57 protein-coding genes (2 of these 57 running past the window's edge) are annotated in these 54,600 nt (G+C 65.0%); 27 read left to right on the top strand and 30 right to left on the bottom strand.

Going from position 1 to position 54,600, the window contains the following annotated elements; all coding sequences use genetic code 11:
- On the bottom strand, window positions 1-1,062 hold the 5' portion of the coding sequence (locus ACXJMY_RS01445; RefSeq protein ID WP_456617530.1) for a TldD/PmbA family protein. Its footprint begins 336 nt before the window's first position; 1,062 of the gene's 1,398 nt are visible here — the first part of the coding sequence; the start codon lies at window positions 1,060-1,062; the stop codon falls past the left edge of the window.
- A gap of 276 nt (window positions 1,063-1,338) precedes the next feature.
- On the opposite strand from ACXJMY_RS01445, the gene ACXJMY_RS01440 reads away from it, so the two are divergent.
- Window positions 1,339-1,857, top strand: coding sequence for a DUF6101 family protein (locus tag ACXJMY_RS01440; RefSeq protein ID WP_456617529.1), 519 nt, complete (start codon window positions 1,339-1,341; stop codon window positions 1,855-1,857).
- A 103-nt stretch (window positions 1,858-1,960) separates the two neighbouring features.
- On the opposite strand, the gene ubiA is transcribed toward ACXJMY_RS01440, so the two are convergent.
- Together ubiA and ACXJMY_RS01430 are read right to left on the bottom strand one after the other, a co-directional pair.
- Window positions 1,961-2,893, bottom strand: coding sequence for a 4-hydroxybenzoate octaprenyltransferase (ubiA, locus tag ACXJMY_RS01435; protein WP_456617528.1), 933 nt, complete (start codon window positions 2,891-2,893; stop codon window positions 1,961-1,963).
- On the bottom strand, window positions 2,890-3,549 hold the full coding sequence (locus tag ACXJMY_RS01430; RefSeq protein ID WP_456617527.1) for a hypothetical protein: 660 nt from the start codon (window positions 3,547-3,549) through the stop codon (window positions 2,890-2,892). Before ACXJMY_RS01430 ends, ubiA begins: the two co-directional genes overlap by 4 nt.
- Before the next feature lie 209 nt (window positions 3,550-3,758).
- Between ACXJMY_RS01430 and ACXJMY_RS01425 the strand changes: the two genes are divergently transcribed.
- The 6 genes from ACXJMY_RS01425 (at window position 3,759) to ACXJMY_RS01400 (ending at window position 9,737) form a co-directional block, all read left to right on the top strand.
- Window positions 3,759-4,514, top strand: a complete 756-nt coding sequence (locus ACXJMY_RS01425) for a 16S rRNA (uracil(1498)-N(3))-methyltransferase (RefSeq protein WP_456617526.1) — start codon at window positions 3,759-3,761, stop codon at window positions 4,512-4,514.
- Between the two features lie 125 nt (window positions 4,515-4,639).
- Window positions 4,640-5,794 carry an ATP phosphoribosyltransferase regulatory subunit gene (locus ACXJMY_RS01420; protein WP_456617525.1) on the top strand — a complete coding sequence of 385 codons (1,155 nt, stop codon included), beginning with the start codon at window positions 4,640-4,642 and terminating at the stop codon, window positions 5,792-5,794.
- Entirely contained in the window at window positions 5,791-6,768 is a 978-nt protein-coding gene (gene hisG / locus ACXJMY_RS01415) for an ATP phosphoribosyltransferase (protein WP_456617524.1), read from the top strand. The genes ACXJMY_RS01420 and hisG overlap by 4 nt, the downstream gene beginning before the upstream one ends.
- Before the next feature lie 86 nt (window positions 6,769-6,854).
- Window positions 6,855-7,901, top strand: coding sequence for a glycosyltransferase family 2 protein (locus ACXJMY_RS01410; RefSeq protein WP_456617523.1), 1,047 nt, complete (start codon window positions 6,855-6,857; stop codon window positions 7,899-7,901).
- Window positions 7,898-8,743, top strand: coding sequence for a ChbG/HpnK family deacetylase (locus ACXJMY_RS01405; protein ID WP_456617522.1), 846 nt, complete (start codon window positions 7,898-7,900; stop codon window positions 8,741-8,743). The genes ACXJMY_RS01410 and ACXJMY_RS01405 overlap by 4 nt, the downstream gene beginning before the upstream one ends.
- Before the next feature lie 124 nt (window positions 8,744-8,867).
- Window positions 8,868-9,737 (top strand): DUF2076 domain-containing protein, encoded by an 870-nt coding sequence (locus ACXJMY_RS01400; RefSeq protein ID WP_456617521.1) that lies wholly within the window; start codon window positions 8,868-8,870, stop codon window positions 9,735-9,737.
- A gap of 116 nt (window positions 9,738-9,853) precedes the next feature.
- On the opposite strand, the gene ACXJMY_RS01395 is transcribed toward ACXJMY_RS01400, so the two are convergent.
- Window positions 9,854-10,669, bottom strand: coding sequence for a L,D-transpeptidase family protein (locus ACXJMY_RS01395; protein WP_456617520.1), 816 nt, complete (start codon window positions 10,667-10,669; stop codon window positions 9,854-9,856).
- 312 nt (window positions 10,670-10,981) lie between these two features.
- Between ACXJMY_RS01395 and ACXJMY_RS01390 the strand changes: the two genes are divergently transcribed.
- Window positions 10,982-11,767, top strand: coding sequence for a protein phosphatase CheZ (locus tag ACXJMY_RS01390; RefSeq protein ID WP_456617519.1), 786 nt, complete (start codon window positions 10,982-10,984; stop codon window positions 11,765-11,767).
- Between the two features lie 167 nt (window positions 11,768-11,934).
- Here ACXJMY_RS01390 and ACXJMY_RS01385 read toward each other — a convergent pair whose 3' ends face one another.
- The gene (locus tag ACXJMY_RS01385; protein WP_456617518.1) at window positions 11,935-12,456 is read right to left on the bottom strand and encodes a hypothetical protein; all 522 of its coding nucleotides are present in this window, start codon (window positions 12,454-12,456) and stop codon (window positions 11,935-11,937) included.
- A 331-nt stretch (window positions 12,457-12,787) separates the two neighbouring features.
- Here ACXJMY_RS01385 and ACXJMY_RS01380 point away from each other — a divergent pair, with 331 nt between their 5' ends.
- The 3 genes from ACXJMY_RS01380 (at window position 12,788) to ACXJMY_RS01370 (ending at window position 16,321) form a co-directional block, all read left to right on the top strand.
- Window positions 12,788-13,084: a co-chaperone GroES gene (locus ACXJMY_RS01380; RefSeq protein WP_014491914.1), complete on the top strand. Its 297-nt coding sequence runs from the start codon at window positions 12,788-12,790 to the stop codon at window positions 13,082-13,084.
- Between the two features lie 148 nt (window positions 13,085-13,232).
- On the top strand, window positions 13,233-14,864 hold the full coding sequence (gene groL / locus ACXJMY_RS01375; RefSeq protein ID WP_456617517.1) for a chaperonin GroEL: 1,632 nt from the start codon (window positions 13,233-13,235) through the stop codon (window positions 14,862-14,864).
- A 245-nt stretch (window positions 14,865-15,109) separates the two neighbouring features.
- Complete coding sequence (locus ACXJMY_RS01370; RefSeq protein WP_456617516.1) at window positions 15,110-16,321, top strand: hypothetical protein; 1,212 nt, start codon at window positions 15,110-15,112, stop codon at window positions 16,319-16,321.
- A 198-nt stretch (window positions 16,322-16,519) separates the two neighbouring features.
- Here the strand turns inward: ACXJMY_RS01370 and ACXJMY_RS01365 are convergent, their stop codons facing one another.
- Both ACXJMY_RS01365 and ACXJMY_RS01360 read right to left on the bottom strand, forming a co-directional pair.
- A complete protein-coding gene (locus ACXJMY_RS01365; RefSeq protein WP_456617515.1) occupies window positions 16,520-16,918 on the bottom strand; it encodes an META domain-containing protein in 399 nt (132 codons plus the stop codon).
- Window positions 16,919-17,051: 133 nt separating this feature from the next.
- Window positions 17,052-18,716, bottom strand: a complete 1,665-nt coding sequence (locus tag ACXJMY_RS01360) for an L-lactate permease (RefSeq protein WP_456617514.1) — start codon at window positions 18,714-18,716, stop codon at window positions 17,052-17,054.
- Between the two features lie 312 nt (window positions 18,717-19,028).
- On the opposite strand from ACXJMY_RS01360, the gene ACXJMY_RS01355 reads away from it, so the two are divergent.
- A complete protein-coding gene (locus ACXJMY_RS01355; protein ID WP_456617513.1) occupies window positions 19,029-20,792 on the top strand; it encodes an ABC transporter ATP-binding protein/permease in 1,764 nt (587 codons plus the stop codon).
- Between the two features lie 343 nt (window positions 20,793-21,135).
- On the opposite strand, the gene ACXJMY_RS01350 is transcribed toward ACXJMY_RS01355, so the two are convergent.
- From ACXJMY_RS01350 to ACXJMY_RS01335, 4 genes are all read right to left on the bottom strand, one after another.
- Window positions 21,136-22,146 (bottom strand): TorF family putative porin, encoded by a 1,011-nt coding sequence (locus ACXJMY_RS01350; protein ID WP_456617512.1) that lies wholly within the window; start codon window positions 22,144-22,146, stop codon window positions 21,136-21,138.
- Between the two features lie 433 nt (window positions 22,147-22,579).
- Window positions 22,580-22,957 carry a histone gene (locus tag ACXJMY_RS01345; protein WP_456617511.1) on the bottom strand — a complete coding sequence of 126 codons (378 nt, stop codon included), beginning with the start codon at window positions 22,955-22,957 and terminating at the stop codon, window positions 22,580-22,582.
- A gap of 44 nt (window positions 22,958-23,001) precedes the next feature.
- Window positions 23,002-24,348 (bottom strand): glycolate oxidase subunit GlcF, encoded by a 1,347-nt coding sequence (gene glcF, locus ACXJMY_RS01340; protein WP_456617510.1) that lies wholly within the window; start codon window positions 24,346-24,348, stop codon window positions 23,002-23,004.
- A complete protein-coding gene (locus tag ACXJMY_RS01335) occupies window positions 24,345-25,583 on the bottom strand; it encodes an FAD-binding protein (RefSeq protein ID WP_456617509.1) in 1,239 nt (412 codons plus the stop codon). Before ACXJMY_RS01335 ends, glcF begins: the two co-directional genes overlap by 4 nt.
- A 281-nt stretch (window positions 25,584-25,864) precedes the next feature.
- Between ACXJMY_RS01335 and ACXJMY_RS01330 the strand changes: the two genes are divergently transcribed.
- Window positions 25,865-26,350 (top strand): putative quinol monooxygenase, encoded by a 486-nt coding sequence (locus ACXJMY_RS01330; protein WP_456617508.1) that lies wholly within the window; start codon window positions 25,865-25,867, stop codon window positions 26,348-26,350.
- A gap of 18 nt (window positions 26,351-26,368) precedes the next feature.
- A complete protein-coding gene (locus ACXJMY_RS01325) occupies window positions 26,369-27,358 on the top strand; it encodes an alpha/beta hydrolase (protein ID WP_456617507.1) in 990 nt (329 codons plus the stop codon).
- An 18-nt stretch (window positions 27,359-27,376) separates the two neighbouring features.
- Here ACXJMY_RS01325 and ACXJMY_RS01320 read toward each other — a convergent pair whose 3' ends face one another.
- The gene (locus tag ACXJMY_RS01320) at window positions 27,377-28,870 is read right to left on the bottom strand and encodes an FAD-linked oxidase C-terminal domain-containing protein (RefSeq protein ID WP_456617506.1); all 1,494 of its coding nucleotides are present in this window, start codon (window positions 28,868-28,870) and stop codon (window positions 27,377-27,379) included.
- Between the two features lie 257 nt (window positions 28,871-29,127).
- On the opposite strand from ACXJMY_RS01320, the gene cycA reads away from it, so the two are divergent.
- Window positions 29,128-29,523, top strand: a complete 396-nt coding sequence (gene cycA / locus ACXJMY_RS01315; RefSeq protein WP_456617505.1) for a cytochrome c-550 CycA — start codon at window positions 29,128-29,130, stop codon at window positions 29,521-29,523.
- An 18-nt stretch (window positions 29,524-29,541) separates the two neighbouring features.
- Here cycA and ACXJMY_RS01310 read toward each other — a convergent pair whose 3' ends face one another.
- Window positions 29,542-30,498, bottom strand: a complete 957-nt coding sequence (locus ACXJMY_RS01310; RefSeq protein ID WP_456617504.1) for an alpha/beta fold hydrolase — start codon at window positions 30,496-30,498, stop codon at window positions 29,542-29,544.
- Window positions 30,499-30,828: 330 nt separating this feature from the next.
- Here ACXJMY_RS01310 and ACXJMY_RS01305 point away from each other — a divergent pair, with 330 nt between their 5' ends.
- Entirely contained in the window at window positions 30,829-31,011 is a 183-nt protein-coding gene (locus ACXJMY_RS01305) for a hypothetical protein (protein ID WP_456617503.1), read from the top strand.
- A 2-nt stretch (window positions 31,012-31,013) separates the two neighbouring features.
- On the opposite strand, the gene ACXJMY_RS01300 is transcribed toward ACXJMY_RS01305, so the two are convergent.
- The 3 genes from ACXJMY_RS01300 to ykgO all read right to left on the bottom strand — a co-directional run bounded on the left by ACXJMY_RS01300 (window position 31,014) and on the right by ykgO (window position 32,351).
- Window positions 31,014-31,274 carry a hypothetical protein gene (locus ACXJMY_RS01300; protein WP_456617502.1) on the bottom strand — a complete coding sequence of 87 codons (261 nt, stop codon included), beginning with the start codon at window positions 31,272-31,274 and terminating at the stop codon, window positions 31,014-31,016.
- A 201-nt stretch (window positions 31,275-31,475) separates the two neighbouring features.
- On the bottom strand, window positions 31,476-32,117 hold the full coding sequence (locus ACXJMY_RS01295; RefSeq protein ID WP_456617501.1) for a tetratricopeptide repeat protein: 642 nt from the start codon (window positions 32,115-32,117) through the stop codon (window positions 31,476-31,478).
- Window positions 32,118-32,225: 108 nt separating this feature from the next.
- Window positions 32,226-32,351: a type B 50S ribosomal protein L36 gene (ykgO, locus tag ACXJMY_RS01290; protein WP_006611362.1), complete on the bottom strand. Its 126-nt coding sequence runs from the start codon at window positions 32,349-32,351 to the stop codon at window positions 32,226-32,228.
- A gap of 290 nt (window positions 32,352-32,641) precedes the next feature.
- On the opposite strand from ykgO, the gene ACXJMY_RS01285 reads away from it, so the two are divergent.
- Window positions 32,642-33,526, top strand: a complete 885-nt coding sequence (locus ACXJMY_RS01285; RefSeq protein WP_456617500.1) for an amidohydrolase family protein — start codon at window positions 32,642-32,644, stop codon at window positions 33,524-33,526.
- 114 nt (window positions 33,527-33,640) lie between these two features.
- On the opposite strand, the gene ACXJMY_RS01280 is transcribed toward ACXJMY_RS01285, so the two are convergent.
- A complete protein-coding gene (locus ACXJMY_RS01280) occupies window positions 33,641-33,988 on the bottom strand; it encodes a MerR family transcriptional regulator (protein ID WP_456617499.1) in 348 nt (115 codons plus the stop codon).
- 84 nt (window positions 33,989-34,072) lie between these two features.
- On the opposite strand from ACXJMY_RS01280, the gene ACXJMY_RS01275 reads away from it, so the two are divergent.
- Window positions 34,073-35,083 (top strand): zinc-dependent alcohol dehydrogenase family protein, encoded by a 1,011-nt coding sequence (locus ACXJMY_RS01275; RefSeq protein WP_456617498.1) that lies wholly within the window; start codon window positions 34,073-34,075, stop codon window positions 35,081-35,083.
- A 111-nt stretch (window positions 35,084-35,194) separates the two neighbouring features.
- Here ACXJMY_RS01275 and ACXJMY_RS01270 read toward each other — a convergent pair whose 3' ends face one another.
- From ACXJMY_RS01270 to ACXJMY_RS01260, 3 genes are read right to left on the bottom strand one after another with little or no spacing between them, the layout of a single operon-like run.
- Window positions 35,195-35,692 carry a GlcG/HbpS family heme-binding protein gene (locus tag ACXJMY_RS01270; protein WP_456617497.1) on the bottom strand — a complete coding sequence of 166 codons (498 nt, stop codon included), beginning with the start codon at window positions 35,690-35,692 and terminating at the stop codon, window positions 35,195-35,197.
- A gap of 33 nt (window positions 35,693-35,725) precedes the next feature.
- A complete protein-coding gene (locus tag ACXJMY_RS01265) occupies window positions 35,726-36,376 on the bottom strand; it encodes a hypothetical protein (RefSeq protein WP_456617496.1) in 651 nt (216 codons plus the stop codon).
- Between the two features lie 14 nt (window positions 36,377-36,390).
- Window positions 36,391-36,987 (bottom strand): superoxide dismutase, encoded by a 597-nt coding sequence (locus tag ACXJMY_RS01260; protein WP_028147969.1) that lies wholly within the window; start codon window positions 36,985-36,987, stop codon window positions 36,391-36,393.
- Between the two features lie 535 nt (window positions 36,988-37,522).
- Between ACXJMY_RS01260 and ACXJMY_RS01255 the strand changes: the two genes are divergently transcribed.
- Genes ACXJMY_RS01255 through ACXJMY_RS01245 form a run of 3 tightly spaced genes read left to right on the top strand, consistent with a single transcriptional unit; the run spans window position 37,523 to window position 39,635 of the window.
- The gene (locus ACXJMY_RS01255) at window positions 37,523-38,254 is read left to right on the top strand and encodes a haloacid dehalogenase type II (protein WP_456617495.1); all 732 of its coding nucleotides are present in this window, start codon (window positions 37,523-37,525) and stop codon (window positions 38,252-38,254) included.
- Window positions 38,255-38,281: 27 nt separating this feature from the next.
- Window positions 38,282-38,749: a YbaK/EbsC family protein gene (locus tag ACXJMY_RS01250; protein WP_456617494.1), complete on the top strand. Its 468-nt coding sequence runs from the start codon at window positions 38,282-38,284 to the stop codon at window positions 38,747-38,749.
- Window positions 38,750-38,804: 55 nt separating this feature from the next.
- On the top strand, window positions 38,805-39,635 hold the full coding sequence (locus ACXJMY_RS01245; RefSeq protein WP_456617493.1) for an adenylate/guanylate cyclase domain-containing protein: 831 nt from the start codon (window positions 38,805-38,807) through the stop codon (window positions 39,633-39,635).
- 58 nt (window positions 39,636-39,693) lie between these two features.
- On the opposite strand, the gene ACXJMY_RS01240 is transcribed toward ACXJMY_RS01245, so the two are convergent.
- On the bottom strand, window positions 39,694-40,047 hold the full coding sequence (locus ACXJMY_RS01240; protein WP_456617492.1) for a hypothetical protein: 354 nt from the start codon (window positions 40,045-40,047) through the stop codon (window positions 39,694-39,696).
- A 113-nt stretch (window positions 40,048-40,160) separates the two neighbouring features.
- Complete coding sequence (locus ACXJMY_RS01235; RefSeq protein ID WP_456617491.1) at window positions 40,161-41,141, bottom strand: helix-turn-helix transcriptional regulator; 981 nt, start codon at window positions 41,139-41,141, stop codon at window positions 40,161-40,163.
- A gap of 285 nt (window positions 41,142-41,426) precedes the next feature.
- On the opposite strand from ACXJMY_RS01235, the gene ACXJMY_RS01230 reads away from it, so the two are divergent.
- Window positions 41,427-44,045, top strand: a complete 2,619-nt coding sequence (locus tag ACXJMY_RS01230; RefSeq protein ID WP_456617490.1) for an autotransporter outer membrane beta-barrel domain-containing protein — start codon at window positions 41,427-41,429, stop codon at window positions 44,043-44,045.
- A gap of 9 nt (window positions 44,046-44,054) precedes the next feature.
- On the opposite strand, the gene ACXJMY_RS01225 is transcribed toward ACXJMY_RS01230, so the two are convergent.
- Window positions 44,055-45,041, bottom strand: coding sequence for a tripartite tricarboxylate transporter substrate binding protein (locus ACXJMY_RS01225; protein WP_456617489.1), 987 nt, complete (start codon window positions 45,039-45,041; stop codon window positions 44,055-44,057).
- A 147-nt stretch (window positions 45,042-45,188) separates the two neighbouring features.
- On the opposite strand from ACXJMY_RS01225, the gene ACXJMY_RS01220 reads away from it, so the two are divergent.
- Window positions 45,189-45,446, top strand: coding sequence for a hypothetical protein (locus ACXJMY_RS01220; RefSeq protein WP_456617488.1), 258 nt, complete (start codon window positions 45,189-45,191; stop codon window positions 45,444-45,446).
- Between the two features lie 40 nt (window positions 45,447-45,486).
- On the opposite strand, the gene ACXJMY_RS01215 is transcribed toward ACXJMY_RS01220, so the two are convergent.
- Both ACXJMY_RS01215 and ACXJMY_RS01210 read right to left on the bottom strand, forming a co-directional pair.
- Entirely contained in the window at window positions 45,487-46,008 is a 522-nt protein-coding gene (locus ACXJMY_RS01215; protein ID WP_456617487.1) for an REP-associated tyrosine transposase, read from the bottom strand.
- A 128-nt stretch (window positions 46,009-46,136) separates the two neighbouring features.
- Window positions 46,137-47,072, bottom strand: a complete 936-nt coding sequence (locus ACXJMY_RS01210) for a LysR family transcriptional regulator (RefSeq protein ID WP_456617486.1) — start codon at window positions 47,070-47,072, stop codon at window positions 46,137-46,139.
- Window positions 47,073-47,190: 118 nt separating this feature from the next.
- On the opposite strand from ACXJMY_RS01210, the gene ACXJMY_RS01205 reads away from it, so the two are divergent.
- The 3 genes from ACXJMY_RS01205 to wrbA all read left to right on the top strand — a co-directional run bounded on the left by ACXJMY_RS01205 (window position 47,191) and on the right by wrbA (window position 49,424).
- Window positions 47,191-47,943: an SDR family NAD(P)-dependent oxidoreductase gene (locus ACXJMY_RS01205; protein WP_456617485.1), complete on the top strand. Its 753-nt coding sequence runs from the start codon at window positions 47,191-47,193 to the stop codon at window positions 47,941-47,943.
- 35 nt (window positions 47,944-47,978) lie between these two features.
- Window positions 47,979-48,677 carry a pirin family protein gene (locus ACXJMY_RS01200; protein WP_456617484.1) on the top strand — a complete coding sequence of 233 codons (699 nt, stop codon included), beginning with the start codon at window positions 47,979-47,981 and terminating at the stop codon, window positions 48,675-48,677.
- A 147-nt stretch (window positions 48,678-48,824) separates the two neighbouring features.
- Window positions 48,825-49,424, top strand: a complete 600-nt coding sequence (wrbA, locus tag ACXJMY_RS01195; RefSeq protein ID WP_456617483.1) for an NAD(P)H:quinone oxidoreductase — start codon at window positions 48,825-48,827, stop codon at window positions 49,422-49,424.
- A gap of 295 nt (window positions 49,425-49,719) precedes the next feature.
- Here wrbA and ACXJMY_RS01190 read toward each other — a convergent pair whose 3' ends face one another.
- On the bottom strand, window positions 49,720-50,187 hold the full coding sequence (locus ACXJMY_RS01190; RefSeq protein ID WP_456617482.1) for an Lrp/AsnC family transcriptional regulator: 468 nt from the start codon (window positions 50,185-50,187) through the stop codon (window positions 49,720-49,722).
- A gap of 122 nt (window positions 50,188-50,309) precedes the next feature.
- Here ACXJMY_RS01190 and ACXJMY_RS01185 point away from each other — a divergent pair, with 122 nt between their 5' ends.
- Complete coding sequence (locus ACXJMY_RS01185) at window positions 50,310-50,852, top strand: RBBP9/YdeN family alpha/beta hydrolase (protein WP_456617481.1); 543 nt, start codon at window positions 50,310-50,312, stop codon at window positions 50,850-50,852.
- Between the two features lie 54 nt (window positions 50,853-50,906).
- On the opposite strand, the gene ACXJMY_RS01180 is transcribed toward ACXJMY_RS01185, so the two are convergent.
- The 4 genes from ACXJMY_RS01180 to ACXJMY_RS01165 all read right to left on the bottom strand — a co-directional run.
- Window positions 50,907-51,791: a protein-L-isoaspartate O-methyltransferase family protein gene (locus ACXJMY_RS01180; protein ID WP_456617480.1), complete on the bottom strand. Its 885-nt coding sequence runs from the start codon at window positions 51,789-51,791 to the stop codon at window positions 50,907-50,909.
- An 82-nt stretch (window positions 51,792-51,873) separates the two neighbouring features.
- The gene (locus ACXJMY_RS01175) at window positions 51,874-53,019 is read right to left on the bottom strand and encodes a GNAT family N-acetyltransferase (RefSeq protein ID WP_456617479.1); all 1,146 of its coding nucleotides are present in this window, start codon (window positions 53,017-53,019) and stop codon (window positions 51,874-51,876) included.
- A 150-nt stretch (window positions 53,020-53,169) separates the two neighbouring features.
- Entirely contained in the window at window positions 53,170-54,522 is a 1,353-nt protein-coding gene (locus tag ACXJMY_RS01170; RefSeq protein WP_456617478.1) for an O-antigen ligase family protein, read from the bottom strand.
- A gap of 41 nt (window positions 54,523-54,563) precedes the next feature.
- Window positions 54,564-54,600, bottom strand: the end of a protein-coding gene (locus ACXJMY_RS01165; protein WP_456617477.1) for a glycosyltransferase. The gene runs 1,031 nt beyond the window's last position; the window shows 37 of its 1,068 coding nt (coding positions 1,032-1,068); its start codon lies off the right edge, out of view — the gene reads right to left on this strand; its stop codon occupies window positions 54,564-54,566.

Here is a 54,600-nt window from a genome sequence, read left to right as displayed (position 1 = left end):
GCGATGGGCGTGGCCGGTGGTGGTCATGCCGAGCTCGCGGGCGGTGGCGCAGTCGAGCAGCCAGGTCGTCAGCACGCCTTCGTCGATCAGCGCGATCTTCTTCACCGCGACGCCTTCGGCATCGAAGGTCTGCGAGCGCAGGCCGCGCCTGCGCAGCGGATCGTCGATGATGCGGATGTTTTTCGCGAACAGCTGCTGGCCGAGCTTGTCCTTGAGGAAGCTGGTCTTGCGCGCGATCGAGGCGCCGTTGATGGCGCCGACGACGTGGCCGACCAGCGAGCCCGCGACGCGCGGATCGAACACGACGGGCACCTTGCAGGTCTCGACCTTGCGCGGATTGGCGCGCGCCACGGTGCGCTCGCCGGCGGAGCGGCCGACGATGTCGGGCGACAGCAGATCCGCGCCATGCGGCGCCGAGGTGAAGTCGTAGTCGCGCTCCATGCCGGTGCCTTCGCCCGATATCGCGGTCGCCGAGATGCCCTGGCTCGAGCGCAGATAGGAACCGTGGAAGCCGGTGCTGGTCACCAGCACCATGCCGCCCATGCCGGCGGAGGCCGAGGCGCCGCCGGATTTGGTCACGCCCTTCACGCCGAGCGCGGCAGCCTCGGCTTCGAGCGCGCGGCGCTCGAGCTCGGTGGTGGCCGGCACGTCGGGATCGAGCAGATCGAGATCGGGGAAATCGCGCGCGAGCAGCGCGGGATCGGCAAGCCCGACATATTTGTCGTCGGGCGCAACCCGCGCCATCGCAACGGCGCGCTCGGCGAGCTTGGTCACGGCATCGCCGCTGGCGTCGTTGGTCGAGACCACCGCCTGGCGCTGGCCGACCAGCACGCGCAGGCCGACATCGTCGCCCTCCGACCGCTCGGATTCCTCGACGCGCCCGTCGCGCACCTCGACGCCTTGCGAGATGCCGCGCACCGCGACCGCATCGGCCGCATCGGCACCGGCGCGCTTGGCCGCCTCGACCAGCCGCTGTGCCAGATCGGACAGCGCGGACTGGTCGAACAGGTCGCGGTTGGCTTTGGACGAAAGCGTCGAGCTTGCGGATGGTGAAGGGTTCACAAACGAAATCCTGTTCGGGGCGGGAGGTTTCGGGGCGATACCGGCCCTCGACACCAGATGTGCCCAATTGGTGCGGACTTCAAGCGTTTTCCGCTTGCAAAAAGCTCAGATTCGCAAGCCGCGCGCAACGTCTCGTCAATCATGCGCGCCAAGGTCTTGTCAATCATGAGCGGCGGTGACGGTGGGTTAACCAGCCTTTTTAAGCGGTTTCGCGAGCTGCCGCGCTAAGGTCCTCGCATCGACCGGGAACATAATCCTGGCGGGGAGACTAAAGCCGTGAGGCGTCAAACAGCAACATGCGGGGCCAACCCCGCCGGGTCGAGCCGCTCCCTGCGGCTCGACCCTCTTTCCCTTCCGGTCCGTTTCGATGCGCATGATCCGCGCGCCGACGGATATACAAGGCAGATCGAGCTTCATCGCGAACGCGTGGTGCTGCGCCGTGCCGTCCGCGGCATGCAGATGGCGATCAATGTGCGCGTCAGCGACTTCACCGGCGTCGCGCTGCGCGGCAACGACGAGGCGCAGACCCTGGTCCTCGTCCATCGCGACCCTTCGCTCTCCGTTCCGCTGCTCATCGGCGCCGATGGCGACGAGCTCGCTGAAGCCTGGGCGACCTGGAGCGAGATCTTCGCGCTGCCGCAGCTCGACGAAGGTGCACGCAAGCCCGCGGCCCGCCGCCGCCGCTGCAACGCGATCCGCGCCCGCCGCCCGAAATTCCTGATGCGCCGTCGCACCGCCATGGCGCGCGAACTGCCGGTTCATCGCGCCGAGCGCGAGATCATCGCGCGGAATTGAGCGCGGTCTCGTAGGGTGAGTTAGCCGAAGGCGTAACCCACCTCTTCCATTTCCGCGGCGACGAGAGAGGTGGATTACGCTTCGCTAATCCACCCTACGACAGCTACGCCGCCCGCATCACCGCGTCCGCGAGCAATCCCGCAAACAGCAGCAAGCCTGCATACTTGTTCGAATAGAACACGCGCTTGCAAAGCTCGCCGTCGCTGATGTTCAGCCGCGCGATCTGCCACGCCAGATGCGTGGCGAAGGCCGCAAGCCCGAGCCAGGCCGGCCAGCGCGCATCGCCTGACGCCAGCGCGACGCCGATCAGCATCACAGCTAACCCGTAGAACAGGATCAGCGCCTGGTGCGTGTGGGCGCCGAACAGGCGCGCGGTGGACTTGATGCCGATCAGCGCGTCGTCCTCGGCGTCCTGATGCGCGTAGATCGTGTCATAGCCGATCACCCAGGCGATCGATCCGGCATAGAGCACGAGCGCGGTCAGGTCGATGCGGCCGAAGGTGACGGCAAATCCCATCAAGGCGCCCCAGGAGAAGGCCAGCCCGAGCACGATCTGCGGCCACCAGGTGATGCGCTTCATGAAAGGATAGATCGCGACGATCAGGAGCGAGGCGATACCGGTCGCAATCGCGAAGCGGTTGAATTGCAGCAGCACCAGCAAGCCGGTCAGCGCCTGCGCCACCATGAAGGCCAGCGCCTGCCTGGTGCTGACCTGCCCTGACGGCAGCGGCCGCGACCGCGTGCGCTCGACCTTGGCGTCGAGGTCGCGGTCGGTGATGTCGTTCCAGGTGCAGYCCGCCCCCCGCATCAGGAAAGCGCCGATGAAGAACAGCACGATGGTGATGGGCAGGCGGCTGACGTCGTGCGCCATGCCGGCGGCGAGCGCCGCCGACCACCAGCACGGCATCAGCAGCAGCCAGGAGCCGATCGGACGATCGAAGCGGGAGAGCCGCAAGTAGGGCCGCGCCCATGGCGGCGCGAGCGTATCGACCCAGTTGCCGGTGGAATCGGCAACGCGGGCGGATGTATCGCTCATCGGGTCAGGACGTTGCCGTTGAGCGTGTCGAAGGTGCTGCCGCCCTTCTTGCCGGCATTGGCCTCCGGCGCCGAGCCCGAACCCAGCACCTCGCTCAGCGACGGGCCGGCCGGACCGCGCGGCTGGTTCTGCATCTGCTGCGCGACGTTGCAGACCTTCGTGGCCATGGCCTCGGTATTCTTGTGGCCGTCCTTCATCTGCGCGCCGATCTGCGGCGGGATTCCGCATTTGGCGGCGTTGGACTCGATGTACTTGATCATCTTGACTTCAGCCTGGCTGAAGTTGCGGATCAGCTTGCAGGCCTCGTCCGGCGGGGCGTGACGATCGCTCGCGGCCTTGATCAGCTTGCCGCGCTTCTCGGCCTCCTCGCGCAGCGGAACGAACGCCTTCATGCAGTCCTCGCCGGGGCCACCTTGCGTCGGCGGGGCCGCACTGAACGCGCCGGCGCCACCGACGGGCGCGGCACCGTTGACGGGGAAGGACGATTGCGGCGCGCCGCCGACGGAGGCGACGGGCGCCGAGCCGTTCACGGGCGGAAACGCGGAACTGGTGGAAGCCTGGCCGGGCAGCGGCGCGGGGAATCCCTGCGCATAGGCGCCCGCGGCGCCCATGGTGACCATGGCGGCAGTGATCGGAACCATCAAATGACGGATCATCAAGGCAGTCTCTCCGGCAGGAGCTTACGGGGTTCGGCGTCTTCTCAATTGAAACGCAACCAGCGTTCGCGTTTTTACGATTCCCGCCGGCCCTTAACAACCCGTCGAATAGGGCAAGAGCGCGGCGCGGGGACGCACCAGTTTGGCAATATTTGCCCCCGAAATGGCTGCTTTCGGTTAAGAACGGCGGCAAATCGGACCTTTGAACGATGCCCGCCTACGATTTTCGCGCTCCCCGCCTGTTTGTCGACGCCCCCCTTGCCCAGGACGCCAGGGTCGCGCTCGACCGTGACCAGAGTAACTATCTCGGCAATGTGCTGAGGCTTGCCGCCGGCGCCGAGGTCCTGGCCTTCAACGGCCGCGACGGCGAATGGCAGGCCGCGATCGAAGGCCGCAAGCGGCCGGACGGCCTGGTGATCCTCCAGCAGGCCCGTTCCCAGGACCGGCTGCCGGACGTCGCCTACATCTTTGCCCCGCTCAAGCATGCCCGGCTGGACTACGTGGTGCAGAAGGCCGTCGAGATGGGCGCCGCCACCCTGCAACCGGTCCAGACCCGGTTCACCCAGGCCTCCCGCGTCAACACCGAGCGGATGCGCGCCAATGTCGTCGAGGCGGCCGAGCAATGCGGAATTCTAAGTCTCGCCACGGTGGCCGAGCCGGTCCCCCTCGAGCGCTTCCTGAGCCAGCGCGCCGCCGACCGGCTGCTGGTGTTCTGCGATGAGGCGGCCGAGGTCGAAAACCCCATCCAAAGCCTGCAGCAGGCACGCGAGGCCGGGCACGGCATCGACGTCCTGATCGGCCCTGAAGGCGGCTTTGCCGCGGAAGAACGGGCGCTGCTGCTGCGGCAGCCCAAAATTCTGCGGCTGGCGCTGGGCCCGCGGATTCTGCGCGCCGACACCGCGGCAGTCGCGGCGCTGGCGCTGGTGCAGGCGGTGCTGGGCGATTGGGGCGGCACAACCGCCTAGGCTCGCCCTGTTGCCCGGCCGTTAAGCGATTGATCCTTTGGAGGTCGAAACCGTTTTCCGGCCATGCTAAGGGCTGCGCCAATTCCCTTTCCTGCCCGGTTCCACCCGGGGCGATGGACCCCGTCATGACCGCGACTGCCACCTCAAATGCTGCCGGCTCCGCCGCCTGGGCGGATACGCTGCTGTTGTCGTTCGCGCAGGCCGGTTACGTCAGGGCCGAGCCCGCCGTCCTGCAACCGGCCGAGCCGTTCCTGGACCTCTCCGGCGAGGACATCCGCAAGAGCCTGTATCTGACGACGGATCTCTCCGGCGAGGAGCTCTGCCTGCGCCCGGACCTGACCATACCCGTGGCGCGCGACTACCTCGCCTCGGGGCGCGCCGGCCAGCCGGCCGGGTTCAGCTATCTCGGCCCGGTATTCCGCTACCGCAGCGGTCAGCCCAGCGAATTCCTCCAGGCCGGCATCGAATCGTTCGGCCGCCAGGACCGTGCCGCGGCGGATGCCGAGATGCTGGCGCTGGCGCTGGAGGCGACCGCCGCCTTCGGCGTGCGCGACGTCGAGATCCGTACCGGCGACGTGGCGCTGTTCAACGCGCTGCTCGATGCGCTCGACCTCTACCCGGTCTGGCGCCGCCGCCTGATCAAGGATTTCAACCGCAAGATCAGCCTGGAGCAGGATCTCGAGCGGCTGGCGCGCGCGGCCACCGCCACCCGCAGCGAATATGAGGGCGTGCTGGCGGCGCTCGCCGGCTCCGACCGCAAGGCGGCGCTCGCCTTCGTCACCGATTTGATGTCGATCGCCGGCACCACCAATGTCGGCGGCCGCACCACGGCCGAGATCGCCGACCGCTTCCTCGAACAATCGACGCTGAAGGGCGGCGCGCTGCCGCGCGAGGCGCTTGCCGTGCTCAAGCGCTTCCTGTCGATATCGGGCAATCCGGACGACGCGATCGCCGAGCTGCGCGCGCTCACCGCCGACGCAAGGCTCGACCTTGCCGCCGCGATCGACCAGTTCGAGAGCCGGGTCGGCTTCATGGCGGCGCGCGGCCTCGACGTGAAGCAGACGCGCTTCTCGACCGCGTTCGGGCGCGGGCTCGACTACTACACCGGCTTCGAATTCGAGCTGCATCACCGGGGCAACGGCGCCGAGCCGCTGGTCGCCGGCGGCCGCTATGACGGGCTGATGACCCAGCTCGGGTCGCCCGACCCGATTCCCGCCGTCGGCTTCTCGGTCTGGGTCGACGCGTTGACCCGGATCGGCCGCAAGGAGCTCAGATCATGAGCGCGCCGTTCGTTCTGGCCGTTCCCTCCAAGGGCCGCCTTCAGGAAAACGCCGAGGCGTTTTTCGCCCGCGCCGGGCTCAAGCTGTCGAAGGCCGGCGGCGCACGCGACTATCGCGGCACGATTGCCGGCCTCGACAATGTCGAGGTCGCCTATCTCTCGGCCAGCGAGATCGCCGCGCAATTGTCCCGCGGCATGGCGCATCTCGGCGTCACCGGCGAAGATCTGGTGCGCGAGAACATTGCCGACGCCGACCAGCGCGTCGCGCTGATCGAGGGGCTGGGCTTCGGCTACGCCGACGTCGTCGTCGCGGTGCCGCAGGCCTGGATCGACGTCCGCACCATGGCCGACCTCGACGACGTCACCACCGGCTTTCGCGAGCAGCATCACATGCGGATGCGGGTCGCGACCAAGTTCATCAACCTCACCCGCGCCTTCTTCCAGGGCCACGGCATCACCGACTACCGCATCGTCGAAAGCACCGGCGCGACCGAAGGCGCGCCGGCGGCCGGCGCCGCCGAGCTGATCGTCGACATCACCACGACAGGCGCGACGCTCGCCGCCAATGGCCTCAGGGTGCTCGACGACGGGGTGATCCTGCGCAGCCAGGCCAATCTGGTCGCCTCGAAGGAGGCCGACTGGTCACCACAGGCGCGGGAGACCGCGCGCGTCATCCTCGATCACATCGCGGCGCGGGCGCGGGCCAACAAATACCGCGAGGTCCGCACCCGTTTCCGGCAGTGCGATACGGCCCTGCTCGCCGAAGCCCATGAGCGCTTCGGCGTCGAGGCCCCGTTCGGCGGGCCGACCTCGTCGGGCATGCTCACGCTGCACTGCCCGCCGGGCCAGCTCTACGCACTCGCGAGTTTCCTGCGCGACCACGGCGCCGAGACGGTCTCGGTGGTCTCGCTCGACTACGTGTTCGACCGGGAGAACCCGCTGTTCGCCAGGCTCGAGGCGTTCCTGCGGCAGTGAGCCTCAGGTTCGTTCAGCGTAGCGACAGCAATCGGCGGCTACCATATGCTGTTGAGAACACTTGAACACCTCTGGAACCTTGATCGATGACGCTGGGCTCTGACGTTTCCGGCCTGACAACCAGCGCGGCGGGCGCCGCGGCGAAGGGACTGTCGATTGTCGTCCCCCTCTACAACGAGGCGGCGGGCCTCGCCGCCCTGCACCAGCGCATCTGCGACCTCGCCAAGGCCCTGAGGCAGCGCTACCGGCTGGCCTGCGAGGTCGTCTATGTCGACGACGGCAGCGCGGACGCGACGCTGACAATCGCACGCGGCCTGCCGGCCGACACGGTCGACGTCCAGGTGGTTTCGCTGTCGCGCAATTTCGGCAAGGAGGCGGCGCTGATGGCCGGCCTCGACCACGCCCGGCTCGGCGCCGTGATGTTCATGGACGGCGACGGCCAGCATCCGCCGGCCCTGGTCGAGCAGCTGGTGCGGCACTGGATCGATGACGGCTATGACGTCGTCTATACCGCCAAGGCGCATCGCGACAACGAGACCTTCCTGCGACGGCTCGCAGTGCACGGCTTCTACGCGCTGATCAACTGGGGTGCGCGGCAGAAGATCCCGGAAGACGCCGGCGACTTCCGCCTGCTGTCACCGCGCGCCGTCGCCGCACTCCGGCAGCTGCCGGAGCGCAACCGCTTCTTCAAGGGGCTGGCGAGCTGGATCGGCTTCCGCCAGATCCGCGTCGACTACGAGCCGGCGCCGCGCATCCATGGCGTGACCACCTTCAGCGCCGCGCGTCTGCTTGGTCTTTCGATCGAAGGCCTGACCTCGTTCTCGGTGGCGCCGCTGCGCTTTGCCAGCCTGCTCGGCGTGATCCTGGCCGGCGGCGCCTTCCTGTTCGGCCTGTCGATCCTTTGGGAGGTGTGGACCACCGGCAAGCAGGTGCCCGGCTATCCCTCGCTCGTGATCGGCCTGATGACGATCGGCGGCGTGCAGCTCATCATGATCGGCATCGTCGGCGAATATATCGGCAAGATCCTTTCCGAGCTGAAGGCGCGCCCGATCTACTTCGTCGCCGAGCACAGCGAAAAGCATTTCGAGACCGACAAGGCCGACGACATCTCGAAGAGGACGGCGGCCGAATGAGCGCGGCGGCGGCGCCGCGGCGGATCTGGCTCTGCGCCGACGATTACGGCATCAGCCCGGGCGTCAACCGCGCCATCCGCGACCTGATCGAACGCGGCCGCCTCAACGCCACCTCGGTGATGATGGTCGGCCCCGCGATCAACCGCAGCGAGATCGACGCGCTCCAGGCCGCGGCGAAGACGAACCCGCGCTGCGCGATCGGACTGCACGTGACGCTGTCGGCACCGTTCCGGCCGCTCACCATGCATTTCCGCCCGCTCGACGGTGACATGTTCCTGGCCTTTCCGAAACTGCTACGCGCGGGACTTGCGCGGCGGCTCGACCGCGAATTCTTTCGCAACGAGGTGAAGGCGCAGCTGGCGGCCTTCGCGGAAGCCTTCGGCCGCGCCCCCGACTTCGTCGACGGCCATCAGCATGTGCAGCTGTTTCCGCAGGTGCGCGACGGCTTTGTCGATGCGGTCAGCGAGGCCGCGCCAAAAGCCTGGGTTCGCCAGGGCGGCCGCGACCTGCCGCTGGCGCAGCGACTGGCCTCGCCGAAGGCGCTGGTGCTCGACATTCTCAGCGCGCAATTCCGCCGCCGCGCCGGCAGCGCGGGCCTTGCGTTCAATCCCGGTTTCGCCGGCGCCTATGACTTCACGCGCGCAGCCGATTTCGGCGCGCTGATGCGGCAATTCTTCGAAGGCCTGCCGGATGGCGGCCTCGTGATGTGCCATCCCGGCTTCGTCGACGACGTCCTCACCGGCCTCGATCCGATGACCGACGTGCGCGAGCGCGAGCACGCCTATCTCGCGAGCGATGAATTCGCGCGCCTGCTGGCGGCCAGCAACGTGACATTGGGATGAAACCGGCGAAAGCCAGCCCACGACAGCTTGTCGCATACGGAAATTTAATCCGGCGGGCACTGTTGGGGCCACAATGGAACCCTACATCCTCTGCGCGCTTGGTTTTGCGCGAAGGAGATTGATCATGAACCCGCAGGAACGCCAACTCGTCGACGAGCTTTTCGACCGGCTTTCGAAACTGGAAAGTGCACCGCGCGATCCCGACGCGATCGCCGCGATCTCCGACGGACTGCGCAAGGCGCCCGGTGCGGTCTATGCGCTGGTGCAGACCGTGCTGTTGCAGGACGAGGCGCTGAAGCGCGCCCATGCCCGCATCCAGGAGCTGGAAGCGGCCCATGCGCCGGAACAGGCCCAGTCCGGCGGCTTCCTCGACACCATGCGCGAGAGTCTGTTCGGGTCGAGCCCGTCGCGCGGCTCGGTTCCGAACGTGCCGCCCCGCGACGCGCGGCCGGTCTGGAACAGCGGCCAGGCGATGCAGCAGACCCAGCCGGGCTACGGCCAACCGGGTTACGGCCAGCCGCCTTACGGGCAGGCTCCCGGCCAGGGCCAAGGTCCCGGCCAAGGGCAAGGTTATGGGCAAGGTTACGGCGCCCCGCCGGTCGGTAGCGGCGGCGGCTCCTTCCTCGGCACGGCCGCGGCGGCCGCGGCCGGTGTCGTCGGCGGCTCGCTGCTGCTCTCGAGCATCCGCGGCATGATGGGCGGTGGATCGCATCAGGCTTTTGGCGACAGCAGTGCCTTCGGCGGCAGCGGCGGCAGCCCGTGGGGCGGCAGCGACCAGTCCGGCGGCTCGCTCGCCCGCGATGCCGGCCTCAACGACATCGGCTCCAAAGGCGACCGCGGCGACGCCTCGCGCCAGGGCTTCGCGGATCAGGCGTCGAACGACGATCGGAATAACGACGATCAGAACGACGACGACGATCACGACGACAATTTTGACGTGGCCGACGACAGCGATTTCGGCGGCGGCGACGATGGCGGGAGCGATTACGCGTAAGGCTGCTCGCAGCATTGCTAACAAGAACGGCCGCCTAAAAGGCGGCCGTTTATTTAAGGCGTCTTGCTCAGAACTCTTCCCTTCTCCCCTTGCGGGAGAGAGGGGAAGACAGCGCCTCACATCACCACAACCCTGGTGCCGACATTGACGCGGCCGTAGAGGTCGATGACGTCCTCGTTGCGCATGCGGATGCAGCCGGAGGAGACGTTGGTGCCGATGGTCCAGGGCTCGTTGGAGCCGTGGATACGATACAGGGTCGAGCCCAGATACATGGCGCGCGCGCCGAGCGGATTTTCCGGGCCGCCTTCCATGTGCCGCGGCAGATCGGGGCGCCGCGCGATCATTTCCGCCGGCGGCGTCCAATCCGGCCATTCGCGCTTGGCCGTGATCGACTTCACGCCGGACCAGGTGAAGCCGGGACGACCGACGCCGATGCCGTAGCGCATCGCCTTGCCGTTGCCCTCGACGAGATAGAGGAACTTGTTCGGGGTATCGACCACGACGGTGCCGGCGCTTTCCTTGCCGCTATAGTCAACGAGTTGCTTCTCGAATCGCGGATCGAACTGACGCTGGCGCGGATCGACCGCCTCCTGCTGAAGACCTGCGCCTTGCTGATATCCACTTTGCATCTGCGGCTCGCCCAGCGGCGGCAGGCGGCGCTGGTCGTAGTAGCCAGGCTGCTGCTGATACGCAGACTGCGGCGGAGCATAGGCCGGGCCGCGGCCGGGCCCGTCCCCGAACAGGAACTCGATGAAGCCGCCGCCCATGTTCGCGTTGGAGGCGACGCGCACCGGCGCCGACGGCACCTGCGGCTGGTAGAGCACCGCGGGCGGATCATTCGGCACCGTATTGTCGAAGGCGCTGGCGCGATCGGCGCCGGCAATGAAGGTGCAAGCGCTGCCGAGCAGCGCGACAGACATTTTCTTGAACATCGACGTACTCTGTACTGTTTCGTCTAGTTGCATTCGCCGTCGAACGCGCTGGCTGACCCACGCTCGCGACGTGGTCAATAAAGAGCAAAAGCCGCTTTGTTTGGTAAACGGAAACGGCGTTTCGATTCACCACGCCGTCAAGCGAGGCCCAATTTGGCGATCAGCGTTTATTTTCGGTGAACGCCGCAAATGCATGGTTAACCGCCGGTTTTCGCGCCGTCGCGCACGGCCGCACAACAGTTCCTGCTGTGAACTTCGTGTTAAATCGCTTCTGCCTACAAAGACGCGTGAGTGAGGTGGGGGGAGTTCCTGATGGCTATTCACCGCAAACGTTTTCGTGTCGAAGAGGCTATTGTCGGCGAGATGCCCAGCCCCGAAATGATTGAGGAGGCTGCGCCGATGCACAGCGAGATCATGGCCGAGCTGCGTGCGATCCGCGCACAGATGGCGAAAGGCATTGCGCCCGCACCTTTGTCCGGCAGCGCAGCCATGGCCGCGATCGACGCTTCCACGGCCCACGAGCTTTCCGAAGCGCGCACCATGCTCGACACGTACCGGGCGCAGATCGAGCAGTGCGAGAAGCTGAAGGTCGAGCTCGACCTCATCCATGACGCCATCGACCGCACCAAGCGCGAGATCGCGACGCTGCACGGCAAGAGCTTCGACGGTGGCGAAATGGCCAAGGTCAATGGCGAGCTCGGCGCGGTCGTCGGCGGCACCGAGCAGGCGACCCAGCAGATTCTCGAAGCCGCCGAATCGATCGACCAGGCGGCCAGCGCGATGTCCAAGGTCGACTCGGCCGACCAGCAGAAGCGCCTGGCCGACGACATCCAGGAACGCGTCATCTCGATCTTCGAAGCCTGCAACTTCCAGGACCTGACCGGCCAGCGCATCAGCAAGGTCATGACCACGATGAAGTTCATCGAGCAGCACATCAATGCGATGATGGAGATCTGGGGCGGCGTCGACGCGATCAAGTCCCACATCGTGCCGCAGATCGACACCCGCGGCGAGGATGAAAAGCTCCTCAACGGCCCGAAGCTCGCCGGCGACGTCGGCCATGCCTCGCAGGACGACATCGACGCGCTGTTCGACTGAGCGGACGCGACAGACCGAAATACAAACGCCGGCGCGAGCCGGCGTTTTTTGTTTTTGGGGGATTTTATCTCACGCTGTCATTCCGGGGCGGTCCGCAGGACCGAACCCGGAATCTCGATATTCCGGGTTCGATGCTTTCGCATCGCCCCGGAATGACGGGAAGAACATCACGCCCGCGGCGCGCAGCGGACGTAGACCATGTTGCCGTAGCGGGTGGCGGCGTCCTTGTCGATGAAGCGGGTGATCAGGACGCGGCCGTCGAAGGAGACGATCTCGCGGTCCTGCTCGCCCGGCGTCGGGCCCGCCGGTCCGATATAGTTCTTGCCGCTGGGCGAACCCTTCAGCCGCAATTCCTGCGGCGTGGCCTGGTCGGCGAGATGCATGATCACGCCGCCGGAGGAGCCGGCGGTGATGACGTAGGGATTCTTGCACTGGGCCCGCGCGGCGGCCTCGGTCCGGGCGCGGTCGGCCGGGTTCTGGAACGAGGCGAGACCCCAGCGGCCGACGATCTCGTCGGCGCGGATCGACGCCGGCATTTCCGGCCCGGTGCCGGGCTCGGCCTCGGGCGGCGGCGAGGACGAGGAGAAGGACGGCAGGCTCATGCCGCCGCCACAGGCGCCCAGCAGCAGCGCCAACATGGAAGCGGCCGCCAGATTGGCAACCGTGCGCACGTGAGCTGAACTGATCATGCTATTCCCCCGAGCAAAGTGCCCCCGACCAAGACCGCGGCCGCACCCCTTCGGCAGCCAAGCGCAAAACCGCTGTCGGAGCAATGACGTCCTTTAATACGCCGGCACCGCAAATAAGTTTCTGGAGCCACAATCCTATATCCGCCTCACCAATCGCTTAACCACCTTTGCTTGACAGGATCGCGGCCAAGCCATATTTCCCAGCCCACTATTAGCACTCGGAAAGACCGATTGCTAAGCGCGTCGTTCGATCCTCGGGACGGGGGCGGACGACAGCGCCGCCCCCACCCACTTCCGTTGCTTCCGAAGCGAGCCTCCAAAGGGAAACGTCATGGCTAAATCCAAATTTCGTCCGCTGCATGACCGTGTCGTGGTCAAACGTATCGACGCCGAGGAAAAGACCAAGGGCGGCATCATCATTCCGGACACCGCCAAGGAAAAGCCGTCCCAGGGCGAAGTCGTCGCCGTCGGCCCCGGTGGCCGCGACGAGGCCGGCAAGCTGATCCCGATCGACCTCAAGGTCGGCGACCGCGTGCTGTTCGGCAAGTGGTCGGGCACCGAGGTCAAGATCGACAATGAAGAGCTCCTGATCATGAAGGAGTCGGACATCATGGGTGTGATGGCCTAAGGCCAAACGCCTGAACGGCCGCTGAATGCCATGCCCGGATCGCTCGATCCGGGCATCCATCATTCCGCCGGGTTCGCCCCACGGATCCCGGAATTGATGCGACGAACAAACAGCAAGACACATCACGAAACACAAGGGATTGCAGAACATGGCTGCCAAAGACGTCAAGTTTTCCGGAGACGCGCGCGAACGCATGCTGCGCGGCGTCGACGTTCTCGCTAACGCCGTCAAGGTGACGCTCGGCCCGAAGGGCCGCAACGTCCTCATCGAGAAGTCGTTCGGTGCGCCCCGCATCACCAAGGACGGCGTCACCGTCGCCAAGGAGATCGAGCTCGAGGACAAGTTCGAGAACATGGGCGCCCAGATGGTCCGTGAGGTCGCCTCCAAGACCAACGACCTCGCCGGCGACGGCACCACCACCGCGACCGTGCTGGCCCAGGCGATCGTGCGCGAAGGCGCCAAGGCGGTTGCCGCCGGCATGAACCCGATGGACCTCAAGCGCGGTATCGACATCGCGGTCGCAGCGGTCGTCAAGGACATCGAGAAGCGCGCCAAGCCGGTCGCGTCCTCCTCCGAGGTCGCCCAGGTCGGCACCATCTCGGCCAACGGCGATGCCGCCATCGGCAAGATGATCGCCCAGGCGATGCAGAAGGTCGGCAACGAGGGCGTCATCACCGTCGAGGAGAACAAGTCGCTCGACACCGAGGTCGACATCGTCGAGGGCATGAAGTTCGACCGCGGCTATCTGTCGCCCTACTTCGTCACCAATGCCGAGAAGATGACCGCCGAGCTCGAGGACGCCTACATCCTCCTGCACGAGAAGAAGCTCTCCGGCCTCCAGGCCATGCTGCCGGTGCTGGAAGCCGTGGTGCAGTCCGGCAAGCCGCTCGTCATCATCGCCGAGGACGTCGAGGGCGAGGCGCTGGCCACCCTGGTCGTCAACCGTCTCCGTGGCGGCCTCAAGGTTGCCGCCGTCAAGGCGCCGGGCTTCGGCGACCGCCGCAAGGCCATGCTGGAGGATCTCGCGATCCTGACCGGCGGCCAGCTGATCTCGGAAGAGCTCGGCATCAAGCTCGAGAACGTCACGGTGAAGATGCTGGGACGCGCCGGCAAGGTGGTGATCGACAAGGAGAACACCACGATCGTCAAGGGCGCCGGCAAGAAGCCGGACATCGAGGCCCGCGTCGGCCAGATCAAGGCGCAGATCGAGGAGACCACCTCGGACTACGACCGTGAGAAGCTCCAGGAGCGTCTCGCCAAGCTTGCCGGCGGCGTCGCGGTGATCCGCGTCGGCGGCGCCACCGAGATCGAGGTCAAGGAGAAGAAGGATCGCGTCGAGGACGCGCTCAACGCCACCCGCGCCGCGGTGCAGGAAGGCATCGTCCCCGGCGGCGGCGTCGCGCTGCTCCGCGCCAAGAAGGCGGTCGGCCGTCTCACCAACGCCAATGACGACGTCCAGGCCGGCATCAACATCGTGCTGAAGGCGCTGGAAGCCCCGGTCCGCCAGATCTCCGAGAACGCGGGCCTCGAAGGCTCGATCGTGGTCGGCAAGATCCTGGAGAACAAGTCCGAGACCTTCGGCTTCGACGCCCAGAACGAGGACTATGTCGACATGGTCGAGAAGGGCATCATCGACCCCGCCAAGGTGGTGCGCACCGCACTCCAGGACGCCGCCTCGATCGCCGGCCTGCTGGTGACCACCGAGGCCATGGTCGCCGAGACGCCGAAGAAGGAAGCTGCGCCCGCGATGCCGGCCGGCGGCGGCATGGGCGGCTTCTAAGGCCGATCCGTTCCATCACAGCGTTGCGAAGGCCGCCTCCGGGCGGCCTTCTTTTTTGCCGACCATGGCCCAAGCTTTCCGATTCAACCGACGGCCAAAACCCACTACGGTGACGCGCCGATTCTAAAGCGCGGCGAGACGGGAACGAGTCGTCATCGCGCCTAGGTTATTGTTCGAGCATGATCTTTTCGGAAAACCGCGTCACACTTTTCCGGATCATGCTCCCTTGCTCGAGGATTTCGTCGATGCGCGCGCTTCTGGTTTGCTCCACGGCCCTTCTGGCGGCCTTGCTTGCGGTTTCGCCCGAGGTCGCATTCGCCCAGATGAAGCTGTCGCCGAAGGCCACGGCGCCGGGCGGAACCGAGACGCGCTATTTCACCTCGATCGACGGATTGATGGACGGCAATGCCGACGTGATCCTCAAGGAGACGCGCCAGGGCAAGACCGTGACGGCCGCGACGCTCGACGTCTGCTATCCCGTGGCAAAAAATTCCGACCGCAAGGACCGCTTCGTCGTCAACCTCCAGGTCGCGGGCCAGTCGCTGACGGGCACGACGCAGAGCCTCGGCGAGAAGGCGCCGGTCACCGTCAAGCTGTTGCGCAAGCCGACCGGAGACACTTTCGAATTCCGCGGCCAGATCGGCATCGGCCAGGCCGTGACCGAAGTCACCTCGCCCGATAATTCCGATCTCAGCGAGAGGGAATTTCTGGACAACCAGACCTCCGACGACGGCATCACGCCGCAGCCGAAGGATTTCACCGACGTCTCGCCGGAAGCGATCGCGGTCAAGGTCAAGCTGGAGGCCGCGACCGAGTTCCTGAAGAGCCTGAAGGGCCAGGACGTCGAGGTGGCGCTGGCAAGCCTCACCGTCGGCTGCGATGCGCTGCGCGCCGGCGAGCAGACCATCAACATGTCGGTCGATCCGGAACGCGCAGGCGCCCTGCTCGCAAAATTCAAGGCGATGCCGGGCGTCACCGCCGCGGGCTGGACCGCGGGCATGACCGAGATGGACCGCACCATCCGCATCCCCGCCGCCGACTGGCGCGACGGCGACAGGATCAACCGCGACAAGCTCGCGACCGCGGTTGCGGGCGTGCTGAGCAGGACGCTCGCGGCAAAGCCGGTCTCGCAAAGCTTCAACCCGGCCACCGGCAAGCTCAAGCTGGTGTTCAAGCGGCCGAACCAGGATTTCCCGGCGCTCGAGCTCACCGACACGATCGAGGTCGCGGGCCTGGTCTCGCCCGACAAGCCCGGCACGACCGACAAGCTCATGCTCTGGATCGGCAGCCCCGCGACCACGACCAGCGATGAGAGCAGCGGGGCCAAGCTCAATCTCTCGGACGAAGCTTCGGCCGACGAGGAAGGCGATCAGCCCGACGACAACGGCTCGGTCGAGGCGCTCGTCAAGGAGCTGAAGGGCCAGCGCTGGGACGCCGACAAGTCGGTGTGGAAGTAACCAACGCACCAACTCTCGGTCATCGCCCGGCTTGCCGTCTTCGCTAAAGCTTCGCCGGCCGAGCACCCTCGTGGCCCGGCGTAGCCTTGGCGGAGCCGGGACCGGGCGATCCAGTATTCCGAGACGGTTGCGATTGAATAGAGGCGCCGCGGCGTACTGGGTGCCCCGGTCAAGCCGGGGCACGACAGCGAGCGCGATCTAATTCCCGTTGACGCGGAAGCGCAGCGGCTTGGGGCCGAGCAGCGTGAGCACGTCGCCCTGGCGCTTCCAGGTCTCGACGCTGCCCAGCGCCGCGACGAGATCGTCATCGGCCTGGGCCCGCGCCGGCGGGCAGGAGCGGTCCTGGATCTGGCCGGGAACGAAGATCACGGTGTTGCCGGCCACCGAGAACTGGCCCTTGCCGCCCTTGCACCAGAGCTCCAGCACGACCTCGCCATTGTCGCCGATCTCGATGTTCGGAATCCGCTTCGAGCCGGGCTGCGGCAGCGCCTCGAGCGTCATCTCGGTGCCGAAGGGGAAGCCGTCTTCGGCACGCGCGACAGGAGACATCGCGAGCATTGCAACCGCCACACACACCATCTGCTTGAGCGAAACCATGAAACCTCTCGACCGACCTGATTTGCCGCACCTTCTATAAGACGGCAGCGCCATTGAGAAGGTTCGCCCGCGGCGGACGCAAAAATCCCCGCGAGGGTGAACCTCGCGGGGATTTGCGTTGAAGTGGGGCCTGCTACTTCAGCACCATCGCCGTGAACGGCCAGACATAGGCCTGCAACGTCACGAGCACGCCGACGAGGCAGGCGAGCACGATCGAGTGCCAGAACACGAAGCGCAGGATCGTGCCTTCGTGGCCGTACCAATTGGTCGCGGTCGACGCGACCACGATCGATTGCGCGTCGATCATCTTGCCCATCACGCCGCCGGAGGAGTTCGCCGCGCCCATCAGGATCGGCGAGAGGCCGAGCTGCTCGGAGGTGATCTTCTGCAGGTTGCCGAACAGCACGTTGGAGGCGGTGTCCGATCCCGTCAGCGCCACGCCGAGCCAGCCGAGCAGCGTGCCGAAGAAGGGATACAGCACGCCGGTCGCGGCGAAGGCGAGGCCGAGCGTGGCGTCGACGCCGGACAGGCGCGTCAGCGTGCCGATCGCGAGCATCGCCGAGATCGTGATCAGCGAGATCGCGCACAGCCGGATGGTGCGGCCATACTGGATCAACAGCTTGCCGGGACCGACGCCCATCAGGATACCGGAGATGATCGCCGCGATCAGCATGCCCGTGCCGGTGAAGGACAGGTAGGTGAAGCTGAACACCGCGCTCTCCTTGGTCGGCCCTGGGGCGACCGGCGGCATCTTGTTGATCATCTGGTGCAGCTCGGGCACGGGATAGTTCCAGGTGAAGATCGAGTTCGCCCAGGTCTTGAAGCCGCCATTGCCCCAGACCAGCATCACGATGCAGACCATGATCCACGGCAGCAGCGCGCTGAAGAGCTCGCTTTGCGTCAGCGGCGTCTTGTCCATCGGCTTTGCCGCGGCCATGGTGGCGGCCGATTCATCGCGGCCGCGCAGCGCCGGCGACAGCCAGAGCTGCCTGGGCTGCCAGACCTTCAGGAACAGGATCAGCGCGCCCATCGAGATCAGCGACGCGCCGATGTCGACGATCCACGGATTGATGAAGTTCGAGATCACGAATTGCGGGATCGCGAACGACACGCCGGTGACCAGGATCGCAGGCCAGACGTCCTTCATGCCCTTCCAGCCCGCGAACGCCCACACCACCCAGAACGGCACGATGAGCGAGAAGAACGGCAGCTGCCGTCCGACCATCGCGCCGAGGATGTAGGGATCGAGCCCGGTGACCGAGGCAAGGCCCTGGATCGGCGTGCCCAGCGCGCCATAGGCGACCGGCGCGGTGTTGGCGATCAGCGACAGGCCGCTAGCCGCGAGCGGCGAGAAGCCGAGCCCGATCAGCACGGCGCCGGTAATCGCGACCGGCGTGCCGAAGCCGGAAGCGCCCTCGAAGAAGGCACCGAACGAGAACGCGATCAGCAGCAATTGCAGGCGGCGGTCTTCGGTGACCCCGCCCACCGCACGCTTCAAGAGCTCGAAGCGTCCGGTGGTCACCGTCACCTGGTAGAGGAAGATGACATTGAGAACGATCCAGCCGATCGGGAAGAAGCCGGTGACGATGCCCAGCACCGAGGCGCGGATCGACATGTTCGCCGGCATGGTGAAGACGAAGATCGTGATCAGGTTGGCCACGATCACGGCGATGACGGCCGCGATATGGGCCTGGACGCGGCCGCTCGCAATCAGGACCAGCAGCGTGACGACGGGTACTGCCGCCGCGATCGTCGACAGCACGGCGCTGTGCAGCGGGTCATAGACTTGATTCCACATGGTCTTCCTCCCCACGCATGTGTAAGGCAGGCGGCCCGCGTGGACAGCCGATCCCTGCTTGACGCTGAGGCGATAACCCCCGAGTTGGACGCGAATTCCTCGCGAATGTAGCGGTTCCCGTCCGCTCACAAGCTCGCGAAATCCCGGAGGCCCCCACCCCGCGCCGTTGTGCCCATGCTAGGGTTGCAAGGGCGGACAAGCCAACGCAAATTGCAGAATTTGCGACTTTAGTCTAAGCGCACTGATTTTCGCCGTTGTCTCAAGCGTTTGGCTTCAGGCATTTGCGCATACCCCCGCAGGAGATCCAGCTCTGTGAAGAACATCCGCGCCACGCTCGCGATTGTCTGGCGAATCGCCGTCCCCTATTTCCGATCGGAAGACAAATGGGCCGGCCGCGGCCTACTCGCCGCTGTCATCGCGATCGAGCTGGCCCTGGTCGCGATCGACGTGCTGGTGAACCAGTGGCAGAACCGGTTCTACAGCTCGCTCCAGACAAGTGACTGGGACACTTTTGTCAGGGAGATCTGGATCTTCATCGCCCTTGCCTTCACCGCAATCGCGCTGGCCGTCTACAAGCTCTACCTGAACCAGTGGCTCCAGATCCGCTGGCGGCAGTGGCTGACCAAACACTATCTCGGCGAATGGCTCGACGGCTCCACGCATTACCGCATGCAGCTCAAGGGCGACGCCGCCGACAACCCGGACCAGCGCATCACCGACGACGTCAAGAACTTCGTCGAGCAGACCCTGGTCATCGGGCTCGGACTGCTCTCGTCGGTCGTGACGCTGTTCTCGTTCGTGATCATCCTCTGGGGCCTCTCCAACGCCGCGCCGCTGCACCTGTTCGGCGCCGACATCATGATCCCCGGCTATCTGTGCTGGATTGCGCTGATCTACGCGATCTTCGGCACCGCGCTGACGCACTGGATCGGCACGCCGCTGGTCAACCTCAATTTCGAGCAGCAGCGCTACGAGGCAGATTTCCGCTTCAACCTGGTCCGGGTGCGCGAGAACTCCGAGCAGATCGCACTGTTGAAGGGCGAAGGCGCCGAACGCAGCCGTCTGCTGGATCGGTTCGGCTTCGTGATCGGCAATTGGTACGCGATCATGGGCCGGACCAAGCGCCTCACCGCCTTCACGGCGAGCTATCAGCAGGCTGCCGTGATCTTTCCCTACGTGCTGGTGGCGCCGGCGTTCTTCGCCAAGAAGATCCAGCTCGGCGACATGATGCAGACGGCGTCCGCCTTCTCGAGCGTGCAGGGTGCGCTGTCGTTCTTCGTCGTGGCCTATCGATCGCTTGCGGAATGGCGCGCCATCGTCGCGCGTCTGGACGGCTTCGAGATGTCGGTCGAGTCGGCCGTAAACCTGCCGGCGCATGAGCCGGCGATCACCCTCAGCGCGGCGGGCGGCAACCGCAGTATCGGCCTCGAGCAGCTCTGCGTGAACCTGCCAAACGGCACGCCGCTGGTCGCTGCCGACGCGTTTGCCGTCCAGGCACCGGAACGCGTGCTGGTGACCGGGCCGTCGGGCTCGGGCAAGTCGACGCTGTTCCGTGCCATCGCCGGCATCTGGCCGTTCGGCACCGGCACCATCTTCATCCCCGAGAAGGCGAAGCTGATGATGCTGCCGCAGCGCCCCTATTTCCCGGTCGGACTGCTGCGCGACTCCGTGGTCTACCCGGCCGCTCCGGGCGCATTCGAGACCGCACGGATCCGGGACGCGCTGATCGCGGTCGGGCTGCCTGATCTCGCCGAGCGGCTCGAGGAGGACGGCCACTGGAACCGGATGCTGTCGCTCGGCGAGCAGCAGCGCCTGGGGCTTGCCCGCGCGCTGCTGCATGGGCCGGACTATCTGTTCCTGGACGAGGCCACCGCCTCGCTGGACGAGCCGTCCGAGGCCCGGCTCTACCGGCTGCTGGTGGAGAAGCTGCCGCAGGCCACGATCGTCTCGATCGGGCACCGCTCGACGCTCGACGCCTTCCACACCCGCAAAATGGCGATGGTGGAGCACGGTGACATTCACGTTCTCGGCGATGCCGGCAAGCCGGCCGCGGCGGAGCCAAGCGCGGCACGCTGAGAGGCGCCCCTCGCCGACTATCGCGTCGAAAGAACCGGGTGGGCGGCTTCCGGCCCTCGGGACGCCGCAGCCCCAACTCGGGCCTCGTCATGGCGAGGAGCTCTTGCGACGAAGCAATCCAGACTGCCTCCGCGGCGGCATTTCTGGATTGCTTCGCTGCGCTCGCAAGGACGGAGTCCAGGGCGTAAGCGCCGCTCTCCCGGCTCACATTTCAAGCCGCAGGGGCACCTTTGTAATCTCGTGGCCAGCCTCGCCCCCGAGGTCGACCCCGCCTCACCTCTCCCCAAAGCAAAAGGGCGGCAGATCGCTCTGCCGCCCTCGTCAAGTCGTTCCGGGAAGAAACTTACTTCAGGTTGCTCATCGCCGTCAGGTCGAACGAGAGCTTGGCGACGCCAGCCGCGCTGCACCAGTTGGAGCCGAAGCCACCCGGGTTGACGGCGGTGAAGCTGCCGTCAAACTTCGCGGTGAAGTCGCTGGTGAAGGCGTTGCAGTCGCCCTTCTTCAGGTCGGTGTCGTAGTAGCGCAGGTCGAGCGTGAACACCTTGTAGGTGAAGCCGACGCCGACGTTCCAGGTGTTGTAGCTCGGCTCCTTGATGCCGTTCGCGTAAACCGGATCGCCCGCGATGCCGTAGAAGATGTCGGAGGTGCCGAGCCACTGGCGGCCGAATTCACCCGACACATACATGCCGACGCCGCTGGCGCCGAAGGTCGTGCTCGGTGCGGTCCACTTCGCGGTGATCGAAGCGTAGTTGCCCCAGGCGCCGAGGTTCAGGAAGTTCGGCGAATAGTACTCGTTGAAACCAACCACCCACTGGTCGTTGATGTTGATGTTCAACTTGGCATAGGCTTCGAAGAAGCTCGCGTCCTTCTTGGCAAAGTTGCCGTTGATCGGAAGGCCGATGGCGCCCTGCGAGTAGTCGATGTCGGTGCCGCAATTGCCCTGGGCGAGCGTGCCCTGCGAGCCGAAGCAGCTTCCGCCCGGATAGAGGTAACCCCAGACACCGAAGTCGAAGGCGAACATGCCGAAGGTCGGGCGGATACCGCCGTAGATATCAACTTCGGCCGCGGCGCGGTTCGGGAACGAGATGCTCTCCGCGGACGCACCGATGTAGAGCTGGAGGTCCTTGTTGACATTGTAGCGCGGCTCGAAATAGGCGGCCACCGACGGCTTGTGGTTCGACTGGGTGACACCGCGGAAGATGTAATCGCTCATGATGCCGCCACCGAAGGCGATATCCCAGGGATCAAAGGCGGGCGGCGGCGGGGCCTTCAAAGCCTTGACCGGCATGTCTGCCGCGAAAGCCGAACCCGTCACCAATGCCAGCGCCGTTGCCAACAAAGCCACTTTTTTCATTTCGATCCCCATCACCAGTTCTCAGACCCCAGTCGGATCCCGGAAGCCCCCCGGGGCAAACGACCTGACTGCAAAATTACGTAACTGCGACAATCTGGAGGGAGGGATGCAAACCGTGAAGCAAAAAACGCGGGCATCTGCCGACTTTTTAGGCGTTCTGACGATTCCGCGAAAGGTTGTCACCATGTGTTGCTTCCCGATCACATTATTTTGCCTTCCAAAGTGCACAGAGGCACCGTGGTAGGTACGGGTTCGGGAGATCGTGGCGCCCGCGCTACGAATCGGACCGGGGGCAAGGCTTGGAGCAAAGCTTGGTAGCCGGTCGACAAGACCCTGGCGGCTGCCCGAGATGCCTGCGGCGATGCAAAAAGGCCGCAGCGTCGCCGCCACGGCCTTTCTGGTTGCAGTCGTTCTGGAGGATGCCGGAGGGGGCCTAGCCCTGCCCTTCGGCCGGCGCCGGGTCCGCGGCGGACGAAGGCATCGCCCAGCTCGTTTCCGGTGCAGGCGAAGCAGCGGCCGCCGGAGCATCCATCGGAGCCGGCGCTGGTTTCGCCTTGACCGCGCTCTTCTTGGGCGCCGCCTTCTTGGCGGCCTTCTTTGCAGTCTGCTTTACAGCCTTCTTGGCGGCCTTCTTCGGCGCGGCCTTCTTGGCCGATTTCTTTGCAGACTTCTTCGCGGATTTTTTCGCTGATTTCTTCGCGGATTTCTTGGCGGCCTTCTTCGTCGCCTTCTTCGCGGTCTTCTTCTTCGCCGCTACGGTCTTCTTGGCCTTCTTTGCCTTCTTGCTTTTCTTCTTCTTCGCTTTCGCCATCGTGGTCCTCCTGTTGCCGCCAGACAATGGTCGATCGGGCGCCTTCAGCCGTCACCTCCGGATGCGGCGCCGCTCGACGAATTCAATGCCGGCCGCGAACCGCCCGTAGCCCAATCGAGAAGCTCAATCGTGTGCACGACCGGAACTGACGTACCACTGGCAATCTGCACCATGCAGCCGATATTGCCCGCGGCGATCATGTCCGGCTTGACGCTCGCGATGTTGGCGACCTTGCGATCGCGCAACCTGCCCGCAAGGTCGGGCTGGAGAATGTTGTAGGTCCCCGCCGAACCGCAACACAAATGGCTCTCGGGGACATCTTTCACCACGAATCCATTCTTGGAAAGCAATTCTTTCGGAAGCGCCGTGATTTTCTGGCCATGCTGCAACGAACAAGCGGAGTGATAGGCGACGACGATGTTGTCCTGTCGCGCGGGCGACGCGAGTCCAAGACCGGCGACGTATTCGGTGATGTCCTTGGCGAGTGCGGAGACACGCGCCGCATCGGCTGCGAACGCGCGATCCTCGCGCAGCAGATAGCCGTAGTCCTTGATGACCGTACCGCAGCCGGAGGCCGTCACCAGAATGGCGTCGAGCCCCTCGCCTGCGGCCTCCGCCCGCCACGCCGCGACATTGGCGCGGGCGCGCGCGAGCGCATCGTCGTCGTGGCCGAGGTGATGGGTCAAGGCGCCGCAACACTGCTCGTCCTTGACCAGCACGACCTCGATGCCGTGGCGGGTGAGAAGGTTGATCGCGGCCTGGTTGATGCGCGGCGCCAGCACCTGCTGGGCGCAGCCCTGAAGCAGCGCGACCCGGCCCCGCTTCTTGCCCAGTGCCGCGAACACGCTGCCCGCGGCGGGGCCCGGCGCGGGCAGGCGGCTCGGGGCAAGGGCGAGCATTGCCTTGATACGCTGGATCAGGCCGGGCGTGGCCGACGGCCGCGGCGTCGGCAGGAACACGGCAAGGGGCCGCGCCAGCCGCGCCAACCGCATGCTGGCGCGGAAGCGCCGCGGGTCCGGCAGGACGAAGGCCAGCACCTGGCGCAGCAGCCGCTCGGCCAGCGGCCGCCGATAGCGCTGCTCGATCCTGACCCGGGCCTGGTCGACGAGGTGCATGTAGTTCACCCCTGAGGGGCAGGTGGTCATGCAGGCAAGGCACGACAGGCAGCGATCGACGTGCTTGACCACCTCCGCCGTCGGCGCCTGGTCCTTCTCCAGCATCTCCTTGATCAGATAGATGCGGCCGCGGGGGCTATCGAGCTCGTCGCCGAGCAGCACATAGGTCGGACAGGTTGCGGTGCAGAAGCCGCAATGGACGCAGGCGCGCAGGATCTTGTCGGCTTGCGCAATGTCGGGATCGGCGAGCTGCGCGAGTGAGAATTCGGTCTTCATGCCGCAGCGCCCCGCGTCAGCCGGCCCCGGTTGAGAATGGTCTTCGGATCGAAGCTGGCGCGCACCCGGTCGCTCAGGGCGGCGACGCCCGGGGCTTGCGGATGGAACACATCGACACTGCGCCTGACGTCCTCGGCCGCCCGGATCAGCGTGGCGTGGCCGCCGACGGCATTTGCGCGCTGGCGCACGGCTGGCGCATGCGCATCGGGCTTCGGCGGCAGCGCCGCCCAGATCAACCCGCCGCCCCAATCGTAGATCACGTCGCCGCCAGTCTCGCGCGCCAATTGCGTGCCGAGCGCCGCCCCTGACGCCGGCGGGCAGACGATCCGCCACACCGGCCAGGCGCCGAGCGCGCCGCTGGCCGCGAACGGCAGGACGTCGCGGATGGTGGCCCACAGCACGGAGGACGCCGCGTCCTCGATCAGGGTCGCGGTTCCAAACGGCGCCAGCAGCTCCCGCAGCGAGCCGGCGCGATGGGCGGCGGAAGCCGTGATGCCCTCGAGCCGCAACACGGTCAACGCCTCGCTTTGGCTTGCGATGTCGCCGAGCCCTTCCATCTTGCCCCGGAACGCCGATTTCGGCAGATGTGCGGCGGCGGAGACGTCGAAGGGCGAGCCGAGCGCCGCGGTCATGGCCTTGTTGGCCGCGGCATCGTCCAGCCCGCGGAGCAGCAGCGTCCGCTCGGCTTCCGGCTTTGGCATCACCTTGAGCGTGACCTCGGTCATCACCGACAGCGTGCCCCAGGACCCCGCCAGCAGCTTGCAGAGATCGTAGCCGGTGACGTTCTTCACCACCTTGCCGCCGGTCTTGAAGCTGTCGCCGAAGCCGGACACGGCGTGTGCGCCCAGCAGATGGTCGCGCGCCCCGCCCGCCTTGATGCGACGCGGCCCGGCGAGGCCAGCCGCGATCATGCCGCCGATGGTTCCGAGCACCGGCGTGCCCAGCAGCGGCGCCGTGTTGATCGGCTCGAAGGCGAATTGCTGGTTCTTGGAATCGATCAGCGACAGCACGTCGGCCAGCGGCGCGCCGGCCTGGAGCGTGACGATCAATTCGTTGGGTTCGTAGGCGGTCACCGCGCTCAGCACGGAGAGGTCGAGCATGGCGTTGGTCGCCATCGCATGGCCAATGCTGCGCTTGCTGCCATGGCCGATGATCTCGAGCGGCTGCTCGTTGGCAATCGCCGCGCGCACCACCTCTTCGACGTCTTTGGCGTCTCTGACCCTGAGCGTATCCACCCTTGTAGCGGGTAACGAAATTCCGCACCGAAATCAAATGCCGCGTGGTGCCGGCCCGCCCGCCACCTGCATGCGCCCGTCCATCAGCCGCGACAGGGGCATTGCGGCTCCGCCGTCTGACGAAAATCCATCACGCCAGCTGCACGGACCCCACTGCGACGTTTCGATCGAAATCGAAGCGTTCACGACATCGACACTTCGACGAGCGGCGAACCAAAGCCGCCGGGCCGTCGCTACAAATCTGCGCCGATCGCGATCGAGACCAACCGATGGAGACAGACATGCGATCGACACATGAGCGGCCGGTGCCGCGCACCCACGAAGCGTTCAGCCGCAGGTCCGTCGTCCGGGCCTTCGGGGCCGTGCTGGCGATCTATCTCTCGCCATGGACGGCGGCGTCATCTCAAGCCCAGCAGCAAGGAGGAAGGACCATGAACCACTATGCCACACAGAAATCTCTCAGCGACGCCGTCGACGGCGGCGGCCTGCTCGTCGTCGCGCAATGGGAGGCGAAGCCGGGCGAGGCCGACAAGGTCGCCGCGATCCTCGACCGCTTCCTGCCGGAGGCGCAGCGCGAGAACGGCGTCAAGCTGTTCCTGATCTCGCGCGCAAAGGACAATCCGGCCCAGTTCCTGTTCTACGAACTGTTCCGCGACGAGGCGGCCTTCAAGGAGCACCAGGAGAGCGCCCATTTCAAGACCTACATCGCCGGCGAAGCGCTGCCGCTGCTCGCAAGGCGCGAGCGGGCGCAATACGCGCTGCTGTAGCCGTCACAGGCGCTTGCCATGAAAGAGCGGCCGGCCTCGCCCCTCCTCGATCCGCGCGAACAGCATTTTCGCATCCCCGGTCCACGCAAGGATCTGTCGCTTTTTCTGCGGTTCCTGCCCGCAGACAGCAAGCCCGCGCAGCCACCTCGCGCCGTGCTCTACGTCCACGGCGCGACCTTTCCTTCCGCGCTTTCGATTGCGCATCGATTTGACGGCACGTCCTGGCGCGACGCACTTTGCGAGGCAGGCTTCGATGTCTGGGGACTGGACTTCTACGGCTACGGTGAATCCGACCGTTATCCGGAGATGGACAAGCCGCCTTTCGAAAGCCCTCCGCTTTGCGCCGCGCAGGATGCTGCGGAGCAGCTCGCGGCGGCCGTAGCGTTCATCCTCGACCGCCAGGACATCGAGAAACTGTCACTGATCGCACACTCCTGGGGCTCAATGCCGGCGAGCCTGTTTGCCGGAATGCAGCCGGCGCTGGTTGATCGCCTCGTGCTGTTCGCGCCTATCGGCCGGCGCGATGCGCAAAGCGTCGAAGCAACGCCGGACTTGTCCGCCTGGCGCATTGTCACGTCCGAGGAGCAGTGGAACCGTTTCATCGAGGATGTCCCGGCGCGCGAGCCCGCCGTGCTGTCTCGCGTGCACTTCGACGCGTGGAGCAGGCTCTATCTCGACAGCGATCCGGAAAGCCGCACCCGCAATCCGGCCAGCGTCAAGGTCCCCATGGGTCCGGCCAGCGACATCGGCAAGGCCTGGCGCGGCCAGCTCGCCTATGACCCGGCGAAGATCCGCTCTCCGGTCGCCATCATCCGCGGCGAATGGGACAGCTTGCTGCCGGATGCGGACGCACAATGGCTGTTCCACAGCTTCAGCGGATCACCCAGCAGGCGCGACATCAAGATCGGTCGCGGCACGCATTTGCTGCACTTCGAGGTCATGAGGTCGGCGCTCTGGCGCGAGAGCATCAACTTCCTGCTCCACGATGATATCGCGCAGCCCCTCTGAGCCCGGCCAGGGCAGGCCTCAAAACCGCGGAATGTCCGGAAACGCCAGCTTGCCGGCGTGGACATGCATGCGGCCGAGCTCGGCGCAGCGGTGCAGGGTCGGAAACACTTTTCCGGGATTGAGCAGGCCCTGCGCATCGAAGGCGCATTTCAGCCGCTGCTGCTGGTTGAGGTCTACTTCCGAAAACATCTCCGGCATCAGGTCGCGCTTCTCGATGCCGACGCCGTGCTCGCCGGTGAGCACGCCGCCGAACTCGACGCAGGCGCGCAGGATGTCGGCGCCGAACGCCTCCGCACGCTCGATCTCGCCGGGCTTGTTGGCATCGTAGAGGATCAGCGGATGCAGATTGCCGTCGCCGGCGTGGAACACGTTGGCACAGCCGAGTTGGTATTTTTCGCCGAGCTCGCGGATGCGCGCGAGCGCCTTCGGTAGCGCGCCGCGCGGGATGGTGCCGTCCATGCAGAGATAGTCCGGCGAGATGCGGCCGACGGCCGGGAACGCCGCCTTGCGGCCGGCCCAGAACAGGTTGCGTTCGGCCTCCGAGGTCGAGATCTGGCAGGTGGTGGAGCCGCAGCCATTGGCGATCGTCTCGACGCGCGTGATCAGCTCGTCGACCTCGATCTTGGGACCGTCGAGCTCAATGATGAGCAGCGCCTCGACATCGAGCGGATAGCCGGCATGGACGAAGGCTTCCGCGGCATGGATCGCCGGCTTGTCCATCATCTCCATGCCGCCGGGAATGATGCCGGCGCCGATGATGCGCGCCACGCATTCGCCGGCGGCCTCGACCTCTGCGAAGCCGACCATCAGCGCGCGCGCCGTCTCCGGCTTCTGCAGGATGCGCACCGTGATCTCGGTGATGACGCCGAGCAGGCCTTCGGAGCCGGTGATGACGCCCATCAGATCGTAGCCGGAATTTTCCGCCGACTTGCCGCCGATGCGCAGGATCTCGCCGCTCATCAGTACGATCTCGCAGCCGAGCACGTTGTTGGTGGTCATGCCGTATTTCAGGCAGTGCACGCCGCCGGAATTTTCCGCGACATTGCCGCCGATCGAGCAGGCGATCTGCGACGACGGATCGGGCGCATAGTAGAAGCCGGCATGCGCGACCGCCTGGCTGATCGCGAGATTGGTGACGCCGGGTTCGGTGACGACGGCGCGGTTGTCGAAATCGATCTCGCGGATGCGCTTGAACTTGCCGAGCCCCAAGAGCACGCCGTCCTCGAGCGGCAGCGCGCCGCCGGACAGCGAGGTGCCGGAGCCGCGCGGCACCACCTTGATGCCGTGGGCGGCACAATATTTCAGGACCAGCGAGACCTGCTCGGTCGTATCGGGCAGCACCACGACCATCGGCGGCTGTCGATAGGCCGTGAGCCCGTCGGATTCATAGGCCCGCATCTCGGCGGCGCTGTCGATCACGCCTTCGCCGGGCACGATTGCGCGCAATGCAGCCACGATCTCGGCGCGGCGCGCGAGCACCGCTTGGTCGGCTGCGGGCATCATGATGGCCATTGGATGTTCCTTCCGGCTCCGCGCCGCACGATCGATTTATCACGACAAATCAACCACGTCAGCGGTGGTTTGGGTAGGCCATCCGAAAGTCGGAACGGCAATTGCGGACCAAGTTCGCTCTGGGACAAGTCGGAAATCGTGAAACCTGTCATGGTTTCGTGGCTTGTCCAAGCCGAGCGGGCCATGCCAAAACCGGCAAGGCCCGACGATCGCCGACCAGACATGAGACCCACCAGGGAAGAGACGAAGAGCACCCGATGAAAAAACTGACTTTTGGCGCACTGATGACCCTCACCGTGACTGCCACTGCATCCGCCGCGATGGCGCAGGATGTCGCGGCCGGCAAATCGTCGTTCAACAAATGCCTGGCCTGCCACGCAATCGGCGAAGGCGCCAAGAACAAGGTCGGCCCCGAACTCAACGGCCTCGACGGACGCAAGTCGGGCACCGCGCCGGACTACAATTACTCGGACGCGAACAAGAATTCCGGCATCACCTGGAACGAGGCCGTGTTCAAGGAATACATCAAGGACCCCAAGGCCAAGATCCCCGGCACCAAGATGGCATTCGCCGGCGTCAAGAACGAGACCGAGATCAACAATCTCTGGGCCTACGTCTCGCAGTTCGACAAGGACGGGAAAACCAAGCAGTAAGCGCGTGAGAGGCGGCCGCTAATCGGCGGCCGCCTGCACCGGGACGATCTCGCCGATCATCGTCTCGATTTCCGTCTTCACGAGATCCGGAACCGCGTTCTGCACCATGTGGCCGAGATCGGGCAGCACGATCAGCTTTGCATTCGGCACCATCGCCGCGAACGGGCGGGCGTGGATATTGGTCGACACGGTCTTGTCGGGCTCGCCGGCGATGATCACGACCGGCGCCTGGATCTCGCCGTAGCGCGGGGCTTGCGCGGCCACCGCCTCCTTCAGTGTCACCAGATCATAGGCATTGGCGATGAACTCGCGCGGGCGCAGGAGCAGCGGCGTCGCGGAGTCCTTGACGAAACCGTCCGGCATGAGCTGCGGCAGGAAGACGTTGCGCGCACCCGCCTCGGCAACGAAATACCCCAGCGGCAGCGTGACGGTGTAGGCGAGCAGCGGGCCGATCACCGGCATTGCGATGATCTCGTTGTAGCGGCCGACGCCGCCGCGCCAGGGATGCGTGACCGGCGCCAGCATGACGAGGCCGGCGACCCGGTTCGGATGATCGAGCGCCAGCCGCGCGCCAAGCGCCCCGCTCCAGGAATGCACGACGACGATCGCGCGCGCGATGCCGAGCTTGCCAAGCGCCTCATCGATCATCCGCGCCTGGATCTGCGGCGTCGAATCCTGCCGCCGCGCCCGCGTGCTCCAGCCATGGCCGGGACGATCGATCAGGATGACGCGATGGTTGTTGGCGAGGAGGTCGCCGAGCGGACGGCGCATTGCCTCGAGATTCGAGCTTGCGCCGTGCAGCATCACGATCGGCGGACCTGGCTCGCGCGGGCCGATATCGACGACGTGAAGGGTCGCGCCGTCGACCTCGATCATCCGGCCCTGCGGTGGAAAGGCGCGCTGCACGGCGACGACGCCGGCCTGCGTGACCAGCGCCAGCAGAACCAGCGCCGTCACGACTGACATCACGATCATGGAGAGAATCCGGGCGTTCCAGGGCACATGGCAGTTACGGGTTATGGCACGCGGCAGTTTCGGCCACCCGGCCCCGGCGCCTCCACCGAAAAAGCCGGGGCTGTGGATATGTGCATAATCTCAATCCGAAAAAATGCAATAAAATCAACGATATTATCTGCGGCGCGCAAGCTCCGGACCAGCTTCATGCAGTCGTCATCGCAGTTTCCATATAATCGCCACGGTCGGTTCCGCCATCTAGGCGCGGGTGGGCGCCGATCCTCCTCGCAGTCCAAGGGAATGCGGGAAAGACCGGCAGGATTTGTCCTGGTTTGAACCGGAGGATTTTCGATGAGTTTCCGATCGAACGACACTGCGATCGACGAGATCGTCGCAAGCTGCAACGGCGACCTGCGCGGTGCCGTGCGGGCGCTGCTCCTGATCAATGAGCATCTCGAGACCGAGCTTGCAAAACTCTATGCGGCCGCCGCCGATCAAGGCCTCGCCGAGCGCGGCGGCAGCGTCCTGCATTAAGCCTAGTTCGTGTCGTCCTGGTTCTTGTCGTCGTCGGGACCGATCGCGGGACAGGCACGGATGGTCGAGCGGGCAAGCTTGGCATCGGCCATGGATGTGTAGGGCCCGTCGCCGAACCAGATGTTCCCTATGATCACGGGATTGCTGGTCACGATGTCGCATTTGCCGGTGGCGCGGTTGCCGACCACCCAGAACAGACCGTCGGCGAGACTTGCCGTCCCCGACGCCAGCAGCAATGCAGCTGCAAAGATCGAACGCTTCATGGCTTTGCTCCTGCCATGCAGGTAGGCCTCCGGCCGTTCCGGCAATACCCCTCACAGCGCAAGGCATGCGATCGTGGTTAATCCGCGCGCGCCGCAATCGCTCAAGAAATGATCGAGTTATCCCTTATTGTTTGAGCACGATCTTTGCGGAACGCCGCGGCGCAGTTTGCGCTACGCGGCCCTTCGGGTCCGGATCGTGCTCTAGATGTCGCGGCCTTCGACCTTCTCGGTCAGGGACTTGACCTGGTCGGGGATCTTGTCGAGGTGCGGATTGACGGCGAGCGCCCTGCGGTAGGCCTCGAGCGCGCGCTTCTCGTCTCCGACTTCCTGCATGATCATGCCGAGGCCCGCGAGCGCGCCGAAATGGCGGGGTTCCCGGATCAGCACTTGCTGGATGTCGGCCAGCGAGCGGCCATAGTCGTTCTGCATGTAGTACAGCGTGGCGCGGCGGTTCCAGGCCTCGATGTAGTCGGGCCTGAGCTTGATGACCGAATCCAGCAGCTTGATCGCGACGTCGATCTTCTGTGCATCGACCGCGGTCTTGGCCCGCGACATCAACAGCGAGGCGGTGTCGCTCGGGGTCTGGATCCAGATCGCCCAGATCCGCGCCTCGACATGCTTGGCGCTGGCCTCGTCGGGCGCGGCCTTCAGTGCACCGAACAGGAAGTCCAGGTTCTTGCTGCGGTCGACCTTGGGCAGCTTGGCCGGCGCCTCGGGGAGCTTCTTCTGTTTGCCGGGCGGGCTCGGCGGCTCAATCTGCTGCGCCAGCGCCGGCGCGAGGCCGGCGGTTGCCAGAACGAGGGCCAGACACAGGGTGCGCGCGAAAAGGAATCTCACTGCCATGGGCAAAGTCTAGACGCGTAAAGCCGCCCTTGCAAAGCAAAGGCGGCGTCAAACTCGTGTGAGACCGTGGTCTTGCGGGGCGCGCGCGGGGCGTCCGGCAGGGCGAAATCAGCCCTGGCGAGCCTTGAAGCGGCGCTGCACCTTGTTGATCACATAGACCCGGCCCTTGCGGCGGACCAGGCGGTTGGCGCGGTGACGACCGCGCAGCGATTTCAGCGAGTTACGGACCTTCATGGCGGAATCCTGAACGTTCGAAAGGCCGTGTTCGGCACTACCGTTTCGGCACGCGCGAATGTGGCAAAATGAGATTTTTCCCGCTGGCGGACCGACCGCCCGGGACGGGGCGGTTCTTAAGGCATGGCGGGACCGGATGTCAATGCAGACAGGCCATTCCGACCCGATTAACCTCGGGATAGGGCTGAAACGGCCCCATCGCAGCGGTCACCTTCGGCCGGCGCACCGCGAAGCCTTGCCAATTTCGTTATATCATATAATCAATTTGGCAACCCGTCGGGAGGACACCAATGCCGAAGCTGAAGCTGCCCAATATCGACGATGTCGTCGCCATCGACATCCACACCCATGCCGAGGAGCCCTGCGGCACCCATCCCGACGACGGCTATGACGATTTCCAGGCGCAGATGGCGGACTATTTCAAGTCGCCGCACAAGCATCCGCCGACCGTGCCGGAGACCGCGGCCTACTACCGCTCAAAGAACATCGCCGCGGTGATCTTCCCGGTCGACGCCGAGCGCGAGACCGGCTTCCGCCGCTACAAGAACGAAGAGATGCTGGAGATCGCCTCCGACCATCTCGACGTCCTGATCCCCTTCGTCTCGATCGACCCGCACAAGGGCAAGCTCGGCGTGCGCGAGGCGCGCAAGCTGATCGAGGAATACGGCGTCCGCGGTTTCAAATTCCATCCGACCATGCAGGGCTTCTACGCCAACGACCGCATGGCCTATCCGCTCTACGAAGAGATCAACAATGGCGGCGCGATCGCGCTGTTCCACACCGGCCAGACCGGAGTCGGCTCGGGCATGCCCGGCGGCATGGGCATGCGGCTGAAATATTCCAACCCGATGTACATGGACGACGTCGCGGCCGACTTCCCCGACCTCAAGATCATCCTCGCCCATCCCTCCTTCCCCTGGCAGGAGGAGGCGCTGTCGGTCGCGACCCACAAGCCGAACGTCTATATCGACCTGTCCGGATGGTCGCCGAAATATTTCCCGCCGATCCTGGTGCGCTACATCAACTCGATCCTCCAGGACAAGATGCTGTTCGGCTCGGACTGGCCGGTGATCACACCGGACCGCTGGCTGTCGGATTTCGCCAAGATCGACATCCGCGACGAGATCCGGCCGAAGGTGCTGAAGGCCAACGCGCGCAAGATTCTGGGGATCTAGGCGCGTACTCATCAATTGGCGAGGCCGCCGGAGCCCCTTGTGGCGGCCCGCACCGAAGATTGCACGAGGTCCGCTCATGGCCCCAGGGCGGACGTTGGCGCACGAGATGCGCGATCAATTCACGCTTGCGAGGTAGCCAGCGAGAATTGTGCGGCTCTGGCTGAGTGTCTCGATGCGTTCGTCGATCAGGCCGACCTGCTGAGCGAGTATTCTTCGCAGCTCGTTGCACGGCGTGAAGGCTGGATCATTGTTCCGCACACACGGAAGCAGCCGCTGGATCGTTTCGAGCGTCATCCCGGCAGAGCCAAGCATTTTGATCCGCCGAACCGTCTCCTCTTCCGCCGGGCCATAGTCGCGATAGCCCGAGCCGGTCCGCTGCGGCGCAAGCAGCCCTTCACCTTCATAGTAGCGCAGCATCCGGACACTGACCCCCGTCCTCCGGGAGAGTTCGCCAATTTTCATCTGAAAACCTCTTGACCCTGACAGTGCTGTCAGACCCTACAGACTGCGCTCATCCAAGTAATGCTGCTTGTGAAGGGTGCAACAATGAAAGCCTATCATTTGAATGGCCATGCTGGTGCTGGCCGCCTTGTTCGCGTCGATCTCGGCAAACCTGAGCCCGCTGACGGAGAAGTTCGCATCCGTGTCGAAGCGGCCAGCCTCAACTACCGCGACCTGCTGATCCTCGAGCGAGCGGGCCAAGGCGCGCTCGACGGCCGCGTGCCGCTCTGCGACGGCGCCGGCATCGTTGACGCCATAGGCCGCGACGTCACGCGATGGCAGGTGGGCGACCGCGTTGCCGCTTCCTACTTTCGCGATTGGGTCTCAGGGCCGTTCAAAGCCGGCTACATTGCGTCCGCCCTCGGCAGCAACAATCTGGACGGAATGCTGGCAGAGTATGTCGTGCTGCCGGCAACCGCGCTGGTGGCCGTGCCGGCGCACCTGTCCGCAGTCGAAGCAGCGACCCTGCCCTGTGCCGGCGTCACGGCCTGGCACGGCCTCATCGCACGCGGCGGGATGGGCAAGGGCGACACGCTGCTCGTCCAGGGAACAGGTGGCGTCGCCCTGTTCGGGCTTCAGCTCGCAGTGGCGCTGGGCGCGCGTGCGATCGTGATCTCCTCCTCGGATGAAAAGCTTGCCCGTGCCAAGGCGCTCGGCGGCTCGATCCTCATCAACTACCGCGACACGCCCGACTGGGATGTCGCGCTGATGAAGGCGACGGATGGCGCAGGCGCCAGCCATATCCTCGAACTCGGAGGTCCCGGCACCTATGACCGATCGCTGCGATCGGTCGCTTCGGGTGGCAAGATCATTCAGGTCGGTGTGTTGACAGGATTCGGCCCGAAGCCCGACCTCGCGCGCCTTCAGTGGGAGAATGCCGACATCATCGGTGTCACTGTCGGATCGGTCGCACATTTCGCAGCGATGAACCGCTTCCTGACCGAACATGCCCTCCGCCCGACTGTCGATCGGGTCTACGGCTTCGACGAGGTCCCCGAAGCGTATGCACATCTCCGGACCGGCTCACATTTCGGCAAGATCGTCATAAAGCTTTAGTTCGCCGCCGGCGGAGTGGTGCCAAATGCGCGTTTCCGTCTTGGATCGATTTCGCGGCGCCTTGCATAGTCCGTGCGTCTGCAACGATCCGCTGAGGCTGGCAAGGCGACCCTAAAACTCCAGCTTGTCGCGTATGGCGTCGATTCCGGCCCTGGCGCAGGCTTCGTCAGCATCGCCGCCAGGTGCCCCAGACACACCGACGGCTCCGACCAGCGAGCCGCCCGCTTCGACAATCAATCCGCCGCCTATAATGACCGTGCCGGGGAGGTTGCGGATACCGGCCTGCATCATGCCAAGTTGGCTGACGGCATTCAGTTCGGTGGTGCTGGTACGGAACGTTGCTGCGGTCCACGCCTTGCCGGAGGCCGTTGCAACGGTGTAAGCGCCTGCGAACCTGTCACGAAGGATCACCTGTGTCCCCCCGAAGCGATCGACGACCGCAACAGTGACCTGGTACCCGCGTGATCGGCAATCGCCAAGCGATGCCCGGGCCAGATCAAGCGCCAGCTCGGGACTCAGCGATTTGTAGGTCGTGAGCGGCTCCTGCGCCATTGCCGAGTGCGCGAGCATCAACAGGACGGTGGCCGCAAGCAGATTTCGAGCGAGCATGGTTTCTCCGACGTGAGCAGGTCGACGCCGACGTTAGTTCAGCGCACCGTATGTCAGGTCGTCGAATACGGTGACACTGTCGGCCTTGGTCCACAAGCCGATCATGCCGGCGTCCCTGATCGATTCGTCCTCGACCTCGAACATCGGCTTGCCGTCATACGTCACCTTGAATAGCTTTCCCGCGAATTCGCAACGTAGGGAATGCCATTGACCTGATGGCACCGATACCTTGACGCCATAGCCGCCTTTCCGGCCGACGATATCGAGCGCGCTGCGAACACCCTTGATCGTCTTGTAGAGCACAACATTGTCTTCAAGCGCGTTGGCCCGCACGACATAGTAATTGTCGGCATCCTTTGCGCGCCAGACAATACCGGCCGCACGATCCTCGGAGCCTGCGATCGCCTTGAACTTGACCTCGACGAACCCGTCCAGGATGCTGGTGCCGTTCCGGAGCGCCACTGGAAACGTCGCCTGACCGGATTGTTTCAGCACGTTCGGCTTGCTTGGCGCGGTCGACTCCACCTCGACCGTCCATTTGGGCTGGCCACGACCCGTCATCGTCAGTGTCCAGCCTTCGGGCGCTGCGCCGGTTGCTGCGTTGTCAAAATTTACAGTTTCTGCCATCGCGTTTCCTTCCACCAACAATAGGAACAACGCCGCCCCCAAGAGCGCTACGCTCATTTTTTGCACGACGTCTAAGCTTCCCGCCTGTATTGATCGTACAGTGTTGCAGCGTTGTCCCATTTGATCGCTTCCATGTAGATGTCGACATATTTCGCGGCCGCGGCGCCATAATCCATGTGATAGGCGTGCTCATACATGTCGAGCACCAGCACGGGGCGTCCGCCCGCCAGCGTCGTCGTGTGGTCGGCGGCCCACTGATTGACCAGTCGCTTGTCACGCGGCGAGTAGGAAAGAATCACCCAGCCGGAGCCGCCGCCTTCGGCCTTGCCCATGGCGGAGAACTCCGCGCGCCACCGCTCCATGCTGCCGAAATCGCGCGCGATCGCGTCGGCGAGTGGCGTACTCGGCTTGCCGGCACCGCCGAGCCCGTCGAAATAGATTTCATGGAGGATCATCGAGTTTGACGCGACGAGTTCCTCGCGCTTCAGGCCGTTGATGACGAAGTTCGGAGCTTTCGCGAAGTCGAGCTCGGCGAGTTGCGTTCCGATCGCGTTGAGTCGCTTTACGGCGCCGACATAGTTGTTCTCGTAGTGGCTGACGAGCACCTTCTCCGAGATGCCGGCAATGGATTTCGGATCGAACGGCATCGGCTTGGGCTGGTATGTCATTGGCTTGGCTCCTGTTGGCTGATTGGCTTGCGCAAGGGCTTGCGTTCCCGCGAGTAGTGCGGTCGATGCCGCGGCGGCCCCGACGCCCCTGATGAAGTCTCGGCGGTCGGTATTCGTGGTCATGGAGTCCTCCACTTGATCGTCGTCCCCAACGTGCCCCGTGTGCTCGCTAGCTCTTGGTGCTCGCCGTCTTGTCGCGCGCGCAAATAGTCCGCGCGGTCCTGGTCGATACGGACATCGACGAGGGCCGGCGCGCTGGCGGCACCAATTGACGGGACAATTTCTGTGATGAGATCGAGATGAAAGAAGACATGCAGCGTCCTTGGTGACCAGGACGCGATACTTGGGCATGTCGCCTCGCGGGGAGATCGCAAATCCCCGTACACCGAGTTAAACGCCTGCCGGCGGCAGTGTCAATCTGCCGCGCGAGGTCGACGGGGTGACGATTTTTTGAAGAAGGCGCCGACCTTGCCGCGCACCGGGCAGTTTCGGTATTGTCCGTGCGCCCCCGCAAAGATCCCGAAGGAGCGAGCCAATGAGCATCAAGGCCGTCGTCTTCGACGCCTACGGAACGCTCTACGACATACAGTCGGTCGCGGAGATCACCGAGGATGCGTTTCCGGGCTACGGCGAGATCATCACGCAGGTCTGGCGGATCAAGCAGCTCGAATACACCTGGTTGCGGTCGCTGATGCGGCGCTACCAGGATTTTACGGCCGTCACGCGCGACTCGCTCGCCTATACGCTGCGCATGCTCGGGCTCGCTTATGAGCGCGAGGCGTTCGAGCGTGTGATCGCGAAATATCTGCACCTCGATCTCTATCCGGACGCAACGAGCGCGTTAGCGGCATTGAAGCCGCGAAAGCTCGCCATCCTCTCCAATGGCAGTCCGGACATGCTGGACGCGCTCGTGCGCAACACCAGGCTCGACCGCCTGCTCGACGCCACGATCAGCGTCGATGCGAAGAAGGTCTTCAAGCCATCTCCGGAGGCCTATGAGCTGATCGGCGAGACATTCGGCACCGCGCCGAATGAGGTGCTGTTCGTCTCGTCCAATCCCTGGGACGCGGCAGGCGCCAAGTCGTTCGGGCTGAACGTCGCCTGGATCGAGCGGGTGACGCCGGAAGCCATGGCGCTGGCTTGCGTCGAGAACGAACTCGTGGCACCGCTGACGATGTTCAAGGCGATCCGCACCCAGATGGACGAGCTTGGCTTTGCGCCGGACCACCGTGTCCGTTCGCTCTCCGAGCTGCCAGGTGTCGCCTGAGGATCGCCGCCCGCCCGTGAGTTTGGAATGAGCCTTCAATCCGTTCGCGCCTTCTTCGCCGAGAAAGCCCCCGACATCTCCGTGATCGAATCCCCGATCAGCTCCGCGACCGTGGCGCTCGCCGCCGAAGCCTATGGCGTCGAGCCCGGGCGGATCGCCAAGACGCTGTCGTTGCGGATCGGCGAGCGCGTCGTCCTAATTGTCGCCGCAGGCACCGCACGGATGGACAACAAGAAGGTGAAGGCTGCGTTCGGCGGCAAGCCGAAGATGCTGGGGCTGGAAGAGGTCGCCGAGATCACCGGCCACGAGGTCGGCGGCGTCTGCCCGTTCGGGCTGAAGTCGCCGCTGCCTGTCTATTGCGACGTGTCGCTGAAGGCGTTCGACGTGGTGGTGCCGGCCGCAGGCTCGACCCACAGCGCCGTGCGCATCACGCCCGAGCGGATGGCCGAACTGACCGCGGCCGAATGGGTCGACGTCTGCGAGGTCAGGCCGTAAGGCGGCTACGGGACGCCTGATGCATTTGCCGGTCAGGGAGGCTAATGTAGGAACCATGACCGACGACAAGGTGAAGCGACGACTGACCACCGTGCTGTGCGCTGACGTGTACGGCTATTCTCGTCTCATGGAAGCAGACGAGACCGGAACGCTGGAGACGCTCCGCCGCTACCGCACGGCCATTGCGCGATTGGTCGAGCGTCACGACGGCCGCATCGTGAATACCTGGGGCGATGCCGTGATCGCCGAGTTCGCCAGCGTCGTCGAGGCCGTGCAATGCGCGGTCGAGATTCAGCAGGAAATCTCCCAGCAGGATTCGGACGCGCCTCAGGCAAACCCGATGCGGTTTCGCATCGGCATCAACCTCGGCGATGTGATGGTGGACGGCTCCGACATCTACGGCGACGGGGTCAATATCGCCTCGCGGCTGCAAGAACTCGCAGAACCCGGCGGCGTCGTGATCTCGAGCTCCGTCTACGATCAGGTGCACAACAAATTATCCGTTGGCTTCGACTGCCTCGGCCAGCGCCCCATGAAGAACATTGCTCCCCTGACCAGCTATCGGTTGACCCTGGGCGGCCGGACCGCCGGGCAAGGGAGCTTCCCGATCGAGGAAAGCCCAACTCCCCGAGAGACAGCTCGTGCTCCGCGGACTGGCGACAGGCACGAGCCATCCTCGTGGACGCAAGTCGTGTTGGATTGGCTAGCGAAGCTACCCCGCCCGGTTGCAGCAGCCCTCACGGTCTCGGCCTTTCTGATTCTGATCAATGTTTTCACGAGCCATAAGATCTGGTTCCATTGGCCAGTCGCAGCCATTCTCTTCGGTGTCGTCTTGCGGACGGCGCTTCGAGCTCGACCTGAATCGGATCGCAGGGGCGAGCGCTGAACGAGGCAGCACGACCGCATCTTCGCGCCTACCGCTGCATACCATGCGCCAGGGAGCGCTAGTCGTCATCGTCATAGGGACGCGGTTGCGCCTGCGGAGGTGGCGGCGGCGCACTGTTATAGCGCGGCGGCGGTGCAGCGCGATTGCGAGGGGCCTGCTGCTGCGGCGGCATCTGGTTATTGGACTGGAACACCGCACGGCAGCCGCTGGAGAGTTGCGGTGTGTTCTGTTGCAAGCAAGCCGTGATGCGGCTTACGTCCGGAATCTGGTCGCTGCACAGCCGCCACACATCCGGCGTGCAGGCCATCTGCTGTTCCATCGTGCCGCGATATTCCTGTGCGGACGCCGCGCCCTGCGCGACGATGCCGCCGATCGCAAGCGCCAAACCCAGCGCCATCCGCTCTGCTCGCATGTCCAGATCCTTCTCGATTCTCTCGAATTCTCTTCAATCAATGAGACGCAAGCTGGTTCTGGACCAACAAAAAAATGTGAAAGCGGCGCTGGAACCTTATTCGATTTTGCCGACTACGGCTTTTTGCCCGTTTCCGTGTGCCGCGCTTTCGCGTCCATCGGCGTCATGCCGAAACGCCGCCGAAATGTCCGGTGAAAATACGAGACGTCGTTGAAGCCGGAGAGATGGGCGATGTCGCTGATCTTGCCCGTCCGGTGCATCGGATCGCGCAGCATCCGTGCCGCCCGCAGTAGCCGCTGCTCCAGCACGAACTCCGAGAACGTGACGCCGCTGCGCTCGAACAGCAATTGAATGGTGCGAGGGCTGGCGCGATGGCGCCGCGCGAGGTCGGCGAGCGTGAGGCCGCCGTCGAGCCGCGCCAGAATGTCGGCCTTGATGGCTTCCAGCCGAGCCGCGGCGAGGCCGCGCTCCTTCGCCTGTTCGGTGGCGTCGCGCCTGCCGCCGAGCACCAGCACCATCAAATCCATCAGGTGTTGCGAAACGGCGTGCTGCGCCAGCGCATCGAGTCCCGGGGCGTGCTGAACCGCGAAGTCGTAATATCGATGCAGCAGCGCAGTGAGCGCGGGGTTATGATCGAGCGGCCGCGCAACGCTGTCTTCGGCATCGGGGCAATAAGACAGCAGCGTCTTGCGGTCGAACAAAGCGGCCTTGTTGCCGCCCTTCTCGAGCTGCGAGACGAATGCGCCCTTGATGGAGGCGTCGATGAGACTGATGCCCAGCGGCGCCACTTCGAGCGCACGACGGCCCATGACCGCTTGCAACGGCGAATCCGGCGCCATCAGCAACGCCAGATTGTCGCTGGCGTTGAGCGTCATAAATCTGATCGGCGTGCCGTTGCAGAAGGATATCGTTGCCTGCGGCAACATCACCGCTTTGACGTCGCAGTGAAAAGAGCCGTCGGACAAGGGCGCAAGATCGGCTGCCATCACGCGGCGGCAAAATTCCTCCCGCCACATCTCATAGGCCGGCCCATTCGGGTCGCCGCTATAGCCCAGGCGCGGCGCGCCATGGATCGATTGGTCATCGGCCGCCATCGGCGCGCGTCTCCAGGCTGGTGTAGCGGAATACCAATATCGCGCTGGCGGCTGCGTGCAACGCACCTCAAACAAGGTTGCGCGCCAAGCCATATAAATTTGCGGCTCTGTCCATTTGGTGCGTCAACGCACCGCGCCGCCGGCCCGGCCGTGCGTGGCATCGCCGCAACAGGCCGGTGCAAACCGGCGTCCTTGCGCCTTGAGCCATAATGCGTTTCGCATGACTCCAAGAAGCGCCGCGGCGTTCCCGCTAGCAGTTCAGAAACTGCCCCAAGGGAATTGTCGATGCCGATTGGAATACAGACCCGCGCGCAAGACGCCGTGACGGCGACCGTCCTGCGCAACAGGCTGCTCGTCACTACAACGCTGGCGCCGATCATGCTCGGGGGACTGCTCGCGCTGGCACCCGGCCCGGTGTTTGCAGCCTGCACCGTGGCCGGCACCGGCGTCATCGGCGCGCTCAATCCGGGTGACGTTGCGACCTGCACCGGCCTCGGCAATACTGACCATATCAACGCCACAGGCGGCAGCAACGTCACGGTCAATATCGGCGATGGTACGTTGACATCGCTCCTGCCCGGCGCCGGAATTCCCGCGATCGTTTATGACGGCACGTCGAATTCGAACGTGACCATAAATAATCAGGCCACGGTCTCCACCTACAGCGGAGCCGTCCTCCTGTCCAACGGCTCGAACAACAACAGCGTCACGATCGCGGTCGGTGCGATTGCCGAGGGCACAGGCAACGCCGAAGCGGCGATCGTCATCGATAATTCAAATGGCAACCTCGTCCACGTTCGGGGATCCGCGGCCGGCCCCGGAGGAACCGTGACAGGGCTCCGAATCAGCGGAACGTCGATCGCGAACGTCATCAATGTCTATCAGGGCGGATCGATCACCGGCGGCCATACCGGCGTGCAGTTCATTGCTGGCGGCAACACCCTCATCAATGCCGGCACGATCTCCGGCGGCTTCTTCATCGCCATCCAGGGCTCTTCCGGTATCGATACCATCGTCAACTCCGGGACCATCTCGGGCGGTGGCAGCGGAGCGATCGACCTGTTCGGGGGCGATGACGTGCTCGCCCTCGCCCCCGGCTCGACGATCACCGGGTTTGTGCGCGGCGGCGCCGGCACCGACACGCTGAATTTTGGCGGCACCGGAARCGCCACGTTCGACCTCGGAACTCTCAGCCCCGGCCTGCAATATGACGAGTTCGAGCAACTGACCAAGACTGGCTCTTCAGTCTGGACACTCACCGGCGCCACAGCCTTCAACGGCGCGATGACGGTAGACGCAGGCGGCCTGATCGTGAACGGCACATTGCCGTCGGTGGTCACCGTCAATGGCGGCTATCTCGGCGGCACCGGCACGGTCGGCGGCATCGTCGTCAACAATGGCGGCACGGTTGCCCCCGGCAATTCGATCGGGACCCTCAACGTCAGCGGCAATGTCACCTTCAATGCCGGCTCGACCTTTCAGGTCGAGATCAACGCCGCCGGCCAGTCCGACAAGATCGCGGCAACCGGAACAGTGACGCTCAATGGCGGCACGGTGCAGATCGTTCCGGTTGGCGCGGGCTTCCTCGCCAACACCCAATACACGATCCTCACCGCGGCCGTCGGGGTCAACGGCACGTTCGCGACGCTCACGACCTCGGGCAGCCCGCTGGTTTCGGGGCAGCTCAGCTACGATGCCAACAATGTCTACTTCCTGCTGCAACAGATCGGCGGCTTCGGCACGCTGTCGGGCCTGACGCCGAACCAGGCGGCTGTGGCCGGCGCGCTGGACCAGGCGCAGTCTGGCGGCGCATCCGGGCCGCTCGGCACCGCCATCAACACGCTCGCCGCGCTCAACGCATCAGGCATCAAGGCCGGTCTCGACGATCTCGCCGGACAAATTCACGCCGACGGACGCCGCTTCACCGTGGACCAGGCCGATGCGTTCCAGGGCTTCATGTGGAACGCCGGCACGCAATCGCGCGGCGAGACCTTGCGCATGTCGGTGTCCTCCTACGCCGAGGTGCCGGCCGACCCGATCGGCAAGGCGCTCGGCGCGCGCCGCGCCGGGCCCGCGCAGAGCGTATGGTTTGGCGGTTACGGCAATTGGGACAGGGTGGCGGCGACCGACATCGCCTTCGGAACCAATGCAAGCGTCGGCGGCGCCGCGCTCGGCGTCGATCTGTGGCACACAACGGGCTTCACCGCAGGTCTCGCGGTCGGCGCCTCGACCGGCAAGCTGCGGACGGCGGGCCGCGCCGACAGCATCGAGGCCAATGCCGGCCACGGCGGCTTCTACGCGCGTGGCGAGAGCGGCGGATTCAATCTCGCATCCGCGATCAGCTATTCCTTCGCGGCGCTCGAATCCTCGCGCACGATCTCGTTCCTGGGAGAAACCGCGACCGGCTCCTCGCGGGCGAACACCTTTGCCGCCTCGCTCGGCATCGCACGTCCGTTCGAGACCGGATGGGGTTTTACGGCCGAGCCGTTCGCCAAGGCCGACTGGTATTCGACACGCCAGGGCAGTCTTTCCGAAACCGGCGCGCCCGGCGTGAACCAGTTGGTGCGGGGCGGCAGCTTCGACGTCGGCTATGGCACGGCAGGCTTGCGCACAAATCACCGCACGATGATGCCGAACGGCCACGCGGCGCAGTTCGGCGCGACCCTTGCCGTGCGCCATGAGTTCACAGGCAGCGCCGCAACCACGACGGCGGCCCTCGAAGGCGCGCCGGGCATTCCGTTCGCGATCACCGGTGTCGAACGGGCGCGCACGGTCGCGCTCACCGGCGCGGAGATCCGGTGGGATCTCACGACCGCGACATCGTTCAAGGCGTCCTACGAGGGCGCGTTCGCACCGGGATATGACCGGCACACGCTGCGGGGGCTGGTCCGCAGCGAGTTCTAAGGCGGCCCCCTACTCCACCTTGCCGATCTTCTTCACCGCCGCGATCAGCCGCGCGCTGTCGGTCGCCACAAATTGCGAGAACTCCGGCGCGTCCTGATAGGCGACGAGACTGCCGGAGGCCTCGAAGATCTTGAGCACCTCCGGACTCATCATCACCTGCGCCATCGCCTCGCGCAGCCGGGTCGCGATCGGCGCAGGAAGAGAGCTCTGTGCAAAGAGCCCGGCCCAGATGTACATCTCGACATCCTTGTAGCCGAGCTCCTGAAAGGTCGGGACATCAGGGAAGCTCGCGATGCGCCGGGCGCCGCAATTGCCGAGCACGCGCAGCTTGCCGTCGTCGACCTGCGGCTTCAGCGTGCCCGGTGCGGCGGCGATCGCCTGCACGGTGCCGCTGAGCAACGCGGTCAGCGCGGGACCGGCGCCGCGAAACGGCACATGCAGCAGCTTGATATCGGCGCTGCTGGCAAACATCTCCATCGCCACATGCAGCGTGCCGTAGGGCCCGGACGAGCCGTAGGTGATCTGGCCCGGGCGCTTCTTCGCATCCTCGACGAAATCCTGCGCGGTCTTCCATGGCGCCGAGGCCGGCACCGCGAGCAGCGTGGGATCGGCCAGCACGCGCGCGATCGGCATGAACTGCGAGACCTCGTAGGCAACGGGGCGGTCGAACAGCCGGTCGGCCTCCGGCAGTACCGCGAGCGAGGACAGCGTCATCAGCAGCGTGTAGCCGTCGGGCTCGGCGCGCGCCGCCGCGGCATTGCCGACCGATCCGCCGCCGCCGCCGCCGCGGTTGTCGACGATGACGGGCTTGCCGAGGACCCGCTCCAGCGCCATCGCCACGGGGCGCGCGGCGAGATCGGCCTGGCCGCCGGCCGGAAACGGCACGATCATGGTGATGTTGCGCACCGGATAGGCCTGGGCGAAAGCCTTGTCCGGCAAAGCCGCCCGCAACAGCGGCAATGCCGCAGCCGCGCGCAACAGATTGCGTCGATCCATCATGGTCCCCTACCCCCCGATTTTCTTTTGTTTCGCCAGCCTAACGTGCCACGCAGCAAGAACAAGGCGTTAACGAAGCATTGACCATATCCGGCCCCGCTCGGAACGCATCCGTGAACTCGCTGTTACCCTCCCAGGGAGTAGGTGATGCGGAATCTTGCGACCATCGACGTCGCCCTGGACGAGATGCTGGTGAATCTCGCAGCGATCGTGCTGCAGCTTTCAAACCCCAACGTGACGCGAACGCCCGAGGCCCGGCGCGCATTGGCGCAATCGGTCCATCAATATGCCATCTGCGCGGCGCGATCGACCGACCCGCGGGTGCATCAGTTGAAGTCGCAGCTGGAAGAGACGTTGAAGCCGAACTTGCGAATTATCGCACGCGACGGTGTGAAAGTTTCCTAGCGATATCCCGTAGGGTGGGCAAAGCGAAGCGTGCCCACCATCATTCGCCAAATTGCCCCGGAATGTCCCGCATATCCCCTCCCCAATCCACGGGAAGGGTGCCTTGATCGACGTAGCGATGGAAGCTGCTGAGGGACCAATCGCGCACACGCGCGATGAGGCCGTGCTTCACGGGGTTGAAGTGAATGTAGTCAACGTGGCGTTCCAAGTCCGCGTCATTGCGAATTGCATGCTCCCAGAAGCGCCGCTGCCAGATGCCCTTTTCGCGCTTCCTCAATTTGCTTGTCGTGCGTGCTCCTTTCTCCAGGCCTCGCGAAAAGCCGCCTTTGATCAAATTCCATCGTGACGAAAAATCGAGATCATCCTCTGGAAGGGCCCAAATGGCGTGAAGATGGTCGGGTAGGACGCAGACCGCCACGGTTTCGAACGGACGCCGCTGCTGAATCGTTCGGTAGATTTGTCTCAGGCGATCAACGTGATCCACGAGCAGAGTGCTTGATCGGTCGGCAAGCACAACTGTGAAGAAGAACGTGGTGCCTTTGGCTCTGCGATACTGAGGCATTGCGATCTTCTTGCCCGAATGGTGGGCACGCTACGCTTTGCCCACCCTACGATAGTCGTTCGGAGGATAGACTAGCGAGATCTTGTAGGAGGGCAAAGGCGCGAACCGCGCCGTGCCACCGAGGAACGTCACGGCACTTTCGCACCCTTCTTAGGCCGCCGCTTGCAGGTGCCGGGCAGTTTCGCCGCGAGAAAATCGCCGAGCGCCTCGACGCGTGCGGGGCGCGGGCCGCCGGGCGGCGTCACCAGGTGCACGGCGCCTTCGGCCTGCTTCCAGTCCTTCAGGATCACTTCGACCTCGCCGGAGGCGATGGCCTCACCGACGATGAATTCGGGAAGCTCGGCGATGCCGAGGCCGGCGATCAGCGCCGGCATCACCGCTTCGCCATTGTTGACGCGGAGCTGTCCCCCCGGACGAACGCTGGCCTGCTCGCCGGCGGAATTGGTGTAGTGCCAGATGTTGGGCGTGGTGAGGTAGGCGTAGCTGAAGCATTTGTGCTCGGCTAGATGCATCGGATGCGTCGGCCGCCCGTGGCGCTTGAGGTACGACGGCGCCGCCACCGTGAAGCGCGGCATGGTGAAGAGCCGCCGCGCGATCAGCGACGAGTCCGGCAACCGCGCGATCCGCACCGCCATGTCAAAACCCTCGCCGATCAGGTCGATGGTCGCATCGCTCAGGTGCAGGTCGACCGAGACTTCCGGATAGGCCTCGAAAAATTCCGGCAACAGCGGCGCCACCGCCTTGACCCCGAAGGTCATGGGCACGGCGAGCCGCACCAGCCCGCGCGGCGCCACCGACTGCGCCAGCGCCTCGTTCTCCGCCGTCTCGCCGTCGGCGAGGAGGCGCGTGGCGCGTTCGGCCAGCTTGTGCCCGGCGTCGGTCAATGCAAGGCGGCGCGAGGTGCGGTTGAACAGCCGCGCGCCCAGCCGCTCCTCCAGCCGGGTCACCGCCTTGGACACCGTCGCCTTCGACATCGCGAGTTCGCTCGCGGCCGCCGCAAACGACCGTAATTCCACGACTTTTGCGAAAATCGCGAGCGCCTCGAAATCGGGGAGTTTTGCCATGGGAGCCGGTCCGATAGGTCCATTTAAGGAAACAATGCGTTTCAACAGTTTCTATTTCTATACCACAGGCGAGGGCATATCCAAGGGCAATCGCAATTTCAGGGAATGGAGAAATCCAATGACCAAGAAGCTCTCAGGCAAGGTTGCCCTCGTCACCGGCGGCTCGCGCGGCATCGGCGCGGCCTCTGCCCGCGCCCTCGCCGATGAGGGCGCGGATGTCGCCATCAGCTATGTCGCCTCGCCCGACAAGGCCGAAGCGGTCGTCACGGAGTTGAAGGCCAGGGGCGTCAAGGCGCGCGCCTTCAAGGCCGACCAGGCCTCGGCCAAGGACGTCACCAAGCTCGTGGATGACGTCGCGAAGGAATTCGGCCATCTCGACATCCTCGTCAACAATGCCGGCGTCGCCAGCGGCGGCGCGACCGACGACGCCAGTGCAGATACCGAAGCGCTGGAGCGTCAGGATGCAATCAACGTGCACGGCGTGATCGCGGCGATCCGCGCCGCCTCGCGATTGATGGGCGAAGGCGGCCGCATCGTCACCGTCGGCTCGATGCTCGCCGACCGCGCCTCGTTCCCCGGCCTCGCCGACTACGTCGCCACCAAGGCGGCTGTCGTCGGCTACACCAAGGGCGCGGCGCGCGACCTCGGCCCGCGCGGCATCACCGTCAACGTGGTGCAGCCGGGCTCGATCGACACCGACATGAATCCGAAGGACGGCGGCGAGTTCGCCGAGACCCAGCGCAAGCAGCACGCGCTGCAGCGCTTCGGCCGCCCCGAGGAAGTCGCCGCCGGCGTCGTCTTCCTGGCGAGCCCGGAAGCCTCCTTCGTCACCGGCACGGTGCTCAATGTCGACGGCGGTTTCGGCGCCTGATCCGGACTTCAACTGTTCAAGCAGGGAATACTCAGATGATCGAACTCAGACCTTTCGCGAAGCTCGGCGGCGCCGACCACGGCTGGCTCAAGGCCAAGCATCATTTCTCCTTCGCAAGCCACTATGACCCCGCAAATATGGGCCATGGCAGCTTGCGGGTGTGGAACGACGACGAGATCGCGCCGAACACCGGCTTTCCCGCCCATCCCCACGCCAACATGGAAATCATCACCTATGTGCGCGAGGGCGCGATCACCCACCAGGACAGCCTCGGCAACGAGGGCCGCACCGAGGCGGGCGACGTGCAGGTGATGAGCGCCGGCAGCGGCATCCGCCATTCCGAGTACAATCTCGAGCCGAGCAAGACCCGGATCTTCCAGATCTGGATCGAGCCAGTAGCGCGCGGCGGCCAGCCGACCTGGGGCTCGAAGCCGTTCCCGAAGGCAGACCGCTCGGGCAAGCTCGTCACCATCGCGAGCGGCGACGAGAACGACAAGGACGCACTGCCAATTCGCGCCGACGCGCGCGTGCTCGCGACCACGCTGAAGGCCGGCGAGACCGCGGAGTACGCGCCGCAAAAGTCGCGTCACCTCTACCTGGTGCCTGCAGCAGGTGCAGTCGAGATCAACGGCGTGCGCGTCAACGCCCGCGACGGCGCCGCGATCCGCGACGAGGAGAAACTGAAGATCACGGCTCTGGAAGATTCCGAGATCGTGCTCGTCGACGCGGCGTAAAGCCCCCCACACCAACTCGTCATGCCCGGCCTTGAGCCGGGCATCCATCGGCTTCGCAAGAGTCCTTGAAGAGCGATGGATTGCCGGGTCAGGCCCGGCAATGACGATCCTACAAGCACATCAACATCGATCACAACGGAGACCACCATGACCAAAGTTCTCGTCCTCTATTATTCCGCCTATGGCCACATCGAAGCGATGGCGAATGCGGTCGCCGAAGGCGCGCGCGAAGCCGGCGTCACCGTCGACATCAAGCGCGTGCCGGAGCTGGTGCCGCCCGAGGTCGCCAAGGCCTCGTACTACAAGGTCGACCAGGCCGCGCCGATCGCCAAGATCGAGGACCTCGCCAATTACGACGCGATCATCGTCGGCACCGGCACCCGCTTCGGCCGGATGTCCTCGCAGATGGCGAACTTCCTCGATCAGGCCGGCGGGCTTTGGATGAAGGGCGCGCTGCACGGCAAGGTCGGCGGCGCCTTCACCGCGACCGCGACCCAGCATGGCGGCCAGGAGACGACGCTGTTCTCGATCATCACCAACCTCTTGCATTTCGGCATGGTCGTGGTCGGCATGAATTACGGCTTCGCCGGCCAGATGAAGCTCGACGAGGTCACCGGCGGCGCGCCCTACGGCGCCACCACGATCACCGGCGGCGACGGCAGCCGCCAGCCCAGCGCCAACGAGCTTGCCGGGGCGCGCTATCAGGGCCGTCAGATCGCGGAGACCGCCAAGAAACTACATGGCTAAGCTGCATGGCTGAGCTGTGCGGTTAAGCTTGACGATCGACCGCATGGCTGATGCGACGCGGGCGGCATTCTCTTTCGGGAATGCCGCCCCATCTACGTGTTCAGGGATATTTGACCAAAAGCGATACGAATGGCTTTCGAACTCTTGTTGATTGCGCAGATGATCCGCAGGCCAGCCCAGGCGCTTGCGCGGCGCTGGTACTGCCGCAGCCTGTTCCGCGCCTCGCGCGGCCGATTTCATTGCGCCGGGTGCACGAAATCGTGAGATCTTCGCGAGACGGCATGATCGCGGTACGCTAGCCGGTCTTCTTGATGAGTTCACGACCGATCGGACGCACCGGCTCGCTACGCAGCACGAGCGACGTCGTAACGGCACCAAAGCCGGCAATTCGGTCCACGATCGTCTCCAGATCCTCCGGCGCCGGTACGAGGACCTTGAGCACGAAGCAATCCTCGCCCGTCACCCGGTGGACCTCGATGATGTGGGGAATCTCGCCGAACTTCTTCAGGCAGGTCTTGATGTGCTCGTGCGAGGTTCGCAGCCGCACCAGCGCCATCAGGCCAAGCCCAAGCGCGCGCGGATTGATCCTGGCACCGTAGCCTTCGATGATGCCGGCTTCCTCGAGGCGCTTGACGCGCTCGGAGATGGCGGGCTGCGACAATCCAACCGAACGGCCGAGCTCGGACAGGGGCACACGGGCATTCGCCTGGAGCGCCTCCAAGATCCTGAGGTCCTTGCCGTCAACACTCCCAAAACGATCCAAGCGAATTCTCCATTCAACCTTGAGATCATCGGCAGATGATCGCTTCCACCGATGACTTGCCATGTGATGCACGACCCGGATCGATCACACTGCGCAGTCACCTCAGATATCACGAGACACGCATGCGCAAAATGATCACCCTGCCCGGCATCGGGGGCTCCGGAGACGCCCACTGGCAGACGATTTGGGAAGTGGCCGATACGCGCTTCGCGCGATTTCGGCCGGCGAGTTGGGATCAGCCGGAGCTTGATGACTGGACGCAGTCCCTGGAGCGAGCGATCGAGAGGTGCGACCAGCCTCCCATCCTCGTCGCGCACAGCCTGGCCTGCCTGCTGGTGGCACATTGGGCGACACGCACCCGATCGACGATTGCCGGAGCATTCCTGGTGTCCGTCCCCGACCCGGACGGCGCCCTGTTTCCCGCTGCGGCCGCCTCGTTCAAACCCGCTCCGACGAGACCGCTGCAATTCCCCTCGCTCATCATTGCAAGCACGGATGATCCCTACAGCGCGCTCGACGTTGTACGGCGACGGGCAGGCGAATGGCAGTCCGGATTGAATGTCGTCGGCGCACTGGGCCACATCAATGCGTCGAGCGGGCTAGGCGATTGGCCGCAGGGCCGCGCGCTGCTCGATGATTTTTGCGACGGCGTCACGAAGCGATGAGCTGAAAGCTGTCAGCGCCGGGGCACGGGGTCGTAATGCGCGGCGCCGGCCGCGCTAGGTCTGCGAGATGTCTGCGTGCGCCTCAATATTGACCGCCGGCACGGCCGCGGGCGCGGTCGAAAGCCACCATCCATCGCCGGCAAACCAGCAGGTTTCGTCGGGCGTGCCCGCTCGCCGAAACGATTGCACGCGCTCCCATCCCTGCGAGAACGCCTCGGTCAATCGCCGGGCGGCATCCTGATCCTGAAGTCCCGCGCAGCCGATGAACTGGGCCCGGCCCAGGAATTTGGCGGGCCAGACCGCGCCCTCTTGCGACCGTGTGATCATCAACATGCCGCCGTGCACACCTTCGGGCGCCAATGGAAACACCAGCCGGCCGCCGGGCCGCAACGCCTCGAGCCATTCCGTGGCCGGCTGCGCCGCGCCCGCACAGACATAGATCACGTCCACGCTGGGCAGATCAGCCGCGATGCCCGACCGCTCATGCAGCTCGACGTGGGCGACGTCCTTTAGATTCTCGCGCGCCAGTGCCACCAGACGATGGTCGATCTCGTAGGCATGGACGCGGCCGCCAGGACCGACGAGATGGGCGAGAATGGCGGTGTAATAGCCGCTGCCCGCGCCGATCTGGATCACACTCTCGCCTTCCCGCACGCTGCAACCGCTGAGCCAATAGGCATGGGCTCCGGGCATGCCGATGTTGATGCCGCGTGCCGGGTCCAGCGCCAGAAGCGTGTTCTGATAGATGAAGGCGGGATCATCGTCGGGCGTCACGACGTAGGGGTGGCCGCCAAGGCAGATCGACCACGGCCCGGGTCCGGCGAAGGGTTCGCGCCTGACCGCACGAAAGGCCTGCTCGATACGGGGATCCGTGGTCCTGGCCGCGGCGCAGATCAACTGTGCATAAAACGCGCGATATTTTTCCGAACGGTCTTCCATGTCGCCTCCAAGAATTTGAGGCGACGATATCACGACCATTGCGATAGCTGAATGACCCGGGCAACCCAGGGCTTTGCGCGTTCTATTGCGCGTCCTTGCCCATCGCGCGCGCCGCCAACGCAGCAAGCCTCGGATAGCGCCGCAGCCCCTGCGCGGCATGATCGCGCCATGCGTAAGGCATGCCGCGCCAGGACAGCGCGACGCTGACATCGGTCAGCGGCGTTCGCTCGGCGCCGAGGCGGCGCTTGTAATCCTGATTGCCGATGCTGAGATCGAAGCGGCGCACGCCCTGCGCATGCAGCGCCTCCATGGTGCGTTCGGTCGCGAGCAGCCCGGGAGAGAAGTTCGCCCAGGTCCTGCCGGTATGACTGATGCGCAGCAGGAAATAGGTCGCGCCGTATCTGACGCCGAGCGTGGTGGCGGCGATGCCCTTGTCGCAGACCAGCGCCGAGACGACGGCATAGCCTTCGGCAACACCCTGGCGCGCCACCTCGCGATAGAATCGGGCGTGGACGTCGTCGTTCAGAACGAACGGCGAGCCGAGCTGTTTCATCCGCTCTTCCTGCTGGACGTCCATCACATCGAGGAACTCGCGCGCGCGCTCGACATCCGTGGCGATCTCGAACCGCGCGCTGCCAAGACGGGTGAAGACACGCCAGCACCGCGGCAGCTGCAGGCGCCGGAGCGACGCCCGATAATCCGCATAGTCGTCACCCATCAGCACGAGATTGCCGTTGACCGAGCAGGATCCGATACGGCCGAGCGACACCAGCGGGTTCGGCTTGCCGCCGACATCGGCCGGCATCTTCTTCAGGCGCAACAGATCGAAGCGGTCGGGCAAGGTGCGCAACGCATCGACCAGCGCCGCGCTGATGGCACGCGTATCGGCCGCATCAAGCGGGGCGTCGCACGCCAGGATCGGCGCGTTGTTGTCGGAGATGTCGAGATCGGCGAATTCGACGACGCGAATGCCGCGCCGCATGCGGCTGATCATCGGCACCATCGCGATGTCCTTGCCGGTGGCGACATCGGAGATCACGGCGATCAGCGGCGCAACGCCGTGGAACGCTTCGTACCAGGCGCCGAGCCAGTAACCATGCTGGAATGCGGTGCGATGGCCAGCGTGCAGGCGCGATGCGGCCTGCTGCCAGTCACGCAAGAAATCGACCGAGATTCCCGACGTGCTGGACACCCGACCATCTAGTTGCTCGAGGCTGAGAAACGTCATTCACAGGGGCATACAGTTACTGAATATTTCCAGATAGATTATGTTTTGTCGCAGATCACAAGTGACGTCGCTGCTTATCGTTAAGCCGCAACCGGCAGTCCGCTCGCCGTGTCTTTGTCCCGGTCTGAAACGCGCCGCTGCGACAAATTGTCAGCGATCGGGTTCGGTCTGCTCGACGCATTGGAACCGGGCCAGGAAGTGCAGCCCCGCCACAGCGAGAGCGAACATGAACCAGATCGGATTCTGCCGTTCGAGCAGGAAGGTCTCGGTCGTCCCGTAATACAGGCCGAACAGCCACACTGTCAGGAACAGCTTGCCCAGCGCCGCGCTGTGATTGTGAGCCTGGACGGCCTGAAAATTGCGCAGCGGTGCCAGAACGAAGATGAGGATGACGAGCGCGAGCCCCGGCAGGCCGATGGTGATGGCGAGGTCGAGATAGCTGTTGTGGCTGTGCGCCGCGGTCACGGCCCATTCCGCGCCCTTGGCGGTCTGCCGCGCGGTCACGTCGTCCCAGAACGACGCGTAGCCGTGGCCGATGATCGGCTTTTCCGCGACGGCGGCGAGCGCGAATTCCCAGATGTCGGAACGGCCGGTGAAGGTGGGATCGACCGGAAGCATCCGGGTGATGGCCCCGAGAGCCGGGCTGGCGGCGCTGCCGATCGTCAGCAGGTTCATCACGATCAGCGGCACGAAACAGATGATCCGCTTCAGCCACAGGCTTCGCGTGACATAGACGAGCGACGCGAGGGCGTAGATGGCCAGACACAGCACCGACGACGTCTTGCCGCCGGTGAAGATCAGGAAGATGCCGGCAAGCACGGCGATCACGGGCCCCATCACGAACGAGCCGACGGCGGCAAGATAGATGCCGACATAGACCAGGATGGTCATCACGGGCGAGGCCACGTTCTTGTGGCCGAAACTGCCGCGCCAGTCGCCGGCGAGCTGCGGCTCGGTGATGTCGAGCGCGGTGTGGATCGAATATTGCGGCGCGAGCACGACGCCGAGATAGCACAGCACCAGCAGCGCGAGGGCCGCGCCGCCGAGGCACAAATTGAAGCTCCGCTGCGTCGGCGGCAGCAACGGCAGGAGCACCGCGAGCGAGGTCACGCTGGCCGCCAGCACGAACCGCTGGATCGACACCTCGCGGCTCTCGGAGAAGACGACGTTGATCAGCATCCAGCCGATGAAGCAGAGGTGCAGCGGGGTCACCAGGCTCTTCAGCGAAGGCGCGTCGGTGGCGACGGCAAACAGCACCGCAACAGCAGCCAGCAATCCAAAGGAGACGTAGGTCAGCGCCATCCGCCCGCCGACGACGTTGGCAACGTCCTCGCTGCGCAGGTCCGGAAAGGGATCGAGCGTGACCAGGACCAGCAACAGCGCCACCACCGCGACGAGACAGCGCGCCGCCTGCACGACATTCAGCCCCGCAAGCGCACCGCGCAGGGCGTGGCCGTGCGATCGGGCCTCGACGTCGGTCATGTCAGCGGCGTTGCGATCCATGGCTCAAGGCCGGTGTGGTGAAGCCGGGGAAGCTTCAGGTCTTAGCCCATCCCCGTTAACCATCCGTCAACCAGCACG

This window comes from Bradyrhizobium sp. P5_C12 (assembly GCF_054049735.1).
The sequence above is the reverse complement of the archived record's forward strand: the minus strand, read 5'-3'. Positions and strand labels throughout refer to the sequence as shown.

Bases quoted from the DNA above. Each gene is read 5' to 3' on its own strand.
- ACXJMY_RS01175 (WP_456617479.1), bottom strand. From the start codon at position 53,019: ATGACGTTTCTCAGCCTCGAGCAACTAGATGGTCGGGTGTCCAGCACG.
- cycA (WP_456617505.1), top strand. From the start codon at position 29,128: ATGAAAAAACTGACTTTTGGCGCACTGATGACCCTCACCGTGACTGCC.
- ACXJMY_RS01285 (WP_456617500.1), top strand. From the start codon at position 32,642: ATGCCGAAGCTGAAGCTGCCCAATATCGACGATGTCGTCGCCATCGAC.
- ACXJMY_RS01300 (WP_456617502.1), bottom strand. From the start codon at position 31,274: ATGAAGCGTTCGATCTTTGCAGCTGCATTGCTGCTGGCGTCGGGGACG.
- ACXJMY_RS01295 (WP_456617501.1), bottom strand. From the start codon at position 32,117: ATGGCAGTGAGATTCCTTTTCGCGCGCACCCTGTGTCTGGCCCTCGTT.
- ACXJMY_RS01200 (WP_456617484.1), top strand. From the start codon at position 47,979: ATGATCGAACTCAGACCTTTCGCGAAGCTCGGCGGCGCCGACCACGGC.
- ACXJMY_RS01265 (WP_456617496.1), bottom strand. From the start codon at position 36,376: ATGAGCGTAGCGCTCTTGGGGGCGGCGTTGTTCCTATTGTTGGTGGAA.
- ACXJMY_RS01250 (WP_456617494.1), top strand. From the start codon at position 38,282: ATGAGCCTTCAATCCGTTCGCGCCTTCTTCGCCGAGAAAGCCCCCGAC.
- ACXJMY_RS01350 (WP_456617512.1), bottom strand. From the start codon at position 22,146: ATGAAAAAAGTGGCTTTGTTGGCAACGGCGCTGGCATTGGTGACGGGT.
- ACXJMY_RS01365 (WP_456617515.1), bottom strand. From the start codon at position 16,918: ATGGTTTCGCTCAAGCAGATGGTGTGTGTGGCGGTTGCAATGCTCGCG.
- ACXJMY_RS01270 (WP_456617497.1), bottom strand. From the start codon at position 35,692: ATGCTCGCTCGAAATCTGCTTGCGGCCACCGTCCTGTTGATGCTCGCG.
- ACXJMY_RS01400 (WP_456617521.1), top strand. From the start codon at position 8,868: ATGAACCCGCAGGAACGCCAACTCGTCGACGAGCTTTTCGACCGGCTT.
- ACXJMY_RS01370 (WP_456617516.1), top strand. From the start codon at position 15,110: ATGCGCGCGCTTCTGGTTTGCTCCACGGCCCTTCTGGCGGCCTTGCTT.
- ACXJMY_RS01305 (WP_456617503.1), top strand. From the start codon at position 30,829: ATGAGTTTCCGATCGAACGACACTGCGATCGACGAGATCGTCGCAAGC.
- ACXJMY_RS01240 (WP_456617492.1), bottom strand. From the start codon at position 40,047: ATGCGAGCAGAGCGGATGGCGCTGGGTTTGGCGCTTGCGATCGGCGGC.
- ACXJMY_RS01360 (WP_456617514.1), bottom strand. From the start codon at position 18,716: ATGTGGAATCAAGTCTATGACCCGCTGCACAGCGCCGTGCTGTCGACG.
- ACXJMY_RS01170 (WP_456617478.1), bottom strand. From the start codon at position 54,522: ATGGATCGCAACGCCGCTGACATGACCGACGTCGAGGCCCGATCGCAC.
- ACXJMY_RS01345 (WP_456617511.1), bottom strand. From the start codon at position 22,957: ATGGCGAAAGCGAAGAAGAAGAAAAGCAAGAAGGCAAAGAAGGCCAAG.
- ykgO (WP_006611362.1), bottom strand. From the start codon at position 32,351: ATGAAGGTCCGTAACTCGCTGAAATCGCTGCGCGGTCGTCACCGCGCC.
- ACXJMY_RS01405 (WP_456617522.1), top strand. From the start codon at position 7,898: ATGAGCGCGGCGGCGGCGCCGCGGCGGATCTGGCTCTGCGCCGACGAT.
- hisG (WP_456617524.1), top strand. From the start codon at position 5,791: ATGAGCGCGCCGTTCGTTCTGGCCGTTCCCTCCAAGGGCCGCCTTCAG.
- ACXJMY_RS01185 (WP_456617481.1), top strand. From the start codon at position 50,310: ATGCGCAAAATGATCACCCTGCCCGGCATCGGGGGCTCCGGAGACGCC.
- ACXJMY_RS01320 (WP_456617506.1), bottom strand. From the start codon at position 28,870: ATGGCCATCATGATGCCCGCAGCCGACCAAGCGGTGCTCGCGCGCCGC.
- ACXJMY_RS01210 (WP_456617486.1), bottom strand. From the start codon at position 47,072: ATGGCAAAACTCCCCGATTTCGAGGCGCTCGCGATTTTCGCAAAAGTC.
- ACXJMY_RS01330 (WP_456617508.1), top strand. From the start codon at position 25,865: ATGCGATCGACACATGAGCGGCCGGTGCCGCGCACCCACGAAGCGTTC.
- ACXJMY_RS01410 (WP_456617523.1), top strand. From the start codon at position 6,855: ATGACGCTGGGCTCTGACGTTTCCGGCCTGACAACCAGCGCGGCGGGC.
- groL (WP_456617517.1), top strand. From the start codon at position 13,233: ATGGCTGCCAAAGACGTCAAGTTTTCCGGAGACGCGCGCGAACGCATG.
- ACXJMY_RS01325 (WP_456617507.1), top strand. From the start codon at position 26,369: ATGAAAGAGCGGCCGGCCTCGCCCCTCCTCGATCCGCGCGAACAGCAT.
- ACXJMY_RS01215 (WP_456617487.1), bottom strand. From the start codon at position 46,008: ATGCCTCAGTATCGCAGAGCCAAAGGCACCACGTTCTTCTTCACAGTT.
- ACXJMY_RS01280 (WP_456617499.1), bottom strand. From the start codon at position 33,988: ATGAAAATTGGCGAACTCTCCCGGAGGACGGGGGTCAGTGTCCGGATG.
- ACXJMY_RS01390 (WP_456617519.1), top strand. From the start codon at position 10,982: ATGGCTATTCACCGCAAACGTTTTCGTGTCGAAGAGGCTATTGTCGGC.
- ACXJMY_RS01205 (WP_456617485.1), top strand. From the start codon at position 47,191: ATGACCAAGAAGCTCTCAGGCAAGGTTGCCCTCGTCACCGGCGGCTCG.
- ACXJMY_RS01430 (WP_456617527.1), bottom strand. From the start codon at position 3,549: ATGATCCGTCATTTGATGGTTCCGATCACTGCCGCCATGGTCACCATG.
- ACXJMY_RS01395 (WP_456617520.1), bottom strand. From the start codon at position 10,669: ATGTTCAAGAAAATGTCTGTCGCGCTGCTCGGCAGCGCTTGCACCTTC.
- ACXJMY_RS01425 (WP_456617526.1), top strand. From the start codon at position 3,759: ATGCCCGCCTACGATTTTCGCGCTCCCCGCCTGTTTGTCGACGCCCCC.
- ACXJMY_RS01255 (WP_456617495.1), top strand. From the start codon at position 37,523: ATGAGCATCAAGGCCGTCGTCTTCGACGCCTACGGAACGCTCTACGAC.
- ACXJMY_RS01275 (WP_456617498.1), top strand. From the start codon at position 34,073: ATGAAAGCCTATCATTTGAATGGCCATGCTGGTGCTGGCCGCCTTGTT.
- ACXJMY_RS01180 (WP_456617480.1), bottom strand. From the start codon at position 51,791: ATGGAAGACCGTTCGGAAAAATATCGCGCGTTTTATGCACAGTTGATC.
- glcF (WP_456617510.1), bottom strand. From the start codon at position 24,348: ATGAAGACCGAATTCTCACTCGCGCAGCTCGCCGATCCCGACATTGCG.
- ACXJMY_RS01235 (WP_456617491.1), bottom strand. From the start codon at position 41,141: ATGGCGGCCGATGACCAATCGATCCATGGCGCGCCGCGCCTGGGCTAT.
- ACXJMY_RS01245 (WP_456617493.1), top strand. From the start codon at position 38,805: ATGACCGACGACAAGGTGAAGCGACGACTGACCACCGTGCTGTGCGCT.
- ACXJMY_RS01310 (WP_456617504.1), bottom strand. From the start codon at position 30,498: ATGATCGTGATGTCAGTCGTGACGGCGCTGGTTCTGCTGGCGCTGGTC.
- ACXJMY_RS01220 (WP_456617488.1), top strand. From the start codon at position 45,189: ATGCGGAATCTTGCGACCATCGACGTCGCCCTGGACGAGATGCTGGTG.
- ACXJMY_RS01260 (WP_028147969.1), bottom strand. From the start codon at position 36,987: ATGACATACCAGCCCAAGCCGATGCCGTTCGATCCGAAATCCATTGCC.
- ACXJMY_RS01380 (WP_014491914.1), top strand. From the start codon at position 12,788: ATGGCTAAATCCAAATTTCGTCCGCTGCATGACCGTGTCGTGGTCAAA.
- ACXJMY_RS01420 (WP_456617525.1), top strand. From the start codon at position 4,640: ATGACCGCGACTGCCACCTCAAATGCTGCCGGCTCCGCCGCCTGGGCG.
- wrbA (WP_456617483.1), top strand. From the start codon at position 48,825: ATGACCAAAGTTCTCGTCCTCTATTATTCCGCCTATGGCCACATCGAA.
- ACXJMY_RS01225 (WP_456617489.1), bottom strand. From the start codon at position 45,041: ATGGATCGACGCAATCTGTTGCGCGCGGCTGCGGCATTGCCGCTGTTG.
- ACXJMY_RS01385 (WP_456617518.1), bottom strand. From the start codon at position 12,456: ATGATCAGTTCAGCTCACGTGCGCACGGTTGCCAATCTGGCGGCCGCT.